The sequence below is a fragment of the Methylobacterium platani genome, assembly GCF_001653715.1.
In the GTDB taxonomy this organism is placed as follows: domain Bacteria; phylum Pseudomonadota; class Alphaproteobacteria; order Rhizobiales; family Beijerinckiaceae; genus Methylobacterium; species Methylobacterium platani.
The window spans coordinates 1-55467 of the sequence record NZ_LWHQ01000026.1; the positions used below are offsets into that span (position 1 = coordinate 1).

The following is a 55467-nucleotide window of genomic DNA, read 5'->3' on the forward strand; positions in this document are numbered from 1 at the left end:
TCGGCAGATAAACCTTACCCCACAAGAGCGTATCCGGTATTAGCTCAAGTTTCCCTGAGTTATTCCGAACCGAAGGGCACGTTCCCACGTGTTACTCACCCGTCTGCCGCTGACACCACGAGGATGCCCGCTCGACTTGCATGTGTTAAGCCTGCCGCCAGCGTTCGCTCTGAGCCAGGATCAAACTCTCAAGTTGAAGAGCTGATCAAAGCTGATCACAACATAAAACGGAAGCACACAACCGATCGGCGTTTCCGCCTGATCGTGTGAGCACCGAAACGTCGGATCAGCATCATCCTACTCACGATCCAGGCCGAAACCCGGATCCGCAGGGACGACGCCGTCCACGCTTCTCTTTCTCAGATGAACTTGTCAAAGAGCGGCCAGGCCGAAACCGGGGGTATCATCGGCGACAACTGGACCAGCGCCTGACCAAGGTCAGGCTCGCCGGCCCGGATTGTCTCGAAGATGGCTCAGCGCCTGGGCCGCTGTCGCGGCCGGCGCCGATGGGTGGTCGTATAGGCCCCGCCTTTCGGCCCGTCAACCGGTTTGTGAAGCCATCGCGACACCCGCCCGCCTATCCCCCCTCCCCTCTCGCCCATGGCGCCCATTCCCGACTCGCGCAGTCGGCCACCCATCGCTCCCCGCCCCTCGCGGCGTCGGCCTCGAACCGTCACGCATCCCATGTATTACACAGACGCATAGGGAGAGTTCGCCTCACGACATCCACAGAAATGCGATATCGATAGCGCACAATTTTGTTTCCTGAGTGTAATTCTGTCGCATTCCCAAAAAGAAATATTGACCTGCAGCGTGCGAACCTTCATGGGGCACGCATTCTGACATCGGAGCCGATTGAATGCTGGACCAAGATCAAGAAACCAACCTGATTGAACGCGCGGCGGACATCGTGTCGGCCTACGTGTCCAACAACTCCGTGCCGCTCGCCGACCTGCCGGCGCTGATCAACGCGGTGCACCAGTCGCTGAGCCGCCTCGATGGCGGGGCGGAGATGGCCGAGGCCGAGAAGCCGGTGCCGCTGATGCCGATCAAGAAGACGGTCACGCCCGACTACCTGATCAGCCTCGAGGACGGCCGTCAGTACAAGTCGCTCAAGCGCCACCTGTCGACCCGCGGGCTCACCCCCGAGGAGTACCGCCGCAAGTGGGGCCTGCCGCACGACTACCCGATGGTCGCCGCCAACTACGCCGCCCAGCGCTCGGAGCTCGCCAAGAACAGCGGCCTAGGCCGTCGCCGCAGCGCCTGAGATCCCGGCGGAACCCGCCCGGCGAGAGCGGTGATCCACCAAGTTGAAAAGGCCCCCGGACCTCGCGGTCCGGGGGCCTTTTCATATCAGCCACTGATCGGCGCGCGGGTCAGTGCGCCACCAGCCCCGAGGCATCGTCCTCGGTCCGGACCGGGGCAGCCTTCGGCAGCGGCTCGTCCCACTCGATCGCCTCGGGCTTGCGGATCAGTGCCCGCTCGAGAACCTGATCCATGCGCGAGACGGGAACGATCTCGAGCCCGTTCTTCACGCTGTCGGGAATCTCCACCAGGTCCTTGGCGTTCTCCTCCGGGATCAGCACGATCTTGATGCCGCCCCGCAGAGCCGCCAGCAGCTTCTCCTTGAGGCCGCCGATCGGCAGCACCCGTCCGCGCAGGGTGACCTCGCCGGTCATCGCGATGTCGCGGCGCACCGGGATGCCGGTGATGACCGAGACGATCGCCGTCGCCATGGCGATGCCGGCGGACGGGCCGTCCTTCGGGGTCGCCCCCTCCGGCACGTGGACGTGGATGTCCCGGCGCTCGAACAGCGGCGGCTCGACCCCGAAATCGACCGCCCGCGAGCGGACGTAGGACGCCGCCGCCGAGATCGATTCCTTCATCACGTCGCGCAGGTTGCCCGTCACCGTCATCTTGCCCTTGCCGGGCATCATGACGCCTTCGATCGTGAGCAGCTCGCCGCCGACCTCGGTCCAGGCGAGGCCCGTCACGACGCCGACCTGATCGTCGGTCTCGACCTCGCCGTACCGGAACTTCGCCGGGCCGAGGAAGGTGTCGAGGTTGTCGGCCGAGACCGTCACGCTCTTCACCCCCGAGATCAGGATCTCCTTCACCGCCTTGCGGATCAGGTTCGAGATCTCGCGCTCCAGGTTCCGCACGCCCGCCTCGCGGGTGTAGCGGCGGATCAGGAGCATCAGGCCGTCATCGGTGATCGACCACTCGTTGGTGTCGAGGCCGTGCTTCTTCAGCGCGCCGGGCATCAGGTGCTTGCGCGCGATCTCGACCTTTTCCTCCTCGGTGTAGCCGGCGATGCGGATCACCTCCATCCGGTCCAGGAGGGCCGGCGGGATGTTGAGGGTGTTGGCGGTCGTCACGAACATCACGTTCGACAGGTCGTAATCGACCTCAAGGTAATGGTCGTTGAAGGTCGCGTTCTGCTCCGGATCGAGCACCTCGAGGAGCGCCGCGGAGGGATCGCCGCGGAAGTCCATGCCCATCTTGTCGATCTCGTCGAGCAGGATGAGCGGGTTCGAGGTCTTGGCCTTGCGCATCGACTGCACGATCTTGCCGGGCATCGAGCCGATATAGGTCCGCCGGTGACCGCGGATCTCGGCCTCGTCGCGCACGCCGCCGAGCGACATGCGGACGAACTCGCGGCCCGTGGCCTTGGCGATCGACTTGCCGAGCGAGGTCTTGCCGACGCCGGGGGGACCGACGAGGCAGAGGATCGGGCCGGTGAGCTTGTTGGCGCGCTGCTGCACCGCCAGATACTCGACGATCCGCTCCTTGACCTTGTCGAGGCCGAAGTGATCGGAATCGAGCATCGCCTGCGCGCCCGGCAGGTCCTTCTTGATCTTCGAGCGCTTGCCCCACGGGATGCCGAGCATCCAGTCGAGGTAGTTGCGCACGACCGTCGCCTCGGCCGACATCGGCGACATCTGGCGCAGCTTCTTCAGCTCGGCCAGGGCCTTGTCCCGCGCCTCCTTGGACAGCTTGGTCTTCTCGATCTTGTCCTCGAGCTCGGCCAGCTCGTCGCGGCCGTCCTCGTCGCCGAGTTCCTTCTGAATGGCCTTCATCTGCTCATTCAGGTAGTACTCGCGCTGGGTCTTCTCCATCTGCCGCTTGACGCGGGTACGGATGCGCTTCTCGACCTGCAGCACCGAGATCTCGCTCTCCATCAGCGAGAGCACGCGCTCCAGCCGCTGGGCGACCGTCGGGATCTCGAGGATCGCCTGCTTGTCGGAGATCTTGACCGCGAGGTGCGAGGCGACCGTGTCGGCGAGCTTCGAGGGCTCGTCGATCTGGATCACCGCCGAGACCACCTCGGGCGAGATCTTCTTGTTGAGCTTGACGTAGTTCTCGAACTCCGAGATCACCGAGCGCGCCAGCGCCTCGGCTTCGATCTTGTCGCCGAGATCGTTCGGCAGCACCTCGGCGTCGGCGGCGTAGTACTCGTCCGAGCGGACGAAATCCTGGATCTTGGCCCGGCCGCCGCCCTCCACCAGCACCTTCACGGTGCCGTCGGGGAGCTTGAGCAGCTGCAGGACGCTGGCGAGCGTGCCGATGGTGTAGATCGCGTCGGTGGCCGGGTCGTCGTCGGTGGCGTTGACCTGGGTGGCGAGCAGGATGTGCCGGTCGGTGCGGACCGCTTCCTCGAGCGCACGGATCGACTTTTCGCGGCCGACGAAGAGCGGCACGATCATGTGCGGGAAGACCACGATGTCGCGCAGCGGCAGGACCGCGTAGGTCCCGGTCGAGCCGGGGACGACGGGCTGGCGCGATTTCGGCTGGGTCATTGACTGACTTCCTTGTGTGGTGACGCCCAGGTCCCTCCCCTCGTCGGGAAAAGCAGGAGGAACGGTGGGGGCCGACCGGGCCGCGGGGGTCGGAAACGAGGAGAGCGGCCGGGTCGCGGCACCGCACCTCGTCTCTGGTGAGCATGCGGCCGCCGCGTCGAGTCTCAGGTGGCCCCTCGGGATGCCGCTTTCAAGCACCGTGCCACTGGAGGCTGAAGGCCACCCGGAGCCGCATCCGGGCTGCTCTCGCAAGAGAGGCCGCCGCGGGGTCGCGGCGGCCTCCCGGGTCGCGTCGTCAGGCGCTGGCGCTCGCCGGCGTCTCCTTGCCGCGGTCGCCGTGGATGTAGAGCGGCCGCGACTTGCCGTCGACGACCTCCGGCCCGATCACTACCTGCTCGACCGAATCGAGGCCGGGCAGGTCGTACATCGTCTCGAGCAGGATGCTCTCCAGGATCGAGCGCAGGCCGCGGGCGCCGGTCTTGCGCTCGATCGCCTTGCGGGCGACGAGGCTCAGCGCCTCCTCCTGGAACGTCAGGTCGACGTTCTCCATCTCGAACAGGCGCTGGTACTGCTTGACCAGCGCGTTCTTCGGCTCCTGCAGGATCCGCTTCAGCGCGGTCTCGTCGAGGTCCTCGAGGGTCGCGAGCACCGGGAGACGGCCGACGAATTCGGGGATGAGGCCGAACTTCAGCAGGTCCTCCGGCTCGACGTTGCGGAAGATCTCGCCGGTGCGGCGGTCGTCCGGCGCCTGGACGGTGGCGCCGAAGCCGATCGACGTGCCCTTGCCGCGGGCCGAGATGATCCGCTCCAGGCCCGCGAAGGCGCCGCCGCAGATGAACAGGATGTTGGTCGTGTCGACCTGCAGGAACTCCTGCTGCGGGTGCTTGCGCCCGCCCTGCGGCGGCACGCTGGCGACCGTGCCCTCCATGATCTTCAGCAGCGCCTGCTGCACGCCCTCGCCCGACACGTCGCGGGTGATCGACGGGTTGTCGGACTTGCGCGAGATCTTGTCGATCTCGTCGATGTAGACGATGCCGCGCTGCGCCCGCTCGACGTTGTAGTCGGAGGCCTGGAGCAGCTTGAGGATGATGTTCTCGACGTCCTCGCCGACGTAACCGGCCTCGGTCAGCGTCGTCGCGTCGGCCATCGTGAACGGCACGTCGAGGATGCGCGCCAGGGTCTGGGCCAACAAGGTCTTGCCCGACCCGGTCGGGCCGATCAGCAGGATGTTGGACTTCGCCAGCTCGACGTCGTTGTGCTTGGTCGCGTGCGCCAGGCGCTTGTAGTGGTTGTGCACAGCCACCGACAGGACCTTCTTGGCAAAGTCCTGCCCGATGACGTAATCATCGAGGACCCGCCGAATTTCCTTTGGGGTCGGTACGCCGTCCCGCGACTTCACCAGCGAGGACTTCGATTCCTCGCGAATGATGTCCATGCACAGCTCGACGCACTCATCGCAGATGAAGACGGTCGGGCCCGCGATCAGCTTGCGAACCTCGTGCTGGCTCTTGCCGCAGAACGAGCAGTACAGCGTGCTCTTCGAGTCGTTGCCGCCAGCCTTGCTCATATGGGTCTCCAAGTCCCCGACCGGCCCCGCCCCGGGGACGCGACCGCATCGCTTTTAGATAGTGGCGCCCGGCTAAAGAAACAGTCACCGCCCCCCGCGCCGCCGGGCGCCCGGTGCAGAATCGCGATGCAAACACGCAGCCACCGCGGGATCAATCCCACCGATGCGACAGGCTCCCGCCAAATGGCCGCATCAGTGGGCCTGCCTTCGGGAGCGGCCCCTGTCCTTTCGGGGCAGGCCCTGCCGTCCCGGGACCATCCCGGACCGGCAGGACCTGCCGCCGCCGGGATTCGTTACGCCTGGGCCGGAGCCTCGGCGCGCTTCTGCAGCACCTCGTCGATGAGGCCCCACTCCTTGGCCGCATCGGCGGTCATGAAGTTGTCGCGCTCGAGACCCTGCTCGATCGCCTCGTACTCGCGGCCGGTGTGCTTCACGTAGATCTCGTTGAGGCGCCGCTTCAGGGCCTCGATCTCGCGAGCGTGGATCAGGATGTCGGTGGCCTGGCCCTGGAAGCCGCCGGAGGGCTGGTGCACCATGATCCGGGCGTTCGGCAGCGCGAAGCGGTGACCGGCCTCGCCGGCGGCCAGCAGCAGCGAGCCCATCGAGGCGGCCTGGCCGACGCAGAGCGTGGCGACCGGGCAACGGATGAACTGCATCGTGTCGTAGATCGACAGGCCGGAGGTGACCACGCCGCCCGGCGAGTTGATGTAGAAGGAGATTTCCTTCTTCGGGTTCTCCGCCTCGAGGAACAGCAGCTGCGCCACGATCAGCGAGGCGGAGTAGTCCTCGACCGGGCCGGTCAGGAAGATGATGCGCTCGCGCAGCAGGCGCGAGTAGATGTCGAAGGCGCGCTCGCCGCGGCTCGACTGCTCGACCACCATGGGCACGAGCGCGCTGTTGTAATAATCGACCGGATCTCTCATCTCACTGGCCCTCTGAACGGAACCCGGCCGCCTCGGGGCGGCCGGGGTAGCGGCGGAAACGTACGACCTCGCAGGCCCCGTCCCCGCCGCCCGTTCGGGACCGGACGAGGATCAGGCCGGGTTGGACTCACCCGCGGGAGCGGCCTCGGCCGTCTCGGACTTGTCCGAGTCGGTCTTGGCGTCCTCGGCGTCGTCCTCGTCGGCGAACAGCGCCTCCTTGGAGACGGGCTCCTCGACCAGTTTGACCTGGCCGAGGACGTGGTCAACCACCTTCTCCTCGAACAGCGGGGCGCGCAGCTCGGCCAGCGCCTGCGGGGTCTTGCGGTAGAAATCCCAGACCTGCTGCTCCTGGCCGGGGAACTGACGGACGCGGGCGATCAGGGCCTGATTCACCTCGTCGTCCGAGATCTTGATATCGGCGCTCTCGCCGGCCTGCGCAAGCACCAGGCCGAGGCGCACGCGGCGCTCGGCGATCCGGCGGTACTCCGCGCGGGCCTTCTCCTCGGTGGTGTCCTCGTCCTCGAAGGTCTTGCCGCGGTTCTTCAGGTCCTGCTCGACCTGGGCCCACACGGCGGCGAATTCCTGGTGGACCAGGCTCGGGGGCAGCTCGAACGAATAGCGGCTGTCGAGGGCGTCGAGGAGGCCCTTCTTCAGCTTCTGGCGCGAGGCCGCCTCGTACTCGCGGCCCATGGTGGTGCGCACGGCGTCCTTGAGGGCGTCGAGCGAGTCCATGCCGAAGGTCTTGGCGAGTTCGTCGTCGATCGTGAGCTCACCCGGGGCCTTGACGGCCTTCACCACGACGTCGAACTCGGCGTCCTTGCCGGCGAGGTGCTCGGCGCCGTAGGCCTCCGGGAAGGTGACCTTGACCAGGCGCTCGTCGCCGGCCTTGGCGCCGACCAGCTGGTCCTCGAAGCCCGGGATGAAGGTGTTCGAGCCGAGGTCGAGGTTGATGTCCTCGCCGGTGCCGCCCTCGAACGGGGTGCCGTCGATGCGGCCGGTGAAGTTGATCACCAGGCGGTCGCCGGACTGGGCGGCCTCGCCCTCCGGACGGTCCTCGAACGGGCGGTTGGCCGAGGCCATGCGCTCGATCGTCTCGCTGATCTCCTCGTCGGAGGCGGTGACGACCTGCTTGGTCAGGCTCACGTCCGACAGGTCGACCAGCTCGAAGGTCGGCATCACCTCGAGGGCGATCGTGAAGGCGAGGTCGGCCTTGGCGTCGAGCGCCTTCTCGATCGTGTCCTTGTCCTCGGGCATCTGCACCTGAGGCTCGAGGGCGAGCTTGAGCTTGTTGTCCTCGACGATCTTCTGGTTGGCCTCGTTGACGGCGTTCTGGACGACGTCGGCCATCACGGAGCGACCGTAGACCTTGCGCAGGTGGGCCACCGGCACCTTGCCCGGGCGGAAGCCCTTGATCTGCACCTTGCCCTTGATCCCGTCGAGCTCGGTCGCGAGCCGGGTCTCCAGCTCCGCCGCCGGGACGACGACCTGGAATTCGCGCTTGAGCCCCTCGGACTTGGTCTCGGTCACCTGCATCGTCGTCATTCCGCCTTGCACCTTCGAATCCGGCCTCCCCGCGGGCCCGGACGGCGCTGGCTTGCACCGTGCGACGGGACCATCAGGACAAGGAGCCGGCCCTGCTGCTTGAACCCAATCCGTCGTGTCGCCTGGCGGATGTGGTGCGGGCGGAGGGGCTCGAACCCCCACGACTCTCGTCACTGGAACCTAAATCCAGCGCGTCTACCAATTCCGCCACGCCCGCGACGCTCGCGCCCGGGGCCTTACGCGCCCGGGCGCGGCTCTATAGCATGGTGGATCGGTCACGCAGCAAGAATTTTAGGCCCCGCCTCGCCGCGGGCCGCCGGCCCGGCTACAAGGCGGCTCCCGACGCGGGGGGAAGCCCGGCCGGCCCGGCGTCCCGACAATTCCCTCCCGAAACTCCGCCCAAGCGAGGTGCCATGCCGTCGTCCCTGCCGCCCTCGCGCCGCGCGCTGCTCGCCGGCGCCGCCCTCTCCCTCGCGCCGGGCCTCGTCCGCGCGCAGGGCGGCGCGCCCCGGCCGGCGCCGGGAGGTCCGGCGGGACGTCCGGACGGCAGGCCCGCCGATGCCGGCGCCGCCGAGGCCGGGCGCCTGACGGCCGCGCCGGGGCGCGCGCGGATCAGGCCGGAGCCGGCGCCCGAGACCCCGGTCTGGACCTTCGACGGACGGTGCGCCCCGCCGGTCCTGCGGATCAGGCACGGCGAGGCGGTGAGGCTCAAGCTCGAGAACAGGACCGAGCGGCCGCTGTCGCTGCACTGGCACGGCGTGCGCAACCGCAACGCCATGGACGGGGTCGGCGGGGTGACGCAGGCCCCGGTCGCCCCGGGCGCGAGCTTCCTCTACGAGTTCACGCCCCCGGATGCCGGCACCTCGCTGATCCGCCCCCTCGTCGTCGGCGGGTCGAGCGAGCCGGCGGGGCGCGGGCTCGCCGGGATGCTGGTGGTCGAGGAGAAGACGCCGCCGGTCGTCGACCGCGACGTGCCGCTGCTGCTCCAGGACTGGCGCCTGGAGCCGGACGGGACGCTCGCGCCCTTCGGGCAGGTCGCCTTCGCGGCGAGCTCCGGCCGGCTCGGCAACGCGCTCACGGTCAACGGCAAGCCGACGCCGGAGACGATCGAGGCGGCGCCGGGCACCCGCCTGCGGCTGCGCCTCGCCAATGCCTGCAACGCCCGGGCGACCCGGATCCGCTTCGACGGGCTCAAGGCCTGGGTGGCGGCGGTGGACGGGCAGCCGACGGACACGTTCGAGCCGCTGCGCGCCACCCTCCCCTTCCCGCCCGGCACCCGCTACGACATCCTCCTCGACGTGCCGGGCGCCGCCGAGCCGGCCGGCAGCGTGGTGGCGCTGATCGGCCCCGGCATGCCGCTCGCCCACATCGTCGCCAAGGGCGAGCCAGTGGCGGCGCGCCCCGCCGTCGCGCCGATCGGCGAGAACAAGCTGCTGCCGCCGGAGATCAAGCTCCAGAACGCCTTCCGGCGCGACATCGCCATCGCGGGCGGGGCCGCCCTCGACAAGGCCAAGCCCGAGGCGGCCCCGACCTTCTCCGGCGATCCGAGCCGGATCTGGACCCTCAACGGCGCCGCCGGCAGGCCCGAGAACCCGCCGCTGTTCACGGTCAAGCGCAACACCGCGGTGGTGCTGGCTCTCACCAACGGCACCGCCTTCCCGCAATCGCTGCACCTGCACGGCCACGTCTTCCGGCTGCTGCACCCCCTCGACGACGGCTGGGAGCCCTACTGGCTCGACACGTTCCAGCTGCTCGAGGGCCGCACCGCCCGCATCGCGTTCCTCGCCGACAATCCCGGCCGCTGGCTCGTCAGCGCCACCGCGCTGGAGCGGTTCGATACCGGATTGTGGGGCTGGTTCGAGGTGACGTGAGCCGGTCGCGCCCCGCGCCCGTGCGTCCGGCGGTCGCATCCCGACCGCCGGACCTGTCCAGTCAAGCTTAGAGCCACGACAGTAAGTCTTTGATGGCGCCGGTCTTGCCGGCTTTGTTTCTAAAACCACCGACAAGCGCTCAAGAAAACGTGTTAACCTGAGCGAATGCATCGCCGAGATGCTTGGAGCATGCTGGCGCACTAGCAGCGCGCAACGAGCTGCCGCGCATCGACGAGGATGCCCAGCATGGAACACCAGCCGCTTCGCCACATCCGCGACATTGCCGACGTCGAGACGCTCCCGCCGCTCCGGAAGGAGGCCCTCCTGGAGGGCCGCCGGGCCCGGCTCGAGCGCTTCGCCGAGATCCTCGAACGCGATCCGGGCCGCAGCTTCGTGACCCTGGAGGAGATCGAGTTCGTGCCCCGGAAGCTGCGCGGGGCGATCCGGGCCGACAATTCGCCGCTGAGCTTCGCCTACGCCGATCCGGTGCTGCGGGCGAGCGGGCTTGCCGGCGACACCTTCGGCGATGCCCGCAGCTTCTTCGAGCTGAGCACCGGCGAGGCCCATCACCTGCTGTGCTCGTGCGTGAACGGGCGCACCGTCAAGGCCGGGCCGACCGCCAAGCGCCTGCACCGCCTCGCCACCCGCCGCCCGGGCCTGTGGCTCGCCTATGGCTGCGCCGCGGGCTTCGTCGCCCTGCCGGGGGCGATGTACCTGTTCGGGTGACGGGCGCCCGCCAACCGAAAAAGGCCGCCCTCGCGGGCGGCCTTTTTCATGCCGCGCGAGGCGGCGAGACCTGACAAGATCAAGCTTACTTGATCTTGGTCTCCTTGAACTCGACGTGCTTGCGCGCGACCGGGTCATACTTGCGGAACGACAGCTTATCGGTCTTGGTACGGGAGTTCTTCTTCGTGACGTAGAAGAAGCCGGTATCGGCGGTCGAGAGCAGCTTGATCTTGACGGTGACGGCCTTGGCCATGGCGCGACCTCTTGTGGCTGGGGGTGTTGCGCCCGGAAGACCGAAACGCAAAACGGCCGGGCAGGCCCGGCCAGAACGCGGCGCCTTCCTGCCCCATCACCCTCCGGGCGTCAAGCCCGGGCGGCCGTCGGCCGCGCTGCCGGCATCAAGGGGCGGCCCGGATCATCCGCCCGCCGACCACCGCCAGGTAGGCGACGAACAGCAGCGCCAGCGACCAGGCGAAGCCGTGCGGCGAGGCGAGGTCCATGCCGCCCCCGACGAGGGGCGGTCCCAGCACCAGGCCGATGTTGTAGAGCACCAGGAAGGCCGCGTTGGCCCCGGCGAGCGCCGCACCGTCGAAGCGCGCCCCGAGATGGGCGAGGCCGACGGTGTAGAGCGTGCCGGCGATGCCGCCCCACAGGAACAGGATGACGCCGAGCAGCCGGGCATCCTCGGCGCCGAGCGGCAGCGCCGCCGCCCCGACGGCGCCGAGGAACGCGGCGACGAGCAGCACGCGGCGCTTGTCGACCCTGTCGGCGATCAGACCGACCGGGATCTGGAACAGCACGTTGCCGAGCGCGGCGAGGCTCACGAGCCCCGCCGCCTGCTCGGGGGTGAGGCCGAGGCGCAGGCCGTAGATCGGCAGGATCGCGAAGCCGCCGGTCTCGACCGCGCCGTAGATCAGCGCCGCGAGCGTCGCCGAGGGCGCGACCCGCAGGTAGCCGAGGAAGCCGCGCCCGCCCTTGTGCGGGATCTCCGGCGACAGCCCGCGGGCCATCACGAGCGGCAGCGCCCCGGCGCAGAACAGGGCCGCCCCAGCGAGGTAGGGCGCCCAGCCGGAGGTGCCGAGGATCCGCAGCAGCCCCGGGCCGATGGCGAAGCCGAGCGCCAGCACCGTGGCGTAGACCCCCATCACCAGTCCGCGCCGGGCCGGCGGCGCCGCCTGGTTGATCCAGAACTCGGAGAGCACGAACAGCACCCCGAGGGCGGCCGAGAACACGAAGCGCAGCGGGAACCACCAGGCGAAGTCGTGCACCGCCCGGAAGCCGAGCAGCGCCAGCGCCCCGACCGCGATGGCGCCGAGCAGCAGCGGCATCACCCCGAGGCGCGCCGCCACCCGCGGCACGAAGGGCAGCACGACGATGCTCGCCACCCCGGCGATCGCCGTGTTGACGCCGATCCAGGTGTTGGACAGGCCCATCCGCTCCATCTCGAGGGACAGGAGCGGGATCGACAGGCTGAGCCCGATGCCGACCACCGCCACGCAGGTGATGGCGGCCGCGATGGCGGCGAGGCGCGCGGGACCGAACTCCGAATCGGTGGTGAGGCTCGTCATGATGGGGCTGGCCGGCAGGGCCGGCTCATATGGGCCAGGACGCCATCGAAGGCCAGCCCGGCCTCAGCCCGTCACAGCTCTTCCCGCGTGTGCTCGCCCTCGACGTCGCGGAAGAACGGCACCGGCAGCATCGGGCTGAACCCCGCCGCGAGCCGCGCCTCGAGCTCGTCGAGCACGATCGCGGTGATGCGCGGCAGCTCCAGCCGGCGCGCCTCAGCGAGGTTGACCCAGGCGAGCTCGGTCAGCTCGGAATCGGGGCCGACGATGCCGGGAGTCTCGGCCACCACCGCCTCGCGGTCGACGGCGAAGAAGCGGGTGTCGAAGCGCTTCGGGCGCGAGGGCGGGGTGATCGCCCGGGCGACGAATTCCAGCAGCTCGAGGTCCGGCATCACCCCGGCCTCGCGGAAGGCCGACCAGGCCCCGGGCGGCGCCGACTCGGGCGGGCCGTAATCCGTGGTGCCGATCATCAGCCCGGTCTCCTCGTAGGTCTCGCGGATCGCCGCGAGCGCCAGGACCCGGCCGAGATGGAACAGCGGCGGGTGGACCCGCTCGGCCAGCGCCGCTTCCGCGCGGTCGTTGAGGGTGCCGGCCACCGGCATCGCGCGGTCGCCGAGCTCGATCCGGCCGCCGGGGAAGACGAACAGGCCGGGCATGAACTTGTGGCCGGCATGGCGCCGCCCCATCAGCACCTTCGGCTGGTCGCCGGTGCGATCGAGGATGATCAGCGTCGCGGCGTTGCGGATCCGCAGCGGCTTCGCCCGCCGCTCACGGGCGGCCGGAGCCGCCGTTCCGTCCGTCGGTCCTGCCGCCATGCCGCATCTCCGTCTCGTGCTCGGCCGGAGCGCCCGCCGGCCCGGCCCCGGCGCGGCGTATCGCGGCAAAGCCATGCATGCCAAGGGCATATTGCAGCCCGACCACCGCCCCCTTGGTCGGCTGGAGCAGCAGCAGCGAGGCGACGAGGGCGAGCGCCGGCCAGACCGTCATCTGGAACCAGAACGGCAGGTCGAGGCGCATCTCGCTCTCGAGGACGCCGAGGCCCACGATGTGGCCGACGACGAAGATCACCAGGTAGGGCGGCAGGTCGTCGGCGCGGTGGTGGTGGAACTCCATCCCGCAGGCCTCGCAATCCGGCCGCACCTTCAGGAAGCGGCCGAACAGCCGGCCCTCGCCGCAATGCGGGCAGCGGTTGCGGAACCCCCGCGCCATCGCCGGCATCCAGTGCGGGCCGGCGCCGATCCGCCGGGCTTGCGCTTCGTCCGGCCCGGCGGCCGGCCCGGCGTGGATCTCGATCATGCCCGCCTCCCGCGGCGCTTGGTCAGGCCGTCGCGGCCCGCCGGCGACGGCCGGCCCTTGCGCGGCTCCTTGCGCATCCCGCCCCGGGCGGGACCCGGCGCGGCGGCCCGTCCGCCGCCGGCGATCTCGAAGCGCAGGGCGCCGGCGACCGGCGCGGCCTCCATCAGGCGCACCTCGACTTTGTCGCCGAGGCGGAAGGTCTCGCGGGTGCGCTCGCCGACGAGGGCATGGCGGCCTTCCTCGTAGCGGAAATAGTCGGCGCCGAGGGTCGAGATCGGCACGAAGCCGTCCGCCCCGGTCTCGTCGAGCTTGATGAACAGGCCCGACCGGGTCGTGCCCGAGATCTGGCCCGAGAAGGTCGCGCCGACCCGGTCGGCGAGGTGGTGGGCGATCAGGCGGTCGATCGTCTCGCGCTCCGCCGCCATAGCGCGGCGCTCGGCGGCCGAGATCTGCTGGCCGATCTCGGCGAGGTCGCCGGTCTCCATGCCCGAGGGCAGGCCGTCGGTGCCGAGCCTGAGGGCGCGGATCAGGGCGCGATGCACGATCAGGTCGGCGTAGCGCCGGATCGGCGAAGTGAAGTGGGCGTAGCGGCGCAGGGCGAGCCCGAAATGGCCCGCGTTCTCGGCCGCGTAGACGGCCTGCGCCTGCGAGCGCAGCACGACCTCGTTGAGGAAGAGCTGGTGCTCGCTCCCCGCCACCATGCCGAGGATGCGGTTGAACAGCGCCGGGCGGAGGTTCGCCTCCTTCGGCAGCTTGAGCCCGATCGAGGCCATCACCTCGCCCAGAGCCCGCATCTTCTCGAGCGAGGGCTCGTCGTGGACGCGGTAGATCAGGGCCTGGCGGGCGGATTCCAGGGTCTCGGCCGCCGCGACGTTGGCCTGGATCATGAACTCCTCGATCAGCCGGTGCGCGGCCAGGCGCTCCGGCACGATCACCCGGTCGACCCCGCCCTCGGGATTCAGGATCACCTTGCGCTCGGGCAGGTCCAGCGCCAGCGGCCCGCGGGCGTCGCGGGCCGCTGCGAGCGCCTCGTAGGCGGCCCAGAGCGGGCGCAGGCAGCCGTCGAGGAGCGGGCCGGTGACCTCGTCGGGCCTGCCGTCGATGGCGGCCTGCGCCTGCGCGTAGGCGAGCTTGGCGCGGGACCGCATCATGACCCGGTGGAAGCCGTGGCGGACCTTCCGTCCCTCGGCCGTCACGATCATCCGCACCGCGAGCGCCGGCCGGTCCTGGCCGGGGCGCAGCGAGCAGAGGTCGTTCGAGATCCGCTCGGGCAGCATCGGCACCACCCGGTCGGGGAAGTAGACCGAGTTGCCGCGCAGGAGCGCCTCGCGGTCGAGGGCGGTGCCGGGCCGGACATAGGCCGCGACGTCGGCGATCGCCACCGTGACCACGAACCCGCCCGGATTGGCCGGATCGGGATCGGGCACCGCCATCACGGCGTCGTCGTGGTCCTTGGCGTCCGGCGGGTCGATGGTGACCAGCGGCAGGTCACGCCAGTCCTCCCGGCCGTCCAGCCCGGCCTCGCGGGCCCCTTCCGCCTCCGCCAGCACCTCGCGGGGAAAGACGTGCGGGATGCCGTGGGCGTGGAGCGCGATCAGGCTGACCGCCTTCTCCGACCCGAGGCTGCCGAGGCGGTCCTTGACGCGGCCCTGCGTCAGCCCGAACCGGTCCTCGCGGCCGAGCGCGACGGTGACGAGGTCGCCGTCGAGGGCGTCGCCCTCCCCGCCCGGCGGCACCGCGATCTCGCGCCCTTGCGCCTTCTTGTCGACCGGCACGATGCGCCCGCCGCCCGCCGGCAGGGCGCGGAACACGCCGAGCGTCTCGGCCTTGTTGCGGCCGATCACCTTAATGACCCGGCCGATGTAGCGCGCCGGCGTGTCGCCGTCGGGCTCGATCTTGAGGAGCGCCCGGTCGCCGGTGCCGGGGGCCGGCCCGTTGGCGCGGCGCCCGCGCGGCATCAGCACGGTGATGAGAGGTGCCGGGCCCGCCTCCGGGTCCCATTGCGCGGGCCGCGCCACCAGCTCGCCGTCGCGGTCGCGGCGGGTGTCGATGTCGGCGACCACGACCGGCGGCAGGCGGCCGGCCTTGCGCAGGCCGGAGCGGTCCTTCTCGATCGTGCCCTCTTCCTGGAGGTCCTTGAGCAGGCGCTTCAGCTCGATCTTGTCCGAGCCCTTGATGCCGAAGGCCTGGGCGATCTCGCGCTTGCCGACCTTCTGGGGCGAGTCCTCGATGAAGGCGAGCACGGCCTCGCGGCTGGGCAGGGCGGCATGGGCCGGCTTCGGGTGAATGCGTTTGGCCAAAGCACGATCCAGAGAGGCGGGACGACGGGTGGGCGGAGGCGGCGGTCCCGGGCCAAGCCGCCGCAAACCCTTGTCGACGATATGGGACGTCGGGGCCTGCGGAGCAACGCCCGCGGATCGTCGCCCCGCCGCGCCGCCGGCGGGCGGCACCCGGCCCGTCCCGCGGCCGGCGCCGGCCGCGGGACGCGATCCCTGATTAACAATATTTTAACCGATTATTATCGAATCAGCATCTACGTCATGATTTATTGTTTTCTAAAAACGTGCATTGACTGAACTGAGTCTCGACTGCTGAGTACCGCTGCGGGATTCGGCGGGAGCGAATCAGAGTCCATGAGCAAGACGATCTCCACCCAGACGATGTCGAGCGTGAGCCGGCGGCGGCTGTTCCAGTCGGGCGCCGCGATGGCGGCGGGGGCGGCCCTGGGGAGCCGGGTTCCCGCCGCGGCGGCCCTCGAGGCGCCGCGGGCGAACGGGCTCGAGGCCCTCGCGCGCGACCTGCGCAACCTGCGCGATCCGCAGGGCCGGCCGAGTCGGCTGATCCGCCCGAACGAGCCGGGATTCCTGGTCGCCGCCTGGCCGAACAACGGCCGCTGGGCCGACGTCTCCCCGCTGGCGATCGCGATGTGCACCGGCGACGAGGCGGTGCGCGCCTGCATCGCCTGGGCGCGCCAGGAGCGCCGGCCCTTCGCGATTCGCTGCGGCGGGCACAACTACGCCGGCTTCTCGACGACCGGCGGCCTGCTGATCGACGTGAAGCCGATGAGCGGAATCGCCATCGACGCGAAGACCGGCCTCGTCACGATCGGCGCCGGCGCCAACAACCAGGACATGGCCGACGCCTTCCGGGCCTCGGGCCTGGCGGTCGCCTCCGGCCGCTGCCCGACGGTCGGCATCAGCGGGCTCACCCTCGGCGGCGGCTGGGGCTTCTCGGCGACGCGCTACGGCCTGACCTGCGACGCGCTCCGGGCGACGGAGGCGGTCACGGCGGATGGCCGCCTGCGCCGGGCCACCGCCAAGGCCGGCGAGGACGACGCCCTGTTCTGGGCCGCTCGGGGCGGCGGCGGCGGCAACTTCGCGGTGCACACCTCGTTCACCTACCAGGCGCACGAGGTGCACGACGTCACGGTGTTCAACATCGTGTGGCCGGCCGAGCGGCAGGTCGAGCTGATGCTGGACCTGCAGGAGATCCAGCTCGCCCATCCCGACCTGATCTCGACCCGCAGCAAGATGGCCCCGGCGAATGCCGGCAAGGTCACCCGCGGCGCACTGCACGTGCAGACCCTCGGCCAGTTCTTCGGCCCGCCGGACAAGCTGCGGGAGCTGCTGGCCGGGCCCCTCGGCCGGGTGGCGCCGATGGTCTGCGAGATCAACGGGATGAACTACTGGGCCGCCCGCGACTACCTCGTCACGGACGACCCGATCGGGCTCTACGACATCCGGTCGAGCTACGTCGCGGGCCGGCTCGGCGGCGCGGGCCTGGAGCGGATGATCGGCTGGATGGAGCGATGGCCGGGCGGGTCGCTGCGGCAGGACAACATGGGCATCCTGTTCGCCGCCGGCGGCAAGGTGAAGGCGGTCGGGACGACCGAAACCGCCTACGTCCACCGCAAGTCCGATTTCATCGTCGAGATGGAGGCGTCCTGGAGCCCGCTCGACACGCCCGAGGTCGTCGCCGCGCAGCAGCGCTGGCTCACGGCCTACTTCGCCGACATGCAGGACTTCGTGCAGAAGGAATCCTACGTCAACTTTCCCAGCCGAGACCTGCCGAACTGGCTCGACGCCTATTACGGCGAGAACGTCGCGCGGCTGCGGACGATCAAGCTCCAGTACGACCCGGACAACGTCTTCCGGTTCCCGCAGAGCATCCCGCTGCCCCAGGCGACGAAGTAGGAACCGGCCTCGACCGGCCCGGGACGAAAAAAGGGGCCGGATCGCTCCGGCCCCCCTTCTTTCCCCTGTCTGAACCGCGATCGTCTCAGAGCGAGTAGTAGTTCACGAACTCGATCGGGTGCGGGGTCATCTCGTAGCGCATCACCTCGGTCATCTTCAGCTCGATGAACGAGTCGATGAAGTCGTCGTTGAACACGCCGCCGGCCTTGAGGAACTCGCGGTCGGCGTCGAGGCTGTTGAGCGCCTCACGGAGCGAGCCGCACACGGTCGGGATCTCCTTGAGCTCCGCCGGGGGCAGGTCGTAGAGGTCCTTGTCCATGGCCGGACCGGGATCGATCTTGTTGGCGATGCCGTCGAGGCCGGCCATCAGCAGGGCCGCGAAGGCGAGGTAGGGGTTCGCCATCGGGTCGGGGAAGCGGACCTCGACGCGCTTGGCCTTCGGCGAGGTCGTCCACGGGATCCGGCACGAGGCCGAGCGGTTGCGGGCCGAGTAGGCCAGCAGCACCGGCGCCTCGTAGCCCGGGACCAGGCGCTTGTAGGAGTTGGTCGACGGGTTGGTGAAGGCGTTGAGCGCCTTGGCGTGCTTGATGACGCCGCCGATGTACCACAGGCACTCCTGCGACAGGTCGGCGTACTTGTTGCCGGCGAAGACCGGCTTGCCGTCCTTCCAGATCGACTGGTGGACGTGCATGCCCGAGCCGTTGTCGCCGTAGACCGGCTTCGGCATGAAGGTCGCGGTCTTGCCGTAGCTCTGGGCGACGTTGTGGATGCAGTACTTGTAGATCTGCATCTGGTCGGCCATCAGGGTCAGCGTGTCGAACTTCATGCCCAGCTCGTGCTGGGCCGAGGCGACCTCGTGATGGTGCTTCTCGACCTTGACGCCCATCGACTGCATGGCGGCCAGCATCTCGCCGCGCATGTCCTGGGCCGAATCCTGCGGCGGGACCGGGAAGTAGCCGCCCTTGATCTGGACGCGGTGGCCGAGGTTGCCGCCCTCGTACTCGGTCTGGCCGTTGATCGGCAGCTCGACCGAATCCAGCTTGAAGCCGGTGTGGTACGGATCGGCGGAGAAGCGGACGTCGTCGAAGACGAAGAACTCGGCCTCGGGGCCGACGAAGATGGTGTCGCCGACGCCGCTCGCCTTGACGAAGGCCTCGGCCTTCTTGGCGATGCCGCGCGGATCGCGGCTGTAGGGCTCGCCGGTCGAGGGCTCGAGCACGTCGCAGACGATCGACATCGTCGAGGCGGAGAAGAACGGATCCATGCAGGCGGTCGCCGGGTCCGGCATCAGCAGCATGTCGGACTCGTTGATCGCCTTCCAGCCGGCGATCGACGACCCGTCGAACATCGTGCCCTCGGCGAAGATGTCCTCGTCGACCAGCGACACGTCGAACGTGACGTGCTGCCACTTGCCCCGCGGATCGGTGAAGCGGAAATCGACGTACTTGACGTCGTTTTCCTTGATTTCCTTGAGGACGTCCGTCGCGGTCTTAGACATTCTCGTCTGATCCCTTCCTAGAACGGTGTTCTGGCCACCATGAAGCCGCGGTCCTGGGGGTCAGGCCGCGGTTTTCGTCGCTGCAGAGAAGGCGGAGCGTCAGATCGCGTCCGACCCGGTCTCGCCGGTGCGGATGCGGATCGCTTCCTCGATCGAGGAGACGAAGATCTTGCCGTCGCCGATGCGGCCGGTCTGGGCCGACTTGCGGATCGCCTCGACCGCGCCGTCCACCAGCGTGTCGGGCAGCACGATCTCGAGCTTCACCTTGGGCAGGAAGTCGACCACGTACTCGGCGCCCCGATAGAGCTCCGTGTGGCCCTTCTGGCGGCCGAAGCCCTTGGCCTCGATCACCGTGATGCCCTGGAGGCCGACCTCCTGCAGGGCCTCCTTCACCTCGTCGAGCTTGAAGGGCTTGATGATCGCTTCGATCTTCTTCATGCCGGGCGGGCCTGGTCTGCAACGGTTCCGGCGGCATTCCTAGCATCGCGCCGCGCCGACCGCCACGGGGGATTTCCCGGGAGCGGACCGGGATTGCCCAACAATTAATCAATTGCTGCGCGTTTGTTGCGCAATCCGCCGTTCCCAAGTCCGGCGCCGCGGCAAAGCTGCCGCTGCCCGGGCGCTACCCGGAGTATGATGCGATGGCCGGCACCGAGCTGCTCACCACCGACGAGATGCGACGGGCCGATGCCGCGGCGATCGGTGCCGGCACGCCGGGACTGACGCTGATGCACCGGGCCGGCGCGGCGGTCGCCGAGCGGGCCCGGGCCCTGGCCGGCGGCGGCCGGATCCTCGTCCTGTGCGGGCCGGGCAACAACGGCGGCGACGGGTTCGTGGCCGCGCGCCTGCTGGCCGAGGCCGGCGCGACCGTCGCGGTCGCGCTGCTCGGATCGCGCGACGCGCTCGCGGGCGACGCGGCGGCGGCCGCCGCGGAATGGAGCGGCCCGGTGACGGCGGCGGCCGGCGCCGACCCGGCGGGCGTCGCCCTGGTGATCGACGCGCTGTTCGGCGCGGGCCTCGCCCGCCCGCTCGACGGCGAGGCGGCGCTCCTCGTCGCGCGGATCGGCGAGGCCGGGGTGCCAGTGCTCGCCGTCGACGTACCCTCGGGGCTCGACGGCGATACCGGCGCCGCCCGCGGCGCGATCCTTCCCGCGACCGAGACCGTGACCTTCGTGCGGCGCAAGCCCGGCCACCTGCTCCTGCCCGGCCGGCACCTGTGCGGGCCGGTGACGGTCGCCGATATCGGCATCGCCGACGCGGTGGTGGCGGGAATCGGGGCAACGGCCCACGTCAACGGGCCGGATCTGTGGGGCGGCGCCTTTCCCCGCCTCGCCGAGGACGGCCACAAGTACACGCGCGGCCACGCGGTGGTGCTGTCGGGCCCCGCCCACCGCACCGGCGCGGCCCGGCTCGCCGCCCGCGGGGCGCTGCGGATCGGCGCCGGCCTCGTCACGGTGCTGTCGCCGACGCCGGCACTTCCCGAGAACGCCGCCCACCTCACGGCGATCATGCTGAAGGGCTGCGACGGCGCCGACGACCTCGACGACACGCTCACCGACGAGCGCCTGAACGTCGTCGTCGCCGGCCCGGGCCTCGGCACCGGCGCCCCGACCCGCGACCTCGTGCGGGTCGCCGCCGAGGCCGGCCGCGGCCTCGTCCTCGATGCCGACGCGCTGACGAGCTTCTCGGGCAAGGCCGACGAGCTGGCGCAGATGATCGCCGAGGGTGGAGCGGGCGCCGTCGCGACGCCGCACGAGGGCGAGTTCGCGCGCCTGTTCAGGGGCGTGGCCGCGGTGCCGGCGGAGGGCTCGAAGCTGGCGCGCGCCCGCGCCGCGGCGGCCTATCTCGGCGCGGTCGTGGTGCTGAAGGGGCCCGACACGGTGATCGCCGCCCCCGACGGCCGCGCCGCCATCAATTCCAACGGCACGCCCTGGCTCGGCACCGCCGGCAGCGGCGACGTGCTGTGCGGCTTCACCGGCGGCCTGCTCGCGCAGGGGATGGCGCCGTTCGAGGCCGCCGCCGCCGCGGTCTGGCTCCACGCCGCGGCCGCGCGCCGGCACGGGCCGGGCCTGATCGCGGAAGACCTGCCGGAGCTGATGCCGGCGGTGCTCGGGGATCTGCCGGAGGGGTCGGGTCGGCCGTGAGGCGGGCCGCGCCGGTCTCCCCCGGCGCACCGTCGTCCCGGCGCGAGGCTTGCCGAGAGCCCGGGACGACGCAGCGGGTGTCACGGTGGTGGGAGGTCGCGCCGGGCGCGTCCGCGCCCCTCCCCTCACGCCGCCGCGGCGACCACGCGGTTCCGGCCGTCCTGCTTGGCCTGGTAGAGCGCGAGGTCGGCGCGCTTGAGGATCTGGCCCGGATCGTCGTCCGCCGCCTGGCGGACCGCGACGCCGATCGAGACCGTGACGTCGATGGCGCAGGTGCCGCGCTGGACCTGGAAGGCCGCCGCCTCGATCCGCTCGCGGATGCGCTCGGCGACCTGGCGGGCGGCGTCGAGCCCGGTATCGGGCACCACGACGACGATCTCCTCGCCGCCGTAGCGCGCCACCACGTCGATGCCGCGGGTCTGGCCGCGGATGCGGGTGGCGAATTCCTTGAGCACCTCGTCCCCGGCATCGTGGCCGAAGCGGTCGTTGATCGACTTGAAGCGGTCGATGTCGAGGATCAGCAGCGCCACGGGCCGGTCGCGCAAGGAAGGCTCGGAGAACAGGCCGGCGAGGTAGCTGTCGAGGTAGCGCCGGTTGTGCAGGCCGGTGAGCCCGTCGGTGACGGCGAGGTCCATCGAGGCCTGGACCGACTCGCGCAGCGAGTGCGAGAACCGCCGGCGCTTCACCTGGGTGCGGACCCGCGCGACGAGCTCGTTGCGGTCGATCGGGCGGACCAGGTAGTCGTGGACGCCGAGATCGAGGCCGCGCATGATCCGGGCGCGGTCGTGCGGATCGGCCAGCATCACCACCGGCACCGTGCGGGTGCGGTCGAGGGAGCGCAGCTGGCTGCACAGGCGCAGGCCGTCATGCTCCTGCAGGTCGAGGCTCACCAGCACCACGTCGTAGTCGCCGGCCTTGACCCGCTCCAGCGCCTCCTGCGGCGAGGCCACCGCCTCGACGCAATGGTACTGGCCGAGCGCCGCCGCCAGCCGCTCGGCGGAGGAGCGGCGATCCTCGACGATCAGCACGTTGGCGTTGTGGCCAGTCTCGGCGGTGGCGGCCGCCAGGGGATCGCCGACGCGCGAGGCCATGGCGCGGCTGCGCAGCTCGTCGGTCACCGCCTTCAGGCGCACCAGGCTGCGCACCCGGGCCATCAGGGCGGTGTCGTCGATCGGCTTGGTCAGGAAATCGTCGGCGCCCGCGTCGAGCCCGCGCAGGCGGTCGCCCGGCTGGTCGAGGGCGGTCACCATCACCACCGGCAGGTGGGCGGTCGTCGGCGTCGACTTGATCCGGCGGCAGACCTCGAACCCGTCCATGCCCGGCATCATCACGTCGAGCAGCACGATGTCGCACAGGCCCTTCTCGCACACCGCGAGCGCGTCGGGCCCGTTCATCGCCGAGACGACGTCGAAATACTCGACGGTCAATTTCGTCTCGAGCAATTTAATATTCGGAAACAGGTCGTCGACGATGAGAACGCGTGCCGACATGGAAGGTCAGGCCTCTCAGCTCTGGATCAGCTCTGGCGCTCGTCGCCGACATAGGTGCGCACCGTCGCGAGGAACTTCGCGACCGAGATGGGCTTCGACAGGTAGGCCTCGCAGCCCCCCTCGCGGATGCGCTCCTCGTCACCCTTCATGGCGAAGGCCGTGATGGCGATCACCGGGATGCCCTTGAGCTCATCGTCCTCCTTGAGCCATTTAGTGACCTCGAGGCCCGAGACCTCGGGGAGCTGAATGTCCATCAGGATCAGGTCCGGCCGATGCCGGCGCGCCAGCTCGATCGCCTCGATCCCGTTGGCCGTCTTGAGGGTCGCGTAGCCGTGAGCCTCCAACAGGTCGTTGAAGAGCTTCATGTTCAGCTCGTTATCCTCGACGATGAGCACCGTTTTCGTCATGGCTCACTGTCCCCGGCGCTCCAGCGGCCCGCGTCACACCCGGCAGCAAACCGGACCCGCAACACTGTTAAGCGGCACATGTTGATGAAACGCAAATTCGATGGATTGGCCAGGGGGTCCGATCCCCGTGGCGGAGTGCTGAGTGAATCCGCCGCGGAGGCCCTGGGAACCCGCGTCTTCGGCTACGTCACCGGCGAGCCGGGGCGCCTGCTGCGGTTCATGGAGACCTCCGGCCTCTCGCCGGACGCGCTGCGGCAGGCCGCCGGCAGCCCGGAGCTCATCGCCGGCCTCCTCGACCACGTGGTGGCGGACGAGGAGCTGCTCGTGGCCTGTGCGGGCGCCCTCGAGGTCTCGCCCGAGCGGATCACCCAGGCGTGGCGCCGCCTCGGGCCGCCGGAGTTCAGCGAGTGAGCCGGGCGCGCCGATGAGGACGGGGAGCGCCGCCTTCTGCCGCGATTGCGGCGCGACCGGCCCGGACGCGCCGGGATCCCGCTGCCGGGCCTGCGGCTCACCGCGCCTCCTCGCCCATCCCGAGCGCGACGCGCTCGCCATCGCGCACGTCGATTGCGACGCCTTCTACGCCGCGGTCGAGAAGCGCGACGACCCCTCCCTGCGCGACCGGCCGCTGATCATCGGCGGCGGGCGGCGGGGCGTCGTCTCGACCGCCTGCTACATCGCGCGCATCCGCGGCGTGCATTCGGCGATGCCGATGTTCCGCGCCCTCGAGGCCTGCCCGGACGCGGTGGTGCTGCGGCCCGACATGGAGAAGTACGCCCGGGTCGGCCGGGAGGTGCGGGCGATGATGCAGGCGCTGACGCCGCTGGTCGAGCCGGTCTCGATCGACGAGGCCTTCCTCGACCTGTCCGGCACCGAGCGGCTGCACGGCGCCGCGCCGGCCGTGACCCTGGCGCGCTTCGCCCGCAGGGTCGAGGCGGAGATCGGCATCACCGTCTCGGTCGGGCTCGCCCCCAACAAGTTCCTGGCCAAGATCGCCTCCGACCTCGAGAAGCCGCGCGGCTTCTCGATCATCGGCCGGGCGGAGGCAGAGGCCTTCCTGGCGCCGCGGCCGGTGCGGATCCTGCCCGGCATCGGCCAGGCCACCGCCGAGCGCCTCGCCGCGCTGGGCATCCGGCGGATCGGCGAGATCGGCCGGGTCGCACCCGAGCGGCTGCAGGCCGCGCTCGGGCGCGACGCCGCGCGGCTGCGCGCGCTCGCCCGCGGCGAGGATCCGCGCCGGGTCCAGCCCGTGCGCGAGACGAAGAGCATCTCGGGCGAGACCACCTTCGCCGAGGACCTGCGCGCCTTCGAGGACCTGCGGCCGGTGCTGTGGCGGCTGTGCGAGACGGTGGCGCGGCGCCTGAAGCGGGCCGAGCTCGCCGCCGGCAGCGTCACCCTGAAGCTGAAGGACCGGGATTTCCGCCTGCGCACCCGCACCCGCTCGGGGCTGGCGCCGACGCAGGTCGCCGAGCGGCTGTTTCGCCCGGCCGAGGCGCTGCTGCGCGAGGCCTGCGACGGCACCGCCTTCCGGCTGATCGGGATCGGGGCCGGCGACCTGTGCGGCGCGGCCCATGCCGACCGGGGCGACCTCGCCGACGTCTCGGCCGTCCGCGAGGCCCGCCGGGCCGCGGCGATCGACGCCCTGCGCGACCGCTTCGGCGCGGCGGCGGTGCAGCGCGGGCTCGGCTTCGCACCGCAGGACGGAAATCCGTCCGGCGGAGGTGCGCGCAAGGGGCCGCCCGGCAAGCGGCCGCCCGGAGAGGCCCCGCCCGGCAAAGGGCCGCCGGAGCGAGGATCGCGCTAGGCGGCCCGGCAGTCCGCTCGCCGGACCCCGTGGCCGCCCGCTCGGCCGCCCGCTCGGCCGTCCGCTCGGCCGTCCGCTCGGCAGCCGGTCAGGGCTTGCAGTCCTTGCTCTCCGGCAGGAGGTCGATGCGCGAGAGCTCGCCCTTGAGGGAGAACTCGCCGTAATCGAGGCGCAGCGCCCCGCTCACGCCGTTCTCGTAGAGGTCGAAGGCGAGGACGTAGACGGGCGTGCGCTCCCCCTCCCCCGGCGAGAAGTAGCTGAGCGTCACCGGCCAGTGCGGCATCGCCGCCATCGCGCCGTCGCGCAAGGGGGCGTCGACGGGCACGGAGGCCGGCTTCGGCGCGTCCGGCTTGGTCGCGTCGGGTTTGGCCGGATCGGATTTGGCCGCATCGGCCGCGACGGCGCGTTGCGGGCCGATCACCGCCAGGGTGTCGTAGACCTTGCGGCCGTCATCCGACCCGTCGAACACCTTCACGGCGACGGTGGTCTGCCCGGCGCGGGCGGCCTCGATCAGCCGGCGCATGTGGGCGGCGGGAAACAGCACCTCGCCGGGCACCGCCATCTCGCCGCGCTTGGGCTGCTTGAGGGTGACGTCGACGCCGTTGGCCGAGCGCTCGGCGCTGCCGTCGACCGGGGCGGCGGCCTTGCCGTTGAGGTCGGACTGGGTGCGGAAGCGGAAGCTGCGCCCGTCGCCGCTCTCGAAGGTGGTGTTGCGCAGGTCGGAGGTGCGGGTGCCGCTCTCCGAGCTCTCCAGCACCGTCACCTGCCGGTACTGCAGGGCGAAGCCCTTGCAGGAATCGCCGGAGAAATCGAACACGATCCGGCCCCGGGCGCCCTCGACCGCGCGGGTGCCGGAACTGCCGGACAGCGACAGGTCGTAGACGGCGCGGTGGGGCGCGAGATGCACGGCCTCGGCCGCCAAGGCGGACGGCGAGAGCGCGAGCAGGACGCACGCGAGGAGTGATCGCATGAGGTCTCCCGGGGCGGCCGCCGGTGCTGGCGTCGGCCTGTTGGCCTTCCCAAGATAGGCCCCGCCCCGACGCCCGGCAACGTGACGCCCGGCGACAGGGCGCCGGCACCGGGATCGGCCGGGGCGTGGCGTCATTGCCACGCTTGCTCGAACACGGCGCCCTCAATCAGGGATTGAGCGTGCCCGACGTGGCGCCGCCCCCTCGCCGCGACCGGTCCGGCCGGGCCGCGAAATCCGCCGGCGCCCGGTGCAAACGCCGGGCGGACAAGAGATTTTTCCGCCCCCGGAGCGATCCGGACACTGCCGTGCGGCCGGCCGGCAATGCAACTTGAGCGCGATGGGACGGGACGCCCGCCGCGGGGAAAAACCGACACCCGGGGGGGCCGGACTCTTGCGCGGGTGTTAGGCCGTCCTGTAGGTTCACCCCGTCGCCACCGCCCGAGGCGTGGCGGCGATCACCAGCAGGATCGGACGGACTGAACGCGCGGTCGAACGGCGGACCGCTCGCGTCTGCGCGTCGATTCCATGGGTGATGTCGGGGGAGTGGAGGCGGCGATGGTGGATGCGGGCCCGAGCTGGACGAAGGAGCGCGTCGAGCTTCTCACGCGGCTGTGGAGCGACGGCCTGAGCGCCAGCCAGATCGCGGCCGAGATCGGCGGCGTCTCCCGCAACGCGGTCATCGGCAAGGTCCACCGCCTCGGCCTCGCCGGCCGCGTGGTGCGGGCGAACGGTGCGTCCCAGGCCGCCGGGCGCCGGCCTCGGGGCGAGGCCGATTCGTCCATTGCCCTCGTCGCGGGTTCGCAGACCGTCCTCGCGCCCGCGCCGCCGTCGCTGGCCCTCGTGCCGAGCCACGCTTCCGCGGCGTCCGACCCGGTCGCGCTGCCGGAAAGCGTCCGCGTCACCATCATGGAGCTGCGGGAATTCATGTGCCGCTGGCCGATGGGCGACCCGTCCACGCCGGATTTCCGCTTCTGCGGCGACCGCGCGATCACCGGCCTGCCCTACTGCACCCACCACAGCCGCATCGCCTACCAGCCCGCCGCCGAGCGCAAGCGCGACCGCCGGGCCGTCGGGTTCCGATAGCAAGATGCCTCGGCAAGCGGCGGCCCGCCGCTTGCCGATGGGTGGACGATATCGTTCAAATCCTAACGATTCCTGTCCGGCGGCTCGGCCGGACCTGCGCGAAACTCCGGCCCGGTTCAAGCCCGGCCCGGCGCCTCGCCCTCACGCATCCGGCGCGAACATCTCGTCGAACGAGTAGCCCGAGCCGCGCACCGTGCGGATCGGGTCGCTGTCGCGGCCGCGGTTGATCGCCTTGCGCAGGCGGCCGATATGCACGTCGACGGTGCGCTCGTCGATGTAGACGTCGTGGCCCCAGACGCCGTCGAGGAGCTGCTCGCGGGAGAAGACCCGGCCGGGGCTCTGCATCAGGAACTCGAGCAGCTTGAACTCGGTCGGGCCGAGATGCAGCTCGCGGCCGTCGCGGCGGACGCGGTGGCTGACCCGGTCGAGCTCGATGTCGCCGGCGACGAGCAGGTCGGCGACGTGGGCGGGCTTCGCGCGGCGCAGCAGCGCCCGCACCCGCGCCAGCAACTCGGGCACCGAGAACGGCTTGACGATGTAGTCGTCGGCCCCGGTGGCCAGGCCCCGCACCCGGTCGCCTTCCTCGCCGCGGGCCGTCAGCATGATGACCGGCAGCCGCTCGGTCTCGCGGCGGGCGCGGATGCGCCGGCACAGCTCGATGCCGGACAGGCCGGGCATCATCCAGTCGAGGAGGACGAGGTCCGGCACCTGCTCGCGCAGGCGGATGTCGGCCTCGTCGCCCCGGGCCACGGCGTCGACCTCGAAGCCTTCGGCCTCGAGGTTGTAGCGCAGGAGCAGGGTGAGGGCCTCTTCGTCCTCGACGATCAGGATGCGGGTGCTCATCGGGGGTGCTTCGAGGTGGGGAGGGCGAGACCGGGCCCGGGCGGTGGACGAGCCCGCCGGGCTCGCGCCCGGGGGCCGGCCGGTCAGGCCTCGGTGTGGTTGTCGAGGGTGGCGAAGCTCGAACGGTCGTTCTTCGGGCGCTCGGTCGCGAGGGTCTCGCCGGTGGCGAGGTAGTGGATCGTCTCGGCGATGTTGGTGGTGTGGTCGCCGATGCGCTCGACGTTCTTGGCGCAGAACAGCAGGTGCGTGCAGAACGTGATGTTGCGCGGATCCTCCATCATGTAGGTCAGGAGCTCGCGGAACAGCGAGGTGTAGAGCGCGTCGATGCCGCCGTCGCGGGCCCAGACGTCGAGGGCCGCCACGGTGTCCTGGGTGGCGTAGGCGTCGAGCACGTCCTTGAGCTGGCCCTGGACCAGCTCGTTCATGTGCTCCACGCCGACGACGATCTTCTGCAGCTGGACCTGGTCGCTGATCGCGACGACGCGCTTGGCGACGTTCTTGGCGAGGTCGCCGATACGCTCGAGGTCGCCCGAGACGCGGATCGCCGAGATCGTCTCGCGCAGGTCGACGGCCATCGGCTGGCGCTTGGCGATCAGCAGGATCGCCTTCTCCTCGATCTCGCGCTGCAGCCCGTCGAGGCGCTGGTCGACGGCGATCACCGCCTGGGCGAGGGCGGCGTCGCGGCGCAAGAGCGCCTGGCCGGAATCGGCCACCATCTTCTCGGCGATGCCGCCCATCTCGGCGATGCTGCGCCGCAGGTTCTGCAACTCCTGATCGTAGGAGGTGACGATGTGGCTCGACATGGGAAGCTCCTCGCGATGAGGTGGAGCAAGGACGGGGCGGAACGAACGCCTGGGCCGGCCCGGTTCGCCGGGCCGGCGGATCGGGGCGGGACGCCTCAGCCGAACCGGCCGGTGATGTAGTCCTGGGTCTGGCGCTTCGTCGGGTTCATGAACAGCCGGTTGGTCGGGCCGAACTCGACCAGCTCGCCGAGATACATGAAGGCGGTGAACTGCGAGATGCGCGCCGCCTGCTGCATGTTGTGGGTGACGATGGCGATGGTGAACTCGGTCCGCAGTTGCTCGATCAGCTCCTCGATGCGGCCGGTCGAGATCGGGTCGAGGGCCGAGGTCGGCTCGTCGAACAGGATCACCTCCGGGCGCTGCGCCACCGTGCGGGCGATGCAGAGGCGCTGCTGCTGGCCGCCGGACAGGCCCATGCCGGACTGCCTGAGCTTGTCCTTCACCTCGTCCCACAGCGCGCCCTTGCGCAGGGCCTCCTCGACGCGGACGTCGAGGTCGGCCTTGCCGAGGCGCTCGTAGAGCCGGATGCCGAACGCGATGTTGTCGTAGATCGACATCGGGAACGGGGTCGGCTTCTGGAACACCATGCCGACCCGGGCGCGCAGCTCGTTGAGGTCGATCGACGGGTCCAGGATGTTGCGGCCGTCGAGCAGGATCTGCCCTTCGGCGCGCTGATCGGGGTAGAGGCTGTAGATGCGGTTGAAGGTGCGCAGCAACGTCGACTTGCCGCAGCCCGACGGCCCGATCAGCGCCGTGACCTGGCGGTCGAGGAAGTTGAGGTTGATGTTCTTCAGGCCCTTGAAGTCGCCGTAGTAGAAGTTGAGGTCCTTCACGGCGAGGCGGATCGCGGCGGCTTCGTCGGCCGTGCTCTGGCCCACGACCGGCGCGGCGGTGGCGGTGGCGCTCATCGGTGTGTCTCCGGGCAGGAGCATTTTTCGACGACGGTCGTCGAAGAAAATGCGGCAAAGTCGGATGCGGGGGACAGCGTCCGGTCGCGGAACGACCGGACGCTGCTGGACATGGCGGTCAGCGCCCCTTCGGGCCGCTCAGGACGAGGCGGGCCACGATCGACAGGCCCAGGATGGTGACGGTGATGAGGAGCGCGCCGGCCCAGGCCAGCTGGCGCCAGTTCTCGTAGGGCGAGAGCGCGAACTGGTAGATCATCACCGGCAGGTTCGCGACGCCGCCCATCAGGTTGGGGCTGAACCAGGAATTGTTGTTGAGCGCGGTGAACAGCAGCGGCGCGGTCTCGCCGGCGATGCGGGCGAGCGCCAGCAGCACGCCGGTGACGATGCCCGACTGCGCCGCCCGCCAGGTGACGCTGCGGATCACGATCGAGGTCGGCGCGCCGAGCGCCGCGCCGGCCTCGCGCAGGGTGCCGGGCACCAGGCGCAGCATGTCCTCGGTGGTGCGCACGATCACCGGCGTGGCGATGATCGCGAGCGCGACGCCGCCGGCCCAGCCCGAATAGCCGCCCATCGGCCGCACCATCAGGGTGTAGACGAACAGGCCGATCAGGATCGAGGGCGCCGAGAGCAGGATGTCGTTGAGGAAGCGGATCAGGTTGGCGAGGTGCGAGGCGCGGCCGTACTCGGCGAGGTAGGTGCCGGCGAGCACGCCGACGGGTGTGGCCACCACGATGCCGAGCGCCGTCATCACGAGGCTGCCGAGGATCGCGTTGGCGATGCCGCCGCCGGCGGAGCCGGGACCGGGGGTGACCTGGGTGAACAGGGCCGGCGAGAAGCCCTGCACGCCCTGGACGATCAGCATCAGGAGGATCGAGCCGAGCACGAGGGCGCCGAGCACGGTGGCGCCCGTGCAGGCGACGATCAGGAGCTTGTCGGCGGAGCGGCGGCTCGCGCGGACCCGGCCCCAGCTCTGGGCGGCCGGAGCGCTCGGGGCGCCCGGGGCGGAGGCCGACACCGCGGCGGGAGAGGCGTTCATCGGGAAGCGTCCTGCGGGCTACGGGGTCAGGCCACCTTCGCGCGGCGCACCAGCAGCCGGGCGATGATGAGCACGATGAAGGTGACGACGAACAGGATGCAGCCGAGCGCCATCAGCGAGCTGAGCTGGAGGCCGTCGGCCTCGTTGAACTCGTTGGCGATGCGGGACGCGATGGTCGAGCCCGGATCGAAGATCGAGGCCGAGAGCCGGTTGGCGTTGCCGATCACGAAGGTGACCGCCATCGTCTCGCCGAGCGCGCGGCCGAGGCCCAGCATGATCGCCCCGATGATCGAGACCGAGGCCTGCGGGATCAGGACGTGGCGCACGACCTCCCAGGTGGTGCAGCCGATGCCGTAGGCGCTCTCGCGCAGCACCGTCGGGATCTGGTCGAGCATGTCGCGGGTGATCGAGGCGACGAAGGGCACGATCATGATCGCCAGGATGATGCCGGCGGTGAGCACGCCGACGCCGGACGGCACCTGGGCGTAGAACAGGGTGCCGACGATCGGCATGCCCTCGACGAGGTTCGAGACCGGGATCTGCACGAAGCGCGCGAAGAGCGGCGCGAAGACGAACAGGCCCCACATGCCGTAGATGATGCTCGGCACGGCGGCGAGCAGCTCGATCGTCATCGCGACCGGGCGGCGGGCCCAGCCGGGGCAGAGCTGGGTCAGGTAGATCGCGATGCCGAGCGAGACCGGCACGCCGATGACGAGGGCGAGCAGCGCCGAGACCAGGGTGCCGATGATGGCGACGAGCGCGCCGTACTGCTCGCGGCCGACGTTCCAGGCGCTCGAGACCAGGAAGCCCGGGCCGAATTCCCGGAAGGCGGGCCAGCCGCCATACGCGATCGAGCCCAGGATTCCGGCGAGCACCGCGAGGACCAGCAGCGCCGACGCGAAGGCGGCCGTGCGGAACAGGCGGTCGCCCGCGGGGCTGGGGGGGCGGCGGGCGATTTCGGGCCTCGCCGCCACAGCGACGTTCTCAGACAACGCGACCATCCGGGTTTCCCTTGAGGTGAGCGGCCTTTAGCGCGCTCGGCGGATCGACGCGAGTCGGACGCGATCCGGCGGCCCTCGGGCGGCGGGATCGCGGCTTCGCTCGAGCGCCGCGCGGGCCCGGATCCGGGCCGGCGGAGGAAGGAGGGCGGGACGATCCCGCCCTCCCGGGTGTCGGGCTGCGGCTCAGTTGGCGAGGACGGGCTTGCCGTCCTTGCCGACGATCGCCTTCCACTCGTCCTCGACCTGGCCGACGACCTTCTCGGGCAGCGGCACGTAGTCGAGGGCGGTCGCCATCTGGCCGCCGTTCTTGTAGGTCCAGCGGAAGAACTTCAGCACCTCGGCGGTGCGGGCCGCGTCGGCCGGCTGCTTGTAGACCAGGATGAAGGTCGCGGCGGTGATCGGCCAGGCCTTCGGCCCGGGCTGGTTGGTCAGCGAGATGCCGAAGCCCGGGGCGGCTTTCCAGTCGGCGCCGGCGGCGGCGGCCTGGAACGACTCGTCGCCCGGCATCGGGTACTGGCCGTCCTTGTTCTGGATCAGGGCCACCGGCAGGTTGTTCTGCTTGGCGTAGGCGTACTCGACGTAGCCGATGGCGTTCGGGACCTGCTTGACGACCGCCGTGACGCCCTCGTTGCCCTTGCCGCCCTGGCCGGCCGGCCAGCTGACCGTGGTCGAGGCGCCGAGCTCGGACTTCCAGGCCGGCGACACGTCCGACAGGTAGGTGGTGAAGATGTTGGTGGTGCCCGAGGCGTCCGACCGGTAGACCGGGGTGATCGGCGCGTCGGGCAGCTTCACGCCCTCGTTGAGCTTGGCGACCTTCGGGTCGGACCACTTCTTGATCTTGCCCTGGTAGATCTCGGCCAGGACCTCGCCGGTCAGCTTGACCTCGCCGGGCTTGACGCCCGCGATGTTCACCACCGGCACGACGCCGCCCATCACGGTCGGGAACTGGACGAGGCCGTCCTTGGTCAGGGTGTCGCCCTTCAGCGGCGCGTCGGTGGCGCCGAAATCGACGGTCTTGGCGACGATCTGCTTGATGCCGCCGCCCGAGCCGATCGACTGGTAGTTGAGGCCGTTGCCGGTCTCCTTGCGGTAGGCCTCGGCCCACTTCGAGTAGACCGGGAACGGGAAGGTGGCGCCGGCGCCGGTGATGTCGAGGGCGAGCGCCGAGGTGGCGATCTGGGCGGTCGCGAGCCCGATGGCGAGCGCGTAGGAGAAGGGCTTCACTGGTATCTCCATATTCGAATCGGTCCGGCACGACGGGGCGGGCGAACCTGCTTGCCCGCATCATGCGCGTCGACGGCCGGTGGGACCCGACAGGTCTCCCCGTGCCGCCTCGGACTGTGTCCCGATCGTTGCCGGGACCTCCGCCGCGGCGCGAGGGATACGCCCGGCGCGACGCCGGCCCTATGACGATCCCATGACACTTGGATGACATGGACCGCCCGGATGCGACCGTTCGCCCGCCTCGCGCGTTGGGGCGACGAGAGATCGCCGGGATCGGACCCGGATTTTTTACCCAGGTTCATGGTCACAGGACTCAGCCCCGTGCACAACCTCGACACGACGACCGACGGGCGGCCGGACGCGGCCGAGCCTCCGGACGAGGCCCGCCACGACGACGATCCCGGCCGCCGGGAGCTGATGGCGCTCCACGCCGAGCGGACGGCGATCGAGCAGCGCCTCGCCCGCGCCGAGCAGGAGCGGCTCTACCTCGCCGACCCGGCGGCGGCCGCCGCCGCCCAGGCGGCGGAGGAGACGCTGCTCGCCGACCTCGACCGCGTCATGACCCGGATCCGCGCCGCAGAGTACCGCAGCCAGCCCGGCGCCAGGACCTGGTAGGAACCGAATCGATAGCGACCCAATTGGTCGCGCCCGGCCTGCGCGTCGGAACCTCGGCAGTACGAAGCCGTTGCCCCCGCGAGCCGGGCCGGTGGCCCGGACGCGGCCGCGTTCGTGCGGCCGGCGAAGCGGGAGCGGCGGCGATGCGGCGCGAGCGGGGACGAAGTCCGGAGACATCGTGGAACCGGGGGCGGATCTGCTGACCCGCCCGCGGCGATGCGCGCGTCGACAGGCGCGCCGCGCGCCCCAGTTTCCCGCTCGAGGAAGCTCCGGCGGAGTACCACGAGGGCAGCGCCGCACGGCCGCCGCCCCGCCCTCCCCGCTTCACAACGTGAGAGTCGCATGGCGTCCACCGACAATCCCCTCCTCAGCTCCGAAGCCAAGCCCGGCCTGCCGCCGACCGTCCAGGTCCATCTCGGCCGCCAGCTGCGCGCGGCCTACGCGCCCCTCGAGACCGCCGCGACGCCGGAGATCTTCCTCGCGCTGATCGAGCGGCTCGAGGCGGCGCTCGCCGCGCAGGGGCGCGCGGTGGAGCCGGAATTCCGCGAGGGGATGCTGGCCGCCCTGTCGTCGCTGCGCGCCTTCGCGCTGTCGCTCACCAACAACGCCGCCCGGGCCGACGACCTCGTGCAGGACACGATCCTGCGGGCGTGGCAGAACCAGCATCGCTTCCAGCCCGGCACCAACCTGAACGCCTGGCTGTTCACCATCCTGCGCAACGCCTTCTACTCCGAGCAGCGCAAGCGGATGCGCGAGGTCCAGGACGAGGACGGCTCCTACGCCGCGCGCCTGTTCACCGCCCCCGACCAGGGCCACCGCCTCGACGTGCAGGACCTGCGCGCGGGTCTCGCCAAGCTGCCGCCGGACCAGCGCGAGGCGCTGATCCTGGTCGGGGCCGAGGGCCTGTCCTACGAGGAGGTGGCGGGCATCTGCGGCGTGGCGATCGGCACGATCAAGAGCCGCGTCAACCGCGCCCGCAACCGCCTGGCCGAGCTCCTCGGCTACGGCGACGACGACCTGACCGGCGACCGCATGATGCAGTCGGCCATGGGCGAGGGCGTCTGAGGCCTGCGGGGTCCGCCCGAAGCCTCCGGGGACGAGGGCGTCCGCGAGGCCGCGGGCGCCCGTCCCGCCGTCCCAGCCCTTCGCGCCCTGGCCTCGGCACGTCGTGCCGAGGCGTCCGGCGCGGGGGGAAGACAGAGGCCTTGCAGGCTTGCCCAGCGCCCTCGAACGGAACCGTTCGAGGGCGCTGCGGTCTCAGTGGCGGCCGTGGATGAGCCAGCCGAACACGTAGCCGACCGCACCCGCCACCAGCAGCGCGGCGAGGTGCTGGTCGCCGACCTGGCGGGCGACCGCGCGGTTGCCGCGCTCGTAGTAGTCGCGTCCGGTCTCGCGGGCTTGGTCGACATAGTCCGGGGCGGCGTCGGCGAGGTCGCGCATGGTATCCTTGGCCTGGCCGTAGACGGTGCCGGCCGCCCCCGCCGCCTGGTCGGCGAGCCCCTGCGCCTGCGTGCCGGCGTCGCCCGTCCACTCGCCGAGCCGCTGCTGCACCTTGCCGCCGAGCTCCTTGCCGGCGCCGATGATCCGATCGGAATCCATCGCGAATCTCCTTGCTGGCGGACGGTCCGCCTGCGGCCGCCGCTTCCCCCGTCAACGCGCCAGAAGGCCTAACGGCCCCGTCGCGACGAGCGCCGGCCGGGCGCGGGGCCGCGGACGGACGCCGCCCGCCGGCCGCCTGGTCATGAATCTGTTATCTCAGCGCTTCTCCGCAGTTGCGCGCCCCGGGGGCAACCCGTTAATTGGCCTTAACCTTCGGTGAGGCACCCCGTGAACTTCCCCCCGACCGCGATTTCGTCCGGCCGCGCCCGGACGCGCGCCCTCGTCCGCACGCTGGCGCTCGGCGTGCTGCTCGGCCTCGGGGGTGTCGGCGCCGGCACCACGCTGGTGCAGGCCGCGGACGATGCCGGGGTGCTCGACTTCCTGCTCGGCGACGTGCCGCGCAGCCTCGGCCTGCCGGCGCGGGCGCCGCGGCCGGAGGCGGCCCTGCTGCGTGAGCGCCGGGTGCGCTGGACGGGCCGGCCGGCCCGTGCCGAGGCCGAGCGGCCGCGCTGGCGCGATCCGGCCCCGCATCCGCGGGCGGCCGCGGCGAGGCCCGCGTTCCACCGCCCGGCCCGGGAGGCGGCCCGGGAGCCCGCCGCCGTCGCCGGCAGCCAAGACCGCCTCGCCGGCAGCCACGACCGGACGGTCTGCGTGCGGACCTGCGACGGCTACATGTTCCCCCTGGCGAATCTCGAGGGGCGGAGCGTCCCGCGCTCGCACGGGCAGGCCTGCGCGGCGGCCTGCCCGGGCGCCGAGACCGCCCTCTACACCGTGCGGGCGGGTCAGGAGCTCGACCAGGCGATCAGCCCGGAGGGCCGGCCCTACCGCAGCCTCGCGGCCGCCTTCTCCTACCGGACGAAGGCCGCGGCGGGCTGCTCGTGCGACCCGGGCAAGGGGGGCTACGCCGCGCTCCTGCGGACCGACGCGACGCTGCAGCCCGGCGACGCGGTGGCGGACGGGACCGGCGGACGGGTCTTCGCCGGCCGCGACCGGGCCGGGGAGGCCCGCTACGTCGAGGTCCGCCGCGCCGCGATGCTGTCCTCGGGCGCCCGGCGCGATCTCGACCGCACCCTCGACCTGACCCGCCTGGAGCGCGCCCGGGCCGAGTTCCGCCGCGCGCTCGTCGCCCAGAGCCGCGAGGCTGGCCGCCTGCGCTACGCCTCGCGGGCCGGGGGCTTCGCCGAGGTCGTCAGCGATGCCGGCTTCCTGCCGGTCCGGGTCGTGGCGCCCTCCCCGTTCCGCTGATCCGCCCGCCTCGGACGGGCCTGTTGCGGGCCGGAGACAGGGGCGGTGTTCCACGGCCCTGCGCGCTCGCGGCGCTTGCGATTCACAGGCCGGCGTGACGAAACTGAGCATGTTCCCGGCCCCCGCCCGGCTCCCCCTCACATGCTGTCGCCCGCCATGTCGCCCGCGCTCGAGAATCGTCTGCTGCCCTACCGCGAGGTCGTCGCGGTCTTCGTGAGTTCCGGCCTGTTCTTCGCAGGCCTGCTGGCATGGGCCTGGATGGCGAGCTGAAGCCGGGCCCTCGACAGGGCGCAGGCCGGCCGCTAACCCGGAGGGATCCCGCAAAGCCCGTCCGGAGGCCTGTCCGTTGAGCGAACCTGAGGCGGCGCCCGTCTTCCTGCGCGAGGCCCCGGCGAGCGGCCGGATCGAGGCGGTGTCGCCGCTGGTCCGGCGGCTGGTCTGCCCGAATGGCGGGCCCTTCACCCAGAGCGGCACCTGCACCTACCTGGTCGGGCGCGGCCGCGTCGCGGTGATCGATCCGGGGCCCGACCATCCGGAGCACCGCGCGGCGCTCCTCGCCGCCCTCGACGGCGAGAGCGTCGAGGCGATCCTCGTCACCCACACCCATCGCGACCACTCGCCGGGCGCCCGGCCGCTCGCCGCCGCCACGGGAGCGCCGATCGTCGGCTGCGGCCCGCACCGGCCGGCCCGCGCCCTGCGCGGGGCCGAGCAGAACCGGCTCGACGTGGCGGGCGACGCCGAGCACCGGCCGGACCGGGAGCTGAGCGAGGGCGAGGGCGTGACGGGGCCGGGCTGGACCCTGACCGCGCTCGCCACCCCGGGCCACACCATGAACCACCTCGCCTTCGCGTGTCCGGAGGAGAACGCCCTGTTCTCGGGCGACCACGTCATGGCCTGGTCGACCAGCATCGTGGCGCCGCCGGACGGCGCGATGGGGGCCTACATGGCCTCCCTCGACAAGCTGCGCGGCCGGACCGAGGCCGTGTACTGGCCCGGCCATGGCGGCCCGGTGCGCGATCCCCAACGCTTCGTGCGCGGGCTGCTCAGCCACCGCCGCGCCCGCGAGACCGGCATCCTGGAGCGGCTGGCCGGGGGCGAGCGCACGATCCCGGGCCTCGTCGCGGCGCTCTATTCCGGCCTCGACCCGATGCTGCGCCCGGCCGCGGCGCTCTCGGTCTTCGCCCACCTGGAGGACCTCGTCGAGCGCGGGCGGGTCGTCGCGGACGGTGCGCCGGCGCTCGATTCCGAGTACCGGGCGGCCTGACCGCTACTTCACCGCCAGGGCCAGGTTGCCGATCTCGTCGAGATAGGCCCGGATGTGGTCGGCATTCTGGCCGAAGTCGCGGTCGCCGAAGCGGGTGGCGGAGCGCACGTCGATGCGGGTGCCGTCGGCCCGCGGGTGCAGCCGCACCGTGACGTCGTAGGGCAGGCCGAGCAGGCGCGAGCGGACCACCGCCTCGATGCGGCCGTTGCCGACCCGGCCGCCGGGCTTGTAGGATTCCACCACCTGCCACTTGCGGTTCTGCGCCGCCTTCATGGCGAGCGCGAAGGCCTCGTCGGGGCCGAGATCGAGGGTGAGCGGCGCGATCTGCGGGTAGGCCTCGCGCTGCAGCGCCCGGGCGGCCGGGCCCGAATCGCGCGGCATCCGCCACCCCCGGGCCTCCCAGGCGGCGCGGGAGCGCGAGAAGGCCGGCGGGTTCTCGATGTCGGTCGCGACGTCGGTGAGCGGCGGCAGCATCACGCCGCGCACGGCCATGTACGCCGGGTAGGCCAGGACCAGGGCGGCGAGGACGAGGCCGCCGACCGCGACGCCGAGGCCGCGCGCGCCCTCGCGCCAGATCCGCACGAAGGCCGCCAGGGCGAGCAGCACCGCGAGCGCCGCGAGCCCGACCCCGGAGCCGAGGACAGCGAGCGCCGCATCGGTCTCGGCCCGCGGGTCGCGCACGAGCAGCAGCGCGAGCGCGACCACCGCGAGGGAGAACCAGGCGAGGCGCAGGGCCCAGGGCGCGGCCCGGGTGACGGGCTCCTCGACGATCAGGCGGCGCATGGGACGGCGCGGGAGGCGGAGATCCGGGGCTGGCGGCGCATGAATCCGTCGGGTCGCGGCCGCGCCGGAACGGGCGGCCTCAGGTCCCCCGATGTATCGCCCCGCGCCCGCCGGCGCTACCGGGCGCCCGCCACGGTGAACCGGCGAATCTCGGGGTCGCGGAATGCAGGGCTCCCGCGCGATCGACGCCGTTTCCCAAAGCTCGCGACTTGCTCTAGACGGCGTGACGTTGTCTCCGCCGCCGACCTCAAGGTTCGCCCATGTCCGCCGCTGCCGCCCTCCGCCCCGTCCCGCGTCCCGGTGTCCTCGCGATCGAGGCCTATGTCCCGGGCAAGAGCGCGGCGCCGGCCGGCGTGAAGCTGCACAAGCTCTCCTCCAACGAGACGCCGCTCGGCCCGAGCCCCGCGGCGATCGCGGCGATGCAGGAGACGGCGGGGCATCTCGAGCTCTACCCGGACGGCAGCGCCACCCGGCTGCGCCAGGCGATCGCGCAGAAATACGGTCTCGACCCGGAGCGCATCGTCTGCGGCGCCGGCTCGGACGAGCTGCTGTCGCTCCTGACCTACGCCTATATGGGCCCGGGCGACGAGGGCCTGTACTCGCAGTACGGCTTCCTGGTCTACCGCATCGCCATCCTGGCGGCGAGCGGCACGCCCGTGGTGGCGCCGGAGCGCGACTGCACCACCGACGTCGACGCCCTGCTGGCGGCGGTGACGGACAGGACCCGCATCGTCTACCTCGCCAACCCCAACAACCCGACCGGCACCTACCTGCCCTTCGACGAGGTGCGCCGCCTCCATGCCGGCCTGCCGAAGACCACGCTGCTGGTGCTCGATGCGGCCTATGCCGAGTACGTCCGGCGCAACGACTACGCCGCCGGCCTCGAGCTGGTGGCCGAGTCCGAGAACGTCGTGATGACCCGCACCTTCTCGAAGGTGTACGGGCTCGCCGCGCTCCGCATCGGCTGGATGGTGGCGCCGGCCGCGATCGCGGATGCCGTCAACCGCATCCGCGGCCCGTTCAACCTGGGCGCCGCGGCGATCACCGCCGGCGCCGCCGCGATGGCGGACGACGCCCACATCGCCAAGGCGGTGGCCCACAACGACGCATGGCTGCCGAAGGTGACGAAGGCCCTCGAGGGCCTCGGCCTCGCCGTGACGCCGAGCGTCGGCAACTTCGTGCTGATCCACTTCCCCGACGAGGCCGGCCGCACCGCCGCCGACGCGGACGCCTACCTCACCGCCCGCGGGATGATCCTGCGCCGGGTCGGCGCCTACGGCCTGCCGAACGCGCTGCGCATGACCATCGGCACCGCGGAGGCCAACGAGGCGGTGGTGGCGGCGCTGACCGATTTCATGAAGGGCGGCCTGCGTGGCTGAGCCGTTCCGGCGCCTGGCGCTCGTCGGCCTCGGGCTGATCGGCTCCTCCCTCGCCCGGGGTGCCCGGGCGGGCGGGCTCGCGCGCGAGATCGTCGCGATCGACCGCGACGAGGGCGTGATCGGGCGGGTGCGGGCGCTCGGCCTCGCCGACGAGGCGACGACCGATCTCGCGGCCGGCGTGACGGGCGCCGACCTCGTGATCCTGTGCGTGCCGGTCGGCGCCATCGGGGCGGTGGCGGCCGAGATGGCGGGGGCGCTCGCGCCCGGCGCGATCCTGTCCGATGTCGGCTCGGTCAAGGCCGCGGTGGTGGCGGCCGCCGCCCCCCACCTGCCTCCGGGCGTGAGCTTCGTGCCCGCCCACCCCGTCGCCGGCACCGAGCATTCGGGGCCGGATGCGGGATTCGCCAGCCTGTTCCACGGCCGCTGGTGCATCCTGACCCCGCCCGAGGGCACCGACCCCGCCGCGGTGGCGCGGGTGCGGGGCTTCTGGGAGGGCCTCGGCTCGGTCGTCGAGACGATGACGCCGGCCCACCACGACCTCGTGCTGGCGATCACCAGCCACGTGCCGCACCTCATCGCCTACAACATCGTCGGCACCGCGGCCGACCTCGAGACCGTGACCCAGTCCGAGGTGATCAAGTTCTCGGCCGGCGGCTTTCGCGACTTCACCCGCATCGCCGCCTCCGACCCGACGATGTGGCGCGACATCTTCCTCACCAACAAGGAGGCGGTGCTGGAGATGCTCGGCCGCTTCAACGAGGACCTGGCGGCGCTCGCCCGCGCCATCCGCTGGGACGACGGCGAGGCCCTGCACGCCCTGTTCACCCGCACCCGGGCGATCCGCCGCGGCATCGTCGCCATGGGGCAGGAGACCGCCGAGCCGGATTTCGGCCGCCGCGGCGGCGGACCGAAGGCGGCGGAGTGAGCCGCGCGCGGAACCGTTCCACGCTTCGAGCTTTGCCATAAGCGTTGCCGTTTCGCCGTCTTCGTCGGATACTCCCGGCGAGGCGGCGTGGCGAGATTCGTGGTGTGGTGACCGTGTCCCTTCGATCGAACTGGATCCGCGGTAAATGGGCTCGGGGGCTGGCGGTCGCCCTCATCGGGGCGCAGGCCGCGGCCTGCGCGTCGCTGCCGCGCACGCCCTACACGGCGGCGGAAGCCGCCGCCGCCACCGTGCCGGGCCAGGAGCCCGACGTGCGGTTCTGGGCCGACGGCTCGGCCCGCAGCTTCGCGGCGGTCGCCGACCAGGTGAAGGGCTCGCGCGAGCCCTTCAGCTACCTCGCCCTCTCGGGCGGCGGCGGCGACGGGGCCTACGGCGCCGGCGTGCTCAACGGCTGGAGCCAGACCGGGCGGCGCCCGACCTTCACCATGGTCTCGGGCGTCTCGACGGGCGCGCTGATCGCGCCCTTCGCCTTCCTGGGCCCCGCCTATGACGGCTACCTGCGCGAGATCTACACCAGCGGCGAGGCCGCGACCCTGGTGCGCTCGCCCAACCCCCTCAACGTGCTGACCGGCGACGGCCTGTTCGGCGACGCGCGCCTGCGCGACCTCGTCGGGCGCTACGTCACGCCGGACCTGCTGGCGGCGGTGGCCGAGGAGCACCGCAAGGGGCGCCGCCTCCTCGTCGTCACCACCAACCTCGATTCGCAGCGCGCCGTGATCTGGGACATGGGCGCCATCGCGGCGAGCGGCCAGCCCAACGCCCGCGACCTGTTCCGCGACGTGCTGACCGCCTCGGCGAGCGTGCCGGCGGTCTTCCCGCCGATGCTGATCGACGCCCAGGCCGGCAACCACGCCTTCCAGGAGATGCACGTCGACGGCTCGGTGGTGACCCCGGTCTTCACCCTGCCCGAGGCGTTCCTGACCCAGGACGGGCGCATCGCCGCGAGCCGCGGCAAGCCCAACATCTACGTCATCATCAACGGCCGGATCGAGCCGAGCTTCGACCTCGTTCCGAACGGCACCCTGCCGATCGCGGTGCGCTCGCTCTCGACCGTCGGGCGCTCCCGCGCCCGCGCGACGCTCGCCAGCACCTACGCCTTCGCCCGCCGCAACGGCATGGGCTTCAACCTGACCTATATCGACCGGCGCATCCCCGAGGTCCCGGCCTCGCAGGGCTTCGACACCGCCTACATGCGCAAGCTCTACGACGACGGCTTCGAGAAGGGCAGCAGCGGAGCCGTGTGGCAGACCGGCCTGCCGCGCGACGGCGAGCCGGCGGTGCCGGCGCTGGCCCTGCGCTGACGAGGACGAGGGGAACACCGTGGCAGGGGAACTGGACGGCAAGGTCGCGGCGGTCACCGGCGCGGCCTCGGGGATCGGGCTCGCCAGCGCCGAGGCGATGCTGGCGGCGGGCGCGCGGGTCGTGCTGGTCGACCGGGACGAGGCGGCGCTCGCCGCCCTGTGCGGGAAGCACGGCGCGGCGGCGATCCCGCTTGCCCTCGATCTCCTCGATCCGGCCGCCTGCGCCGGCCTCGCGCCGCGGATCCTCGAGGCGGCGGGCCGGCTCGACATCCTGCACGCCAATGCCGGGACTTACGTCGGCGGCGACCTCGTCGATGCGGACAGCACCGCGATCGACCGGATGCTGAACCTCAACGTCAACGTCGTGATGAAGAACGTGCACGACGTGCTGCCGCACATGATCGCGCAGGGCTCCGGCGACATTATCGTGACGAGCTCGCTCGCCGCGCATTACCCGACGCCGTGGGAGCCGGTCTACGCCTCGTCGAAATGGGCGATCAACTGCTTCGTCCAGACGGTGCGGCGGCAGGTGTTCAAGCACGGCATCCGGGTCGGGGCGATCTCGCCCGGCCCGGTCGTCACCGCGCTGCTGGCCGACTGGCCGGCCGACAAGCTGGCGGACGCCCGCGCCTCCGGCAGCCTGCTCGAGCCCGAGGAAGTGGCCGGCGTGGTGATGTTCATGCTGACGCGCCCGCGCGGCATGACCATCCGCGACGTGGTGATGATGCCGACGAACTTCGATCTGTAGCGCTGCCCCGGTCTCGCCCGTCATCCCGGTTCCGCGCGGCGGAACCCGGGACGGCGCCGGCAGTCGCGAGCGCCCGCCCCGACCGAACGGAGATCCGGCCTACTCCCCCGACCCGTACCAGGTGAAGTGCTTCTTGATCGGCTCGATCACGTCCCAGGTGCCGGAGAAGCCCTTCGGGGTCACGAAGGCGTCGCCGGCCCGGTAGGTCTTCGAGGCGCCCTCGGCATCGGTGACGACCACCACGCCCTCGAGGATCTGGATGAACTCGGCCCGGCCGAAATCGATGCGGAACTTGCCGATCTCGCAGGTCCAGATGCCGGCGGCGAACAGGTTGTCCGGGCTCATGTAGATGTAGGTCGCGGTCTGGACCGGGTTGCCCGAGAGGATCTGCGCCCGCGGCCAGCGATAGGGCTCGGCCGGGGGTTGCACTGCCGGGAAGTCGACGGTGCTCTCCACCGGCCCGTCGAGCAGGGGCGGCGGCGAGCGGTGCAGGAACGGCACCATGCGCAGCAGGGGCACGGCCCCCAGATAGGCCAGGATCGGCCCCGACGTGGTGATGAGCTGCTTGACGATCGCCATGACGTCCCCTTCCCGGCGGCGCTCGCATCGGCGGAGGCGGCCCGTTCGCTGTGGGGTCCATACAGGCCCGCACGACGTTAACGGCGGCCTGAACCGTCCCGTCGAATGCGCGGCATCGCGGCGGCGGCCCCCGGGACGGTTAAGGAATCCGTGCCCGGACCGCCGAGACCTCGAGACGTGGCCATGCGGTACGGGGTCGCCCGTCAAAACCCTGCGAGGAGCGGGCACGGCGCCCGCCCGCCCCTTGGCGGCCGCGGGCCGGCGGGCTTAGATCCCGCTGCGGCGTGAGGTTGAAGTCATGGGTGTTGTCTCGTCCCGGTTGCGGCGCGTCGCCCATGATCTCGTCCGCGGCCTGGTGCTGGCCGCCTGGCTGTGCGGCGCCGCCCTCGCCGGCCCCCTCGCCTGGCCCGCCGGGCACGGCCTCGTCGACCAGACCGGCGCCGCCTGGGACGAGGCGCGCTTCGCCGGCCGGCTGCGCCTCGTCTATTTCGGCTACACGCGCTGCCCGGACCTCTGCCCGACCGCGCTGATGACGATGACCCAGGCCCTCGACGAGCTGCCTCCGGACCTGCTCGCCCGGCTGGTGCCGGTGCTCGTCGCCGCCGATCCGGAGCGCGACGGTCCGGCGGTGCTCGCCCGCTACCTCGATACCTTCCACCCGGCGATCGTGGCGATGACCGGGCCGGTCGCGGTCATCGACCGTCTCGCCGCCGCCTATGCGGCCCCGATCCGGCGCCACGACGGGGTCGTCGACCACCCGGCCGACCTGTTCCTCGTCGGCCCGGCCGGGACCCTGCTCGCCCGGCTGCCGAACGCGATTCCCCCGGACGCCCTCGCGGGGATCCTGCGGGCCGCGCTCGCGCGGTAGAGGCTCGCGCGCGCCTGCCGCATCGCACAGTCGACTGCTGCATCGCACCAAGCAGAGGCCCGGTCAGGAAAGCGTGAGGCGCCGTCTCTGCTGCACGAAGCGGGTTGACGCGACCGGCGTCTCGGCTACTCATATAGAAAATCATAAGAACAAAGACCGTTTCCACCGGGAGGAACGATGGATCGCGGAGAACGGCGCGCGCGGAGGCTCGAGCATGGGCTCGACCGGCGCAGCGTGGTGATGGGGGCCGTCGCCTGTTGCGCGGCGGGGGGCGTCGCCTGGGCGGGGCCGGAGGACGCCCTGCCGCAGAAGGGCGACCGGCTGGTGCTCGGCGACGGGGCGAAGGCGGGGCAGCCCATCCTCCTCGACGACCTGCCGGTCGGCGGCGACCTCGTCGAGGCGGTGGCGGTCGATCCCCAGGGGGTCAGGCGCGAGAGCTCGCGCTTCGCCAAGATCCTCCTGGTGCGGGTCGCGCCCGATCAGGTCGCCGAGGACCAGCGCGCCCACGCGGTCGACGGCGTGGTGGCGCTCTCGGCCATCTGCACCCACCAGGGCTGCACCATCTCCGGCTGGAGCCACGACACGAAGCGCCTGAGCTGCTTCTGCCACCATTCCGAGTTCCTGCCCGCCGAGGGCGGACGGGTGGCGAAGGGGCCGGCGCGCAAGCGCCTGCCGGTGCTGCCGCTGGCCAAGGGCGAGGGCGGCGCGCTGATGGTGGCCGGCGGCTTCCTCGGGAAGCCCGGGCCGGGACCCGCCTGACGGGGCCACGCGAGACGGCGGCGCGTCCGCGCTCCGCCGTCCGGCATGACGGAAGAGCGGCGGCGCGACCGCGCCGCCTGCGATGACCGAGAGCCGCGCAGCAACGACGCGGGTCCGGACGAACGAACACCAGGGTCTGAGGAAACGTCGGGCCGGCCCGCGCCTGCCCCCGCCTGTGAGGAGAGCAGCATGTCACGTCTCGTTCGCGCCAGGGGCTGGCTCGCCGCGGTCGCGCCCTGTGCGGTGGCCCTCGCGCTCGCCGCCGCGCCGGCCCGGGCCGGTGAAGCCGGGACCAAGCAGGCCGGCAAGGTCGATTACACGCCGGTCACCGACCAGCGGCTCGCCAATCCCGAGCCGGAGAACTGGCTGCAATACCGGGGCAACTACCAGAGCTGGGGCTATTCCCCCCTCGACCAGATCACCGCGAAGAACGTCACCAAGCTCGTCCCGGCCTGGAGCCTGTCGACCGGCGTGAGCGAGGGCCACCAGGCTCCGCCGATCGTCAACAACGGCGTGATGTTCGTCACCACGCCGCAGGCCCAGGTGATGGCGATCAACGCCCGCACCGGCGAGATCCTGTGGCGCTACCAGAAGGAGCTGCCGCCGGAGCTGTCGCAGCTGCACCCGACCAACCGCGGCGTCGGCCTCTACGGCGACAGCGTCTTCATGACCACCACCGATTCCTGCGTCGTCGCGCTCGGCGCCATGACCGGCAAGGTGAAGTGGGAGAAGTGCGTCGCCCCCTGGCAGGACGGCTACTACATGACGCTCTCGCCGCTGGTGGCGAAGGGCAAGGTCGTGGTCGGCGTCTCCGGCGGCGAGTACGGCGTGCGCGGCTTCATCACCGCGCTCGATGCCGAGACCGGCAACGAGGCCTGGAAGACCTACACGGTGGCCGGCCCCGGCGACCCGGCGGCCGACACCTGGAAGGGCGACGCCTGGAAGACCGGCGGCGGCTCGGTCTGGATCCAGGGCAGCTACGACCCCTCCGCGAACCTCGCCTATTTCGGCACCGGCAACGGCGGCCCGTGGACGCCCGACGCGCGGCCGGGCGACAACCTCTACACCTCGTCGGTCGTGGCGCTCGACCTCGACAGCGGCAAGATCAAGGGCCACCACCAGTACCACTGGAACGACGCCTGGGACTGGGACGAGGTCTCGGCCCCCGTCCTCATCGACATCGAGCGCGACGGCAAGAAGATCCCGGCAGCGATCCATGCCGGCCGCAACGGCTATCTCTGGACGCTCGAGCGCAGCAAGGACGGTCCGCTCAGCTTCGTCGACGGCAAACCGTTCGTCTACCAGAACGTCTTCTCGTCACTCGACCCGAAGACCGGCCGGCCCGCTTACGACCAGTCCAAGATCCCGGGCATCAACCGGCGTGCCGCGTTCTGCCCCGGCCTGTGGGGCGGCAAGGACTGGCCGCCGGAGGCCTACAACCCGAAGACCGGGCTGTTCTACATCCCGTCGAACGACAACCTGTGCTCGGAGCTGGCCGGCGCCCAGGCCGGCACGCGCAAGCCGGGTGAACTCTATATCGGCATCCCGATCGACGAGGTGCTGAACTCGCTGCGCCTGCGCGACGGCGTCGACAAGTCGAAGCCGTTCGCCATCGGGGCGATCCAGGCCTGGGATCCGAAGACCGGCAAGAAGGCCTGGCAGCACGACTTCCAGGATTCGGCGAACTGGGGGCCGCTCTTGACCACCGGCAGCGGGCTGATCTTCGCCGGCGGCACCAGCGACCGGAAGTTCCGGGCGCTGGACGGCACCACCGGCAAGGTGCTGTGGGAGACCCGGCTCAATTCCGGCGTCACCGGCGTGCCGTCGAGCTACATGGTCGACGGGGTCCAGTACGTCGCGGTCCAGGCCGGCTGGGGCGTCGATGCCGAGCGCATGCTGACCGGCATCAACGCGCTCATCCCGGAGGAGCGCCGGGTCAGCGTCCTGCCGCAGGGCGGGGTGATCTGGGTGTTCCGGGTCATGGGCGAGGAGGCGGCGGCCCGATGAGGCCCCGCCCGACGGCCCTCGGGACGGTCCTCGGGACGGTCCTCGGGGTCGCCGCCCTCGCGGCGGCGACCCTGCCCGGACCGGCCCGCGCGCAAGCGCAGGAACAAGGTCGCGCGCAAGCGCAGGAGGGGGTGCAGCCCCCCCTCCCCGCGCAAGCCGACGCCCTCGTCGCCTACGTGACGAAGGCCATCAACGACCACGACATCGCCGCCTTCGAGCGGCTGGTGAACTGGTCCGGCACCCGGGCGCAGCGGAAGCGCCTGACCCTCTACCAGATCCGCTCCGGCTTCGGCCGGCCGATCCGGCAGGCGAGCCTGGAGCCGATGCCGGAGGACGGCTTGGCGGATGCCACGTCCCGCGGCACCCTGAAGGCCAACATGCCGGTGACGGAGCGCCTGCGGGTAGTGTTCGACGAGCCGCCGGTGGAGGGCGACGCTCCCCCCACCAGCGTGTTCCTGGTCGGCCGCGAGGCCGGCGCCTACCGGATCGCCCTCCTGGTTCCGACCGGGCCGCCGCGCGGCAAATGATCCGGGAAGGACCGATCGAGCGCGAGAGAGCGCGCGCACACGCTTGACCGCGGACCTCCGGGCGGCGCAAGCGTACGGAAATATAGTTCCACACCGGAGGACTCACCGATGGACTTCACGCTCTCCCCCCGCATCGAGGAGTACCGCGCCCGCATCGCGGCCTTCGTCGAGAGCGAGATCCTGCCCGTCGAGGCCGACCGCGGCACCTGGGACGAGCACGAGAATATCGGCCCCGCGGCGCTCGCGGCTCTGCGCGCCAAGGCCAAGGCCGCCGGCCTTTGGTGCCTGCAGCTCAAGCCCGAGACCGGCGGCCAGGGCCTCGACAAGGTCGGCATGGCGGCCTGCTACACCGAGATGAACCGCTCGATCTTCGGGCCGGTGGTGTTCAACTCCGCCGCCCCCGACGACGGCAACATGATGGTGCTGGAAGCGCTCGGCACGCCCGAGCAGAAGGCGCGCTGGCTGGAGCCCATCGTCTCGGGCGCCGTGCGCTCGGCCTTCGCGATGACCGAGCCGCATCCCGGCGGCGGCTCCGACCCGTCGATGATCCGCACCCGCGCCGAGCGCCAGCCGGACGGCTCGTGGCGGATCACCGGGCGCAAGTGGTACATCACCGGCGCCGAGGACGCGGCCCATTTCATCCTGATCGCCCGCACCTCGGACGATCCGCGCCACGGCCTCACCGCCTTCCTGTTCCACCGCGACCAGCCGGGCTGGGAGATCGTCCGCCGCATCCCGATCATGGGGCCGGAGGAGCATGGCGGCCATTGCGAGCTCGCCTTCGACGGGCTCATCGTCAAGCCCGAGGACGTGCTCGGCGGCGAGGGCAAGGGTCTGAAGGTGACGCAGGTCCGCCTCGGCCCCGCCCGCCTGACCCACTGCATGCGCTGGCTCGGCCTCGCCGGCCGCTGCGTCGAGATCGCCCAGGAGTACGCGGCGGTCCGCGAGGGCTTCGGCATCCGCCTCGCCGACCGCGAGAGCGTGCAGCTGATGCTCGGCGGGCTCGCCATGGACATCGAGATCGGCCGGCTCCTGGTGATGCGCGCCGCCTGGGAGCTCGACCAGGGCCGGTTCGCCCGGAAGGAGGTGTCGATGGCCAAGGTCCACGTCGCCAACACCCTGCACCGGGCGGCCGATATCGGCATCCAGATCAACGGCGCCCGCGGCTATTCCAAGGACACGGTGCTGGAGTGGATCTACCGCTACGCCCGCCAGGCGCGGCTCGTCGACGGCGCCGACGAGGTCCACCGCATGGTGCTGAACCGCCACCTCGAATCGGAGGGGCGCGGCTTCTTCGCCTGGCCGGTCGCCTGAGGCGCGCAGTCCGAGACCCGTTTCGGCGGGGAGCCGTCGAGGCTCCCCGCCTCGAATCCCCTTGCCCGCGCCCCCTTGCCCGAGCCCGCCATGCCCGCCCTCCATCCCGACGTCCAGGCCCTGCTGGCGATGCTGCGCGCCGCCGACGCGCAGCCCCTCGAGACGCTGCCGCCCGAGGCGGCGCGGCGCAGCTACCTCGCCGGGCGCCGGGCGCTGCAGCCGCCGCCGGACGAGGTGGCGCAGATCCGCGACCTCGCGGCGCCCTCCCCCGCCGGGCCGGTGCCGCTCAGGCTCTATCGCGGCGAGGGCACGGCGCCGGAGGCGGCCCTGCCCTGCCTCGTCTACCTGCATGGCGGCGGCTGGGTGCTCGGCAACATCGAGTCGCACGACTGGGTCTGCCGGCGGCTCGCCAACCTGACGCGGGCCTGCATCGTCTCGGTCGATTATCGGCTGGCCCCCGAGCACCCCTTCCCGGCGGCGGTGGAGGATGCGGCGGCGGCGCTCGCCTTCGTGGCCGAGCGGGCGGAGGGCCTGGGCGTCGATCCGGGCCGGCTCGCGGTCGGCGGCGACAGCGCGGGCGGCAACCTCGCGGCGGTGCTGGCCCTGATGGGCCGCGACGGCACCCTGCCGCAGACCGCCATGCAGGTGCTGCTCTATCCTTCCGTCGATCTCGGGCTGACCAGCGAGGGGTTCGAGCGCATCACCGCGGGCCAGCCGCTCACCGCCGGCACGATGCGCTACTTCGTCGACCACTACGCCCCCGAGCCGCGCGACCGGACCGACTGGCGCGCCTCGCCGGCCCGGGCGGCGAGCCTCGCCGGGACGGCGCCGGCCCTGGTGCTGACCTGCGGCCACGACCCGCTCTGCGAGGAGGCGCGTCTCTACGCCCACCGCCTCGAGCGCGAGGGCGTGCCGGTCACCGCCCTCCACCTCTCCGACCAGACCCACGGCATCCTGACCATGAGCCGCCTGGTGCGGACCTCCGCCACGGTGCTGTCCTTCGTGGCCGAGGCGCTCCTGGAGCGCTGGAGCCTCGGCGCGGAAGGCGGGCGCGGCGGGCGCTGATCGCCCTCACGCCATGAGCGCGGAGCGCCCTCACGCCATGAGCGCGGAGCGCCCGGCCGGACCGGCCTCCGCCGCCGCGGGCGCCAGCGTCCCGCGATAAGCGACGATCAGCCCGACGAGCGGCGCCCGGACCGTGATGTCGAAAGCGAAGCGCCCGTCGCGCTCCGTCTCGACGCTCTCGCCCGACGGCAGGAGGAACCGCGGCATCGGCACCCCGAGGAGCGACCATCGCCGGGGCACGAAGAGCAGGCGGTCCCCGTCATGCACGAGGGCGAGCGCGAAGGCGGCGATGCCGAACCGCTCGATCAGCAGGTAGCGGTCCCGGCCGGTCCCGGCCTCCTGGACCGACGCGAAGGTCTTGTTGCCGATCGTCCGGGTCCACCGCTCGCCCCCCGCCTCGGGAGCGAAGACGACCTCGACGGGAACGTCCCGGCCCGGTTCCGGGAACCCGACCAGCCCGCAGACGAGGCGGGCGACGGGCCCGCTTCCCCGCCGCACGCGCGCCGAGCCGGTCCAGCGGCGCGATCCCGCCCCGTCGTGCAGGGCGCGGACCGGCGCGGGCAGCGCATCGAAGGCCGGGCCGAGCACGTCGCGGTAGAGCGTGCCGCCGCCGGTATCGTCCCGGAACCCGACGGTGATCGCGCGGCGCGCGAACACCGCCTCGTAATCGGCCAGTTCGAGGGCCCGGACCGCCGAGCGGGCACCGGCCGCCGGCCGCTCGCCGCGCACGCGCTTCCGGATCAGCGCCTCGATCGCCATCGAGGGGATCAGCGGGCCGTCGTCGCCCTCGGCGAGCAGGTGCCAGCTGCGGACGACGTCGCGCCCCTCGGCGCGCCCGCGCACCGAGACGATCATGCCGCCGCGATGCTCGCCGAACCGCAGCCGGTTCAGCACCCCGTGGAAAAGCCTCGAGAACGGCGTGAGCGCCGGCAGGCCGAACCGCGCCCGCGCCCTGGCGAGGAGGTTGAGCACCCGGTGCAGGGCCTCGGGCAGAGGCCCGGCCCCCATCCAGATGTCGGTCATCGCCGGATGCTCGGGCGGCAGCACCTGCAGGTCCGGCACGTCGACGAGCGAGAAACGCAGGCTGTGGAGCGGCAGGCGGCCCGGCACCGCGACGGTGAAGCGGCGGCTCTCGGTCAGGCCCCGGGCCTCGACCGGCCGGCCGCCGCGCCGCAGCCGCACCGGGCCGCCGGCATAGCCCAAAACCGCCCGCATCACGTTGAGGCCGATCCCCGCATAGGGCGAGGGCGCGATGCCGCCCTCGACGGCCCGGATCTCCAGGGTCGAGGCCATCGCGCGCAGGACGGCGGCGGTCAGAACGGGAAAGGAGCTGACGCCCGACAGCACCGCGACGCCCGCCGCCTTCGCCGCCGCGTCGAACCGCGCGACGCCGAACACGAAATCCGCTCCGTCGGCGAAGTCGAGATAGTCGACGCGCGCCGCGATGCAGGCTTCGATCACGCGGTAGGGCTGGGGCCCGTAATCCTGGAATGGTCCCGAGGCATCGACCACCAGGTCCGGCCGGTGGGCGGCGAGCGCTGCGGCGATGTCGGCCCGGTCGAGGGCGAGGGGCTCGACCCGCGCCGCCCCGCGATGCGCGGCGCAGAAGGCCTGCGCCCGCGCCAGCGAGCGACCGGCGACGATGAGGTCGAGGCCGTCGACGTCCTGGAGCAGCCGGACCAGCCTGCCGCCGAAGACCCCGTAGCCGCCCAGGATCAGGACTCGCATCGACGGGTATCCCGGACGGAAGAGGGATTTTTCGGGGAATCGCCCGCTACAGGATGCGGTCGCGGTAGCGCTCGGGCGCGACCCAGCAGGTCTCGCGCCGGCCGAACAGCCGGTAGCGGTTCCGCGCGACGAACCGGTAGACGGGATCGCGCAGGATCGCCGGCACGATCCGCAGCAGCCGGGTGAGGCTCCAGGGAACCCCGAGCATCTCGTAGATGTGGAGGACCGCATCGCTGTCCCGGCGCATCCGGTCGCCCTCGACGACGAGCAGGCTCGCCGGATCGTCCGGGTCCAGGCCGTGGCGACGGAAGAGGGAGCGGCCGACCTCGCCCTGCATCGCGGCGAGGCGGAACCGCGCCGCGCGATCCCGTTCCAGCACGAACCGGGCATTGGCCGAGCACAGCACGCATTCGGCATCGAACAGGATGATGGGACCGGCGGACGCGGTCGCCGGGCGGGTCGTCGTCATGCGCGGGATCGTAGCCGGGCCGCCCTGCGCGAGGGAAGCCCGTGCGACGATCCGGGGTTCATTCCACCTTGGGGCGAGCGCGCTTCGCCGACGACTTGGCTGCGGGCTTGGCTGCGGGGTCGGCCGCGGGCTTGGCCTCGGACTTGCGGCGAGGCTTTGCCGCCGGCTCGGCCGCCGCCTCGGGCTCGGAGGCCGGGACTGGGACCGGGTCGGGTGCCTTCGCTTCGCGGGTGATCATCTCCACCATGCTCTGCGGCAGGCGGACGAAGTGGCCGGTGCCGTGGCCGGACCGGTCGAGGATCTCGGCGAAGACGGGCTTGTGCGGCTCGTGCCCGGCCTCGCCCAGCGCGCAGGGGCGGCGCGGCAGGGCGCTCAGCTTCGCGGCGAGTTCCTTCGGCACCAGTGCGTTCACGCAACACCCTCCCGTCTGCCGGACAGAGCGGAGATGTAGGGCCCTCACGGTTAACGATCGGCTGCCGCGACGGCCTTCGCGCCCGTGACGGCCTCGGCGCCCGTGAAGGCCGCGTAGGAGCGGCGCAGCAGGGCGCCGTCGAGGTCGTGGCCGATCAGCACCAGGCGGGTGCGGGCCTCTCCCTCGGGCCAGGCGGGCAGGTGCCGGGGCGGGTGGACGAGGTGCTGCACGCCCTGGATCACCACCGGCGTCGCGGCGCCCGCGATCGCCACCAGACCCTTGAGGCGCAGGATCCGCGCGCCGTGCCGGTGGAGCAGCATGCCGAGCCAGAGTCCGAACCGGGTCCAGTCCACCGGCCCGCTCTCGATCAGCACCGCCCCGGCCGGGCCGTGCGGCACCGCCGGGACCTCGGCGCAGAGCCAGCGCCGGGCGCTCGCGGGCCCCGTCGGGTCGTCGGTGAGGAGGGCGGCCTCCGGCGCGTCGTCGAGGGTGAGGTCGGCGATCGGCGCCAGCGGGTTGAGCGCCGCGAGACGCCCGCGCAGGGACGCCGCGACGCCGGGCTCCGCGAGGTCGGTCTTCGACAGGACCAGCCGGTCGGCGCAGGCCGCCTGCCGCACCGCCTCCGGGTGGGCGTCGAGGGTGCGGGCGCCGTTCACCGCATCGACCACCGTGACGATGGCGGCGGTCGCGAAGGCGTGGCGCAGCACCGGGTCGGCCACCAGTGTGGCGACGGCCGGCCCCGGATCGGCGAGGCCGGTGGTCTCGATCACCACCCGGCGGAAATCCGGCACCAGGCCGCGGCGGCGGCGGTCGTGCAGGTCGATCAGGGCCGCCTTGAGGTCGCCGCGGATGCTGCAGCAGACGCAGCCGCCGCGCAGGAGCGCCACCTCGCCCTCGAGCGGCTCGACCAGCAGGTGGTCGAGGCCGACCTCGCCGAACTCGTTGATCAGCACCGCGGTGTCGCGCAGGTCCGGCCGGCGCAGCAGGCGGGCGAGCAACGCGGTCTTGCCGGCGCCGAGGAAGCCGGTGAGCAGGGTGACGGGGGTGGCCGCACCACGAGGCACCCCGCCGGGTGTCACCGCGCCTCCAGGGCGGCGAGGATCGCGGGGTCGAGGGGATCGCACGACCGGCCGGAGAGCCGCTCCGCCGCCGGCCACAGGGTGCCGAGGTGGTCGACCACCGCGCTGCGCCCGGTGCGGCCCGACAGGGTGTAGCGGTCGGCCCAGGCCGCGAGGCGCAGGCCGTAGAGCCCGAGCACCCGGTTGGCAGCCTCCGCCCGGGCCCGCCGCTCCGCCTGCGGCGGGCGGGTGCCGGCGACCCCGTCGCTCCAGTGGTCGGGCGCCCCGAAGGCGCCGCACAGCCCGCACATCGGCGCGCTCAGGATTGCGGCCGCGCCGTGCCCTCGAACGGGAAGCGCTTCGAAAAATCCTCGGCGATCGTCTCCATCGTCACGAAGCGCACGCCGTCATGGGCCTTGAAGTGCTGGAACAGGCGCTCGTGCATCTGCAGCACGTGCGGCTTGCCCGAGACGTCGGGGTGGATGGTGATCGGGAAGACGGCGTAGTCGTAATTGGCGTAGACCCAGTCGAACTGGTCGCGCCACATCTCCTCGATGTCGCGCGGGTTGACGAAGCCGTGGCTGTTGGGCGCCGCCTTGACGAACATCATCGGCGGCAGGTCGTCGAGGGTCCAGGAGGCCGGGATCTCGATCAGCCGGGTCTCGGTGCCGTGCTCGAACGGCCGCATCCAGGTCGAGGGGGCTTGAGAATAGTCGATCTTGGTCCAGCTCTCGCCCACCCGCACGTAGTAGGGGTGGTGGTCGTTGTGCATCAGCGAGTGGTCGTAGCGGATGCCCTTCTTCTGCAGGAGCTCGTTGGTCTTCGGCCCGAACTCCCACCAGGGCGCGACGTAGCCCCGGGGCGGTTGGCCGGCGAGGTCGGCGATGAGCCCGACGCACTTGTCGAAGATCGCCTCCTCCTGCTCGGGCGTCATCGCGATCGGGTTCTCGTGGCTGTAGCCGTGCATCCCGATCTCGTGGCCGGCCGCCGCCACGGCCTTCATCTCCTCGGGGAAGGTCTCGATCGAGTGGCCGGGGATGAACCAGGTCGTCTGGATGCCCCAGCGGGCGAACATCCGCAGGAGCCGCGGCGCGCCGACCTTGCCGGCGAACACGCCGCGGGAGATGTCGCAGGGACTGTCCTCGCCGCCGTAGGAGCCGAGCCAGCCCGCCACGGCGTCGACGTCGACGCCGTAGGACACGAAGATCTCTTTCGCCACGCCGGCCTCCCCGTCTGCCCGGCCATCTGACAACCGGCGGCGCTCCCGGGTCAAGCGTCGCCTGAGGCCCGGACGGCAACGAAACCGGTTGACCGCGCGGCGCCGATTCCCTAGAGCGTTGGCCCACCGGAGACGTGGCCGAGCGGCTGAAGGCACTCGTTTGCTAAATGAGCAAGCCCCGAAAGGGGCTTCGAGGGTTCGAATCCCTCCGTCTCCGCCATTCTAAGTCATTGAAAGAATTGAGCTTTCTGCCAGGCGGCTGACCCCCGACGTCACAGTGCCCCGTCACAGCCCGGACCGCGGTCCAGGCTCCGGTTCGGGGTGCCCATGTACGTCGTCGGGCGCGGCGACCGTTGGTGGTTTCGTCAGGCCATTCCCGTAGACCTCGTGGACGTGCTCGGCATCGCCGAGGTCCGCGGGTCGTTGCGCACCCGCAGCGTCCGCGAGGCGCGACGGAGGGCGCTTGAGGTGCTGGTCAGGGTCGAGGAGGTCTACGCCGTCCTGCGGTCCGAGCGCCCGATGCGGCCGGCGCGCGACGTCGCCCTGGCGTTGCTGGACGAGGCTCTTCGGTCCGATTCAGGCACCGCCGCGACGTTCGAGAGGAGCGAGCAGCTTCTCCATGAAGCGGCCGGCGTCCTGCGCAGGACGGGCGACGGCGACCGCGCTGTGGGTCGAAGGACCGACGCCGCCGACTTGACCGGGAACCCGGAGGCCGAACCCATTCCGCAGCTCAGGGCATGGTCCTGCTCTGCCATCTTCCCGGCCGCCGCCTGCCAGAGAGCAAGGGCGATCCATTCGTTCGTGGAGCGTTTGCGAGGCACTGCACCGACCCTCCTTCAGGGTTCGGAATGCCTGGAAACCTGCGCTCGGCGTGGATGGGTTTGGTGGATCAGG

General features: G+C 71.6%; 52 protein-coding genes, 2 tRNA genes, 1 rRNA gene and 1 pseudogene. 25 read left to right on the forward strand and 31 right to left on the reverse strand.

The window, feature by feature from the left end; translation table 11 throughout:
- Window positions 1-196: ribosomal RNA gene (locus A5481_RS14360) — 16S ribosomal RNA — on the reverse strand; the annotation flags it as partial.
- 663 nt (window positions 197-859) lie between these two features.
- Here A5481_RS14360 and A5481_RS14365 point away from each other — a divergent pair.
- The gene (locus A5481_RS14365) at window positions 860-1267 is read left to right on the forward strand and encodes a Ros/MucR family transcriptional regulator (RefSeq protein ID WP_064504005.1); all 408 of its coding nucleotides are present in this window, start codon (window positions 860-862) and stop codon (window positions 1265-1267) included.
- Window positions 1268-1376: 109 nt separating this feature from the next.
- Here A5481_RS14365 and lon read toward each other — a convergent pair whose 3' ends face one another.
- The 5 genes from lon to A5481_RS14390 form a co-directional block, all read right to left on the reverse strand.
- Window positions 1377-3800 (reverse strand): endopeptidase La, encoded by a 2424-nt coding sequence (gene lon / locus A5481_RS14370; protein WP_048432236.1) that lies wholly within the window; start codon window positions 3798-3800, stop codon window positions 1377-1379.
- A 295-nt stretch (window positions 3801-4095) separates the two neighbouring features.
- Entirely contained in the window at window positions 4096-5367 is a 1272-nt protein-coding gene (clpX, locus tag A5481_RS14375; protein ID WP_048427129.1) for an ATP-dependent Clp protease ATP-binding subunit ClpX, read from the reverse strand.
- A gap of 293 nt (window positions 5368-5660) precedes the next feature.
- A complete protein-coding gene (locus A5481_RS14380) occupies window positions 5661-6290 on the reverse strand; it encodes an ATP-dependent Clp protease proteolytic subunit (RefSeq protein WP_048427128.1) in 630 nt (209 codons plus the stop codon).
- A gap of 111 nt (window positions 6291-6401) precedes the next feature.
- Complete coding sequence (tig, locus tag A5481_RS14385; RefSeq protein ID WP_048432246.1) at window positions 6402-7823, reverse strand: trigger factor; 1422 nt, start codon at window positions 7821-7823, stop codon at window positions 6402-6404.
- 141 nt (window positions 7824-7964) lie between these two features.
- Window positions 7965-8049 (reverse strand) — tRNA-Leu (locus A5481_RS14390).
- Between the two features lie 196 nt (window positions 8050-8245).
- Between A5481_RS14390 and A5481_RS14395 the strand changes: the two genes are divergently transcribed.
- Window positions 8246-9703: a multicopper oxidase family protein gene (locus A5481_RS14395; protein ID WP_048432235.1), complete on the forward strand. Its 1458-nt coding sequence runs from the start codon at window positions 8246-8248 to the stop codon at window positions 9701-9703.
- Window positions 9704-9949: 246 nt separating this feature from the next.
- Window positions 9950-10429 carry a hypothetical protein gene (locus A5481_RS14400; protein WP_048432234.1) on the forward strand — a complete coding sequence of 160 codons (480 nt, stop codon included), beginning with the start codon at window positions 9950-9952 and terminating at the stop codon, window positions 10427-10429.
- 85 nt (window positions 10430-10514) lie between these two features.
- On the opposite strand, the gene rpmG is transcribed toward A5481_RS14400, so the two are convergent.
- The 5 genes from rpmG to rnr form a co-directional block, all read right to left on the reverse strand.
- Window positions 10515-10682, reverse strand: a complete 168-nt coding sequence (rpmG, locus tag A5481_RS14405) for a 50S ribosomal protein L33 (protein ID WP_048432233.1) — start codon at window positions 10680-10682, stop codon at window positions 10515-10517.
- A gap of 145 nt (window positions 10683-10827) precedes the next feature.
- Window positions 10828-11997: an MFS transporter gene (locus tag A5481_RS14410; protein ID WP_048432232.1), complete on the reverse strand. Its 1170-nt coding sequence runs from the start codon at window positions 11995-11997 to the stop codon at window positions 10828-10830.
- 71 nt (window positions 11998-12068) lie between these two features.
- On the reverse strand, window positions 12069-12809 hold the full coding sequence (locus tag A5481_RS14415) for an NUDIX hydrolase (RefSeq protein ID WP_048432231.1): 741 nt from the start codon (window positions 12807-12809) through the stop codon (window positions 12069-12071).
- Window positions 12763-13212 carry a DUF983 domain-containing protein gene (locus tag A5481_RS14420; RefSeq protein ID WP_048432245.1) on the reverse strand — a complete coding sequence of 150 codons (450 nt, stop codon included), beginning with the start codon at window positions 13210-13212 and terminating at the stop codon, window positions 12763-12765. Before A5481_RS14420 ends, A5481_RS14415 begins: the two co-directional genes overlap by 47 nt.
- Window positions 13213-13286: 74 nt before the next feature.
- The gene (gene rnr, locus A5481_RS14425; RefSeq protein ID WP_048432230.1) at window positions 13287-15590 is read right to left on the reverse strand and encodes a ribonuclease R; all 2304 of its coding nucleotides are present in this window, start codon (window positions 15588-15590) and stop codon (window positions 13287-13289) included.
- A gap of 333 nt (window positions 15591-15923) precedes the next feature.
- Here rnr and A5481_RS14430 point away from each other — a divergent pair, with 333 nt between their 5' ends.
- A complete protein-coding gene (locus A5481_RS14430) occupies window positions 15924-17483 on the forward strand; it encodes an FAD-binding oxidoreductase (protein ID WP_197514188.1) in 1560 nt (519 codons plus the stop codon).
- 85 nt (window positions 17484-17568) lie between these two features.
- On the opposite strand, the gene glnA is transcribed toward A5481_RS14430, so the two are convergent.
- Window positions 17569-18981 carry a type I glutamate--ammonia ligase gene (gene glnA / locus A5481_RS14435; protein WP_048432229.1) on the reverse strand — a complete coding sequence of 471 codons (1413 nt, stop codon included), beginning with the start codon at window positions 18979-18981 and terminating at the stop codon, window positions 17569-17571.
- A gap of 99 nt (window positions 18982-19080) precedes the next feature.
- Window positions 19081-19419, reverse strand: a complete 339-nt coding sequence (locus tag A5481_RS14440; protein WP_048427121.1) for a P-II family nitrogen regulator — start codon at window positions 19417-19419, stop codon at window positions 19081-19083.
- Window positions 19420-19622: 203 nt separating this feature from the next.
- On the opposite strand from A5481_RS14440, the gene A5481_RS14445 reads away from it, so the two are divergent.
- Window positions 19623-21125 carry a bifunctional ADP-dependent NAD(P)H-hydrate dehydratase/NAD(P)H-hydrate epimerase gene (locus A5481_RS14445; RefSeq protein WP_048432228.1) on the forward strand — a complete coding sequence of 501 codons (1503 nt, stop codon included), beginning with the start codon at window positions 19623-19625 and terminating at the stop codon, window positions 21123-21125.
- A gap of 125 nt (window positions 21126-21250) precedes the next feature.
- Here the strand turns inward: A5481_RS14445 and A5481_RS14450 are convergent, their stop codons facing one another.
- Together A5481_RS14450 and A5481_RS14455 are read right to left on the reverse strand one after the other, a co-directional pair.
- Entirely contained in the window at window positions 21251-22615 is a 1365-nt protein-coding gene (locus A5481_RS14450; RefSeq protein ID WP_048432227.1) for a PleD family two-component system response regulator, read from the reverse strand.
- A gap of 26 nt (window positions 22616-22641) precedes the next feature.
- Window positions 22642-23022, reverse strand: a complete 381-nt coding sequence (locus A5481_RS14455) for a response regulator (protein ID WP_048432226.1) — start codon at window positions 23020-23022, stop codon at window positions 22642-22644.
- A 135-nt stretch (window positions 23023-23157) separates the two neighbouring features.
- On the opposite strand from A5481_RS14455, the gene A5481_RS14460 reads away from it, so the two are divergent.
- Both A5481_RS14460 and A5481_RS14465 read left to right on the forward strand, forming a co-directional pair.
- A complete protein-coding gene (locus A5481_RS14460; protein WP_245238628.1) occupies window positions 23158-23433 on the forward strand; it encodes a DUF3572 domain-containing protein in 276 nt (91 codons plus the stop codon).
- 13 nt (window positions 23434-23446) lie between these two features.
- Window positions 23447-24823 (forward strand): DNA polymerase IV, encoded by a 1377-nt coding sequence (locus A5481_RS14465; RefSeq protein WP_048432225.1) that lies wholly within the window; start codon window positions 23447-23449, stop codon window positions 24821-24823.
- Window positions 24824-24911: 88 nt separating this feature from the next.
- Here the strand turns inward: A5481_RS14465 and A5481_RS14470 are convergent, their stop codons facing one another.
- Window positions 24912-25793: a cell envelope integrity EipB family protein gene (locus A5481_RS14470; RefSeq protein WP_048432224.1), complete on the reverse strand. Its 882-nt coding sequence runs from the start codon at window positions 25791-25793 to the stop codon at window positions 24912-24914.
- Window positions 25794-26348: 555 nt separating this feature from the next.
- Here A5481_RS14470 and A5481_RS14475 point away from each other — a divergent pair.
- Complete coding sequence (locus tag A5481_RS14475; protein ID WP_048432223.1) at window positions 26349-26876, forward strand: GcrA family cell cycle regulator; 528 nt, start codon at window positions 26349-26351, stop codon at window positions 26874-26876.
- A gap of 141 nt (window positions 26877-27017) precedes the next feature.
- On the opposite strand, the gene phoB is transcribed toward A5481_RS14475, so the two are convergent.
- From phoB to pstS, 6 genes are all read right to left on the reverse strand, one after another.
- Complete coding sequence (gene phoB / locus A5481_RS14480; RefSeq protein ID WP_048432222.1) at window positions 27018-27719, reverse strand: phosphate regulon transcriptional regulator PhoB; 702 nt, start codon at window positions 27717-27719, stop codon at window positions 27018-27020.
- A gap of 83 nt (window positions 27720-27802) precedes the next feature.
- Window positions 27803-28522: a phosphate signaling complex protein PhoU gene (gene phoU / locus A5481_RS14485; protein WP_048432221.1), complete on the reverse strand. Its 720-nt coding sequence runs from the start codon at window positions 28520-28522 to the stop codon at window positions 27803-27805.
- Window positions 28523-28617: 95 nt separating this feature from the next.
- Entirely contained in the window at window positions 28618-29430 is an 813-nt protein-coding gene (pstB, locus tag A5481_RS14490) for a phosphate ABC transporter ATP-binding protein PstB (RefSeq protein ID WP_048432220.1), read from the reverse strand.
- Window positions 29431-29548: 118 nt separating this feature from the next.
- On the reverse strand, window positions 29549-30466 hold the full coding sequence (pstA, locus tag A5481_RS14495; RefSeq protein ID WP_064504006.1) for a phosphate ABC transporter permease PstA: 918 nt from the start codon (window positions 30464-30466) through the stop codon (window positions 29549-29551).
- 26 nt (window positions 30467-30492) lie between these two features.
- A complete protein-coding gene (pstC, locus tag A5481_RS14500; protein ID WP_048432219.1) occupies window positions 30493-31467 on the reverse strand; it encodes a phosphate ABC transporter permease subunit PstC in 975 nt (324 codons plus the stop codon).
- A 183-nt stretch (window positions 31468-31650) separates the two neighbouring features.
- Window positions 31651-32691 carry a phosphate ABC transporter substrate-binding protein PstS gene (pstS, locus tag A5481_RS14505; protein ID WP_048432218.1) on the reverse strand — a complete coding sequence of 347 codons (1041 nt, stop codon included), beginning with the start codon at window positions 32689-32691 and terminating at the stop codon, window positions 31651-31653.
- A 321-nt stretch (window positions 32692-33012) separates the two neighbouring features.
- Here pstS and A5481_RS14510 point away from each other — a divergent pair, with 321 nt between their 5' ends.
- Together A5481_RS14510 and A5481_RS14515 are read left to right on the forward strand one after the other, a co-directional pair.
- Entirely contained in the window at window positions 33013-33306 is a 294-nt protein-coding gene (locus A5481_RS14510) for a hypothetical protein (RefSeq protein WP_245238625.1), read from the forward strand.
- 342 nt (window positions 33307-33648) lie between these two features.
- Window positions 33649-34371, forward strand: coding sequence for a sigma-70 family RNA polymerase sigma factor (locus tag A5481_RS14515; RefSeq protein ID WP_048432217.1), 723 nt, complete (start codon window positions 33649-33651; stop codon window positions 34369-34371).
- A gap of 192 nt (window positions 34372-34563) precedes the next feature.
- On the opposite strand, the gene A5481_RS14520 is transcribed toward A5481_RS14515, so the two are convergent.
- Window positions 34564-34905 (reverse strand): CsbD family protein, encoded by a 342-nt coding sequence (locus A5481_RS14520; protein WP_048432216.1) that lies wholly within the window; start codon window positions 34903-34905, stop codon window positions 34564-34566.
- 228 nt (window positions 34906-35133) lie between these two features.
- Here A5481_RS14520 and A5481_RS14525 point away from each other — a divergent pair, with 228 nt between their 5' ends.
- The 3 genes from A5481_RS14525 (at window position 35134) to A5481_RS14530 (ending at window position 37414) form a co-directional block, all read left to right on the forward strand.
- A complete protein-coding gene (locus tag A5481_RS14525) occupies window positions 35134-36150 on the forward strand; it encodes a DUF2865 domain-containing protein (protein WP_048432215.1) in 1017 nt (338 codons plus the stop codon).
- A 141-nt stretch (window positions 36151-36291) separates the two neighbouring features.
- The gene (locus tag A5481_RS35720; RefSeq protein WP_280818773.1) at window positions 36292-36420 is read left to right on the forward strand and encodes a hypothetical protein; all 129 of its coding nucleotides are present in this window, start codon (window positions 36292-36294) and stop codon (window positions 36418-36420) included.
- A gap of 76 nt (window positions 36421-36496) precedes the next feature.
- Window positions 36497-37414 (forward strand): MBL fold metallo-hydrolase, encoded by a 918-nt coding sequence (locus A5481_RS14530; RefSeq protein WP_048432214.1) that lies wholly within the window; start codon window positions 36497-36499, stop codon window positions 37412-37414.
- 3 nt (window positions 37415-37417) lie between these two features.
- Here the strand turns inward: A5481_RS14530 and A5481_RS14535 are convergent, their stop codons facing one another.
- Window positions 37418-38197 (reverse strand): DUF1499 domain-containing protein, encoded by a 780-nt coding sequence (locus tag A5481_RS14535; RefSeq protein ID WP_048432213.1) that lies wholly within the window; start codon window positions 38195-38197, stop codon window positions 37418-37420.
- 260 nt (window positions 38198-38457) lie between these two features.
- Here A5481_RS14535 and hisC point away from each other — a divergent pair, with 260 nt between their 5' ends.
- From hisC to A5481_RS14555, 4 genes are all read left to right on the forward strand, one after another.
- Window positions 38458-39576, forward strand: coding sequence for a histidinol-phosphate transaminase (hisC, locus tag A5481_RS14540; protein ID WP_048432212.1), 1119 nt, complete (start codon window positions 38458-38460; stop codon window positions 39574-39576).
- Window positions 39569-40501 carry a prephenate/arogenate dehydrogenase family protein gene (locus tag A5481_RS14545; RefSeq protein WP_048432211.1) on the forward strand — a complete coding sequence of 311 codons (933 nt, stop codon included), beginning with the start codon at window positions 39569-39571 and terminating at the stop codon, window positions 40499-40501. The genes hisC and A5481_RS14545 overlap by 8 nt, the downstream gene beginning before the upstream one ends.
- Before the next feature lie 107 nt (window positions 40502-40608).
- Window positions 40609-41820 carry a patatin-like phospholipase family protein gene (locus A5481_RS14550; protein ID WP_245238623.1) on the forward strand — a complete coding sequence of 404 codons (1212 nt, stop codon included), beginning with the start codon at window positions 40609-40611 and terminating at the stop codon, window positions 41818-41820.
- Window positions 41821-41839: 19 nt separating this feature from the next.
- Window positions 41840-42568, forward strand: a complete 729-nt coding sequence (locus tag A5481_RS14555; RefSeq protein WP_048432210.1) for an SDR family oxidoreductase — start codon at window positions 41840-41842, stop codon at window positions 42566-42568.
- Between the two features lie 99 nt (window positions 42569-42667).
- Here the strand turns inward: A5481_RS14555 and A5481_RS14560 are convergent, their stop codons facing one another.
- Window positions 42668-43147 carry a cupin domain-containing protein gene (locus A5481_RS14560; RefSeq protein WP_053082229.1) on the reverse strand — a complete coding sequence of 160 codons (480 nt, stop codon included), beginning with the start codon at window positions 43145-43147 and terminating at the stop codon, window positions 42668-42670.
- A gap of 298 nt (window positions 43148-43445) precedes the next feature.
- Between A5481_RS14560 and A5481_RS14565 the strand changes: the two genes are divergently transcribed.
- The 6 genes from A5481_RS14565 (at window position 43446) to A5481_RS14590 (ending at window position 49687) form a co-directional block, all read left to right on the forward strand.
- Window positions 43446-44015 (forward strand): SCO family protein, encoded by a 570-nt coding sequence (locus tag A5481_RS14565; protein WP_082172942.1) that lies wholly within the window; start codon window positions 43446-43448, stop codon window positions 44013-44015.
- A 177-nt stretch (window positions 44016-44192) separates the two neighbouring features.
- Complete coding sequence (locus tag A5481_RS14570; RefSeq protein WP_048432209.1) at window positions 44193-44774, forward strand: QcrA and Rieske domain-containing protein; 582 nt, start codon at window positions 44193-44195, stop codon at window positions 44772-44774.
- Window positions 44775-44963: 189 nt separating this feature from the next.
- Complete coding sequence (locus tag A5481_RS14575; protein ID WP_048432208.1) at window positions 44964-46781, forward strand: PQQ-dependent dehydrogenase, methanol/ethanol family; 1818 nt, start codon at window positions 44964-44966, stop codon at window positions 46779-46781.
- Window positions 46778-47308, forward strand: coding sequence for a hypothetical protein (locus tag A5481_RS14580; RefSeq protein WP_048432207.1), 531 nt, complete (start codon window positions 46778-46780; stop codon window positions 47306-47308). Before A5481_RS14575 ends, A5481_RS14580 begins: the two co-directional genes overlap by 4 nt.
- Before the next feature lie 108 nt (window positions 47309-47416).
- The gene (locus tag A5481_RS14585; protein ID WP_048432206.1) at window positions 47417-48622 is read left to right on the forward strand and encodes an acyl-CoA dehydrogenase family protein; all 1206 of its coding nucleotides are present in this window, start codon (window positions 47417-47419) and stop codon (window positions 48620-48622) included.
- A 90-nt stretch (window positions 48623-48712) separates the two neighbouring features.
- Entirely contained in the window at window positions 48713-49687 is a 975-nt protein-coding gene (locus tag A5481_RS14590; RefSeq protein WP_064504007.1) for an alpha/beta hydrolase, read from the forward strand.
- 30 nt (window positions 49688-49717) lie between these two features.
- Here the strand turns inward: A5481_RS14590 and A5481_RS14595 are convergent, their stop codons facing one another.
- From A5481_RS14595 to A5481_RS14620, 6 genes are read right to left on the reverse strand one after another with little or no spacing between them, the layout of a single operon-like run.
- A complete protein-coding gene (locus tag A5481_RS14595) occupies window positions 49718-51415 on the reverse strand; it encodes a saccharopine dehydrogenase family protein (protein ID WP_048437329.1) in 1698 nt (565 codons plus the stop codon).
- Between the two features lie 46 nt (window positions 51416-51461).
- Complete coding sequence (locus A5481_RS14600; RefSeq protein WP_048437330.1) at window positions 51462-51884, reverse strand: thiol-disulfide oxidoreductase DCC family protein; 423 nt, start codon at window positions 51882-51884, stop codon at window positions 51462-51464.
- Window positions 51885-51942: 58 nt separating this feature from the next.
- The gene (locus A5481_RS35235; RefSeq protein WP_048437331.1) at window positions 51943-52296 is read right to left on the reverse strand and encodes a hypothetical protein; all 354 of its coding nucleotides are present in this window, start codon (window positions 52294-52296) and stop codon (window positions 51943-51945) included.
- Window positions 52297-52346: 50 nt separating this feature from the next.
- Window positions 52347-53360: a CobW family GTP-binding protein gene (locus A5481_RS14610; protein ID WP_156312165.1), complete on the reverse strand. Its 1014-nt coding sequence runs from the start codon at window positions 53358-53360 to the stop codon at window positions 52347-52349.
- Between the two features lie 11 nt (window positions 53361-53371).
- Window positions 53372-53665: a hypothetical protein gene (locus tag A5481_RS14615; protein ID WP_048437333.1), complete on the reverse strand. Its 294-nt coding sequence runs from the start codon at window positions 53663-53665 to the stop codon at window positions 53372-53374.
- An 8-nt stretch (window positions 53666-53673) separates the two neighbouring features.
- Window positions 53674-54573: a polysaccharide deacetylase family protein gene (locus A5481_RS14620; RefSeq protein WP_048437334.1), complete on the reverse strand. Its 900-nt coding sequence runs from the start codon at window positions 54571-54573 to the stop codon at window positions 53674-53676.
- 128 nt (window positions 54574-54701) lie between these two features.
- Here A5481_RS14620 and A5481_RS14625 point away from each other — a divergent pair.
- Together A5481_RS14625 and A5481_RS35920 are read left to right on the forward strand one after the other, a co-directional pair.
- Window positions 54702-54793: transfer RNA gene (locus tag A5481_RS14625), tRNA-Ser, on the forward strand.
- Between the two features lie 107 nt (window positions 54794-54900).
- Window positions 54901-55068 (forward strand): annotated as a pseudogene (locus A5481_RS35920) (DUF6538 domain-containing protein); the annotation flags it as partial.
- Window positions 55069-55467 lie beyond the last annotated feature (399 nt).

What these genes read in the sequence shown, in the direction of transcription:
- tig (WP_048432246.1), bottom strand. Translation starts at nt 7,823, where the DNA reads ATGCAGGTGACCGAGACCAAGTCCGAGGGGCTCAAGCGCGAATTCCAG.
- A5481_RS14430 (WP_197514188.1), top strand. Translation starts at nt 15,924, where the DNA reads ATGAGCAAGACGATCTCCACCCAGACGATGTCGAGCGTGAGCCGGCGG.
- A5481_RS14380 (WP_048427128.1), bottom strand. Translation starts at nt 6,290, where the DNA reads ATGAGAGATCCGGTCGATTATTACAACAGCGCGCTCGTGCCCATGGTG.
- A5481_RS14595 (WP_048437329.1), bottom strand. Translation starts at nt 51,415, where the DNA reads ATGCGAGTCCTGATCCTGGGCGGCTACGGGGTCTTCGGCGGCAGGCTG.
- A5481_RS35720 (WP_280818773.1), top strand. Translation starts at nt 36,292, where the DNA reads ATGCTGTCGCCCGCCATGTCGCCCGCGCTCGAGAATCGTCTGCTGCCC.
- phoB (WP_048432222.1), bottom strand. Translation starts at nt 27,719, where the DNA reads ATGAGCACCCGCATCCTGATCGTCGAGGACGAAGAGGCCCTCACCCTG.
- rpmG (WP_048432233.1), bottom strand. Translation starts at nt 10,682, where the DNA reads ATGGCCAAGGCCGTCACCGTCAAGATCAAGCTGCTCTCGACCGCCGAT.
- A5481_RS14535 (WP_048432213.1), bottom strand. Translation starts at nt 38,197, where the DNA reads ATGCGCCGCCTGATCGTCGAGGAGCCCGTCACCCGGGCCGCGCCCTGG.
- clpX (WP_048427129.1), bottom strand. Translation starts at nt 5,367, where the DNA reads ATGAGCAAGGCTGGCGGCAACGACTCGAAGAGCACGCTGTACTGCTCG.
- A5481_RS14600 (WP_048437330.1), bottom strand. Translation starts at nt 51,884, where the DNA reads ATGACGACGACCCGCCCGGCGACCGCGTCCGCCGGTCCCATCATCCTG.
- A5481_RS14400 (WP_048432234.1), top strand. Translation starts at nt 9,950, where the DNA reads ATGGAACACCAGCCGCTTCGCCACATCCGCGACATTGCCGACGTCGAG.
- A5481_RS14395 (WP_048432235.1), top strand. Translation starts at nt 8,246, where the DNA reads ATGCCGTCGTCCCTGCCGCCCTCGCGCCGCGCGCTGCTCGCCGGCGCC.
- A5481_RS14565 (WP_082172942.1), top strand. Translation starts at nt 43,446, where the DNA reads ATGGGTGTTGTCTCGTCCCGGTTGCGGCGCGTCGCCCATGATCTCGTC.
- pstC (WP_048432219.1), bottom strand. Translation starts at nt 31,467, where the DNA reads ATGGTCGCGTTGTCTGAGAACGTCGCTGTGGCGGCGAGGCCCGAAATC.
- A5481_RS14580 (WP_048432207.1), top strand. Translation starts at nt 46,778, where the DNA reads ATGAGGCCCCGCCCGACGGCCCTCGGGACGGTCCTCGGGACGGTCCTC.
- A5481_RS14415 (WP_048432231.1), bottom strand. Translation starts at nt 12,809, where the DNA reads ATGGCGGCAGGACCGACGGACGGAACGGCGGCTCCGGCCGCCCGTGAG.
- A5481_RS14520 (WP_048432216.1), bottom strand. Translation starts at nt 34,905, where the DNA reads ATGGATTCCGATCGGATCATCGGCGCCGGCAAGGAGCTCGGCGGCAAG.
- hisC (WP_048432212.1), top strand. Translation starts at nt 38,458, where the DNA reads ATGTCCGCCGCTGCCGCCCTCCGCCCCGTCCCGCGTCCCGGTGTCCTC.
- A5481_RS14410 (WP_048432232.1), bottom strand. Translation starts at nt 11,997, where the DNA reads ATGACGAGCCTCACCACCGATTCGGAGTTCGGTCCCGCGCGCCTCGCC.
- A5481_RS14475 (WP_048432223.1), top strand. Translation starts at nt 26,349, where the DNA reads ATGGTGGATGCGGGCCCGAGCTGGACGAAGGAGCGCGTCGAGCTTCTC.
- phoU (WP_048432221.1), bottom strand. Translation starts at nt 28,522, where the DNA reads ATGTCGAGCCACATCGTCACCTCCTACGATCAGGAGTTGCAGAACCTG.
- pstA (WP_064504006.1), bottom strand. Translation starts at nt 30,466, where the DNA reads ATGAACGCCTCTCCCGCCGCGGTGTCGGCCTCCGCCCCGGGCGCCCCG.
- A5481_RS14440 (WP_048427121.1), bottom strand. Translation starts at nt 19,419, where the DNA reads ATGAAGAAGATCGAAGCGATCATCAAGCCCTTCAAGCTCGACGAGGTG.
- glnA (WP_048432229.1), bottom strand. Translation starts at nt 18,981, where the DNA reads ATGTCTAAGACCGCGACGGACGTCCTCAAGGAAATCAAGGAAAACGAC.
- A5481_RS14570 (WP_048432209.1), top strand. Translation starts at nt 44,193, where the DNA reads ATGGATCGCGGAGAACGGCGCGCGCGGAGGCTCGAGCATGGGCTCGAC.
- A5481_RS14450 (WP_048432227.1), bottom strand. Translation starts at nt 22,615, where the DNA reads ATGTCGGCACGCGTTCTCATCGTCGACGACCTGTTTCCGAATATTAAA.
- A5481_RS14420 (WP_048432245.1), bottom strand. Translation starts at nt 13,212, where the DNA reads ATGCCGGCGATGGCGCGGGGGTTCCGCAACCGCTGCCCGCATTGCGGC.
- A5481_RS14590 (WP_064504007.1), top strand. Translation starts at nt 48,713, where the DNA reads ATGCCCGCCCTCCATCCCGACGTCCAGGCCCTGCTGGCGATGCTGCGC.
- A5481_RS14455 (WP_048432226.1), bottom strand. Translation starts at nt 23,022, where the DNA reads ATGACGAAAACGGTGCTCATCGTCGAGGATAACGAGCTGAACATGAAG.
- A5481_RS14615 (WP_048437333.1), bottom strand. Translation starts at nt 53,665, where the DNA reads ATGTGCGGGCTGTGCGGCGCCTTCGGGGCGCCCGACCACTGGAGCGAC.
- A5481_RS14560 (WP_053082229.1), bottom strand. Translation starts at nt 43,147, where the DNA reads ATGGCGATCGTCAAGCAGCTCATCACCACGTCGGGGCCGATCCTGGCC.
- lon (WP_048432236.1), bottom strand. Translation starts at nt 3,800, where the DNA reads ATGACCCAGCCGAAATCGCGCCAGCCCGTCGTCCCCGGCTCGACCGGG.
- A5481_RS14445 (WP_048432228.1), top strand. Translation starts at nt 19,623, where the DNA reads ATGGCCGGCACCGAGCTGCTCACCACCGACGAGATGCGACGGGCCGAT.
- A5481_RS14585 (WP_048432206.1), top strand. Translation starts at nt 47,417, where the DNA reads ATGGACTTCACGCTCTCCCCCCGCATCGAGGAGTACCGCGCCCGCATC.
- A5481_RS14465 (WP_048432225.1), top strand. Translation starts at nt 23,447, where the DNA reads ATGAGGACGGGGAGCGCCGCCTTCTGCCGCGATTGCGGCGCGACCGGC.
- A5481_RS14515 (WP_048432217.1), top strand. Translation starts at nt 33,649, where the DNA reads ATGGCGTCCACCGACAATCCCCTCCTCAGCTCCGAAGCCAAGCCCGGC.
- pstB (WP_048432220.1), bottom strand. Translation starts at nt 29,430, where the DNA reads ATGAGCGCCACCGCCACCGCCGCGCCGGTCGTGGGCCAGAGCACGGCC.
- A5481_RS14575 (WP_048432208.1), top strand. Translation starts at nt 44,964, where the DNA reads ATGTCACGTCTCGTTCGCGCCAGGGGCTGGCTCGCCGCGGTCGCGCCC.
- A5481_RS14365 (WP_064504005.1), top strand. Translation starts at nt 860, where the DNA reads ATGCTGGACCAAGATCAAGAAACCAACCTGATTGAACGCGCGGCGGAC.
- A5481_RS14470 (WP_048432224.1), bottom strand. Translation starts at nt 25,793, where the DNA reads ATGCGATCACTCCTCGCGTGCGTCCTGCTCGCGCTCTCGCCGTCCGCC.